The organism is Mycobacterium sp. RTGN6, assembly GCF_033804605.1.
In the GTDB taxonomy this organism is placed as follows: Bacteria; Actinomycetota; Actinomycetes; order Mycobacteriales; family Mycobacteriaceae; genus Mycobacterium.
Window position 1 is genome coordinate 1 of the sequence record NZ_JAPZKZ010000008.1, and the last position, 56,982, is coordinate 56,982.

Annotated in this window: 55 protein-coding genes, 2 pseudogenes and 2 riboswitches (1 of these 59 only partly in view); of the genes and pseudogenes, 31 read left to right on the forward strand and 26 right to left on the reverse strand. The window is 66.9% G+C overall.

Going from position 1 to position 56,982, the window contains the following annotated elements:
- The coding region (locus SLQ33_RS33605; RefSeq protein WP_319458277.1) for a hypothetical protein at positions 1–63 on the reverse strand (63 nt) is incomplete at its 3' end.
- A pseudogene (locus SLQ33_RS33610) lies at positions 64–120 on the reverse strand (hypothetical protein); the annotation flags it as partial. It lies immediately after the preceding gene.
- Positions 121–181: 61 nt separating this feature from the next.
- Between SLQ33_RS33610 and SLQ33_RS19765 the strand changes: the two are divergent.
- Positions 182–664: a hypothetical protein gene (locus SLQ33_RS19765; protein WP_319455929.1), complete on the forward strand. Its 483-nt coding sequence runs from the start codon at positions 182–184 to the stop codon at positions 662–664.
- A 240-nt stretch (positions 665–904) separates the two neighbouring features.
- On the opposite strand, the gene SLQ33_RS19770 is transcribed toward SLQ33_RS19765, so the two are convergent.
- From SLQ33_RS19770 to SLQ33_RS19780, 3 genes are all read right to left on the reverse strand, one after another.
- Positions 905–1,189 carry a hypothetical protein gene (locus SLQ33_RS19770; RefSeq protein WP_319455573.1) on the reverse strand — a complete coding sequence of 95 codons (285 nt, stop codon included), beginning with the start codon at positions 1,187–1,189 and terminating at the stop codon, positions 905–907.
- Between the two features lie 47 nt (positions 1,190–1,236).
- On the reverse strand, positions 1,237–3,996 hold the full coding sequence (locus SLQ33_RS19775; RefSeq protein WP_319455574.1) for a helix-turn-helix transcriptional regulator: 2,760 nt from the start codon (positions 3,994–3,996) through the stop codon (positions 1,237–1,239).
- A gap of 125 nt (positions 3,997–4,121) precedes the next feature.
- Positions 4,122–5,885 (reverse strand): MFS transporter, encoded by a 1,764-nt coding sequence (locus SLQ33_RS19780; RefSeq protein ID WP_319455575.1) that lies wholly within the window; start codon positions 5,883–5,885, stop codon positions 4,122–4,124.
- Between the two features lie 144 nt (positions 5,886–6,029).
- Positions 6,030–6,140, forward strand: a riboswitch (TPP riboswitch).
- Between SLQ33_RS19780 and thiC the strand changes: the two genes are divergently transcribed.
- The 6 genes from thiC (at position 6,130) to SLQ33_RS19810 (ending at position 11,659) form a co-directional block, all read left to right on the forward strand.
- Positions 6,130–7,704: a phosphomethylpyrimidine synthase ThiC gene (gene thiC / locus SLQ33_RS19785; RefSeq protein WP_319455576.1), complete on the forward strand. Its 1,575-nt coding sequence runs from the start codon at positions 6,130–6,132 to the stop codon at positions 7,702–7,704. (Overlaps the previous riboswitch by 11 nt.)
- Positions 7,701–8,540, forward strand: a complete 840-nt coding sequence (gene thiD, locus SLQ33_RS19790) for a bifunctional hydroxymethylpyrimidine kinase/phosphomethylpyrimidine kinase (protein ID WP_319455577.1) — start codon at positions 7,701–7,703, stop codon at positions 8,538–8,540. Before thiC ends, thiD begins: the two co-directional genes overlap by 4 nt.
- Positions 8,530–9,144 (forward strand): alpha/beta family hydrolase, encoded by a 615-nt coding sequence (locus SLQ33_RS19795; protein WP_319455578.1) that lies wholly within the window; start codon positions 8,530–8,532, stop codon positions 9,142–9,144. The genes thiD and SLQ33_RS19795 overlap by 11 nt, the downstream gene beginning before the upstream one ends.
- 40 nt (positions 9,145–9,184) lie before the next feature.
- Complete coding sequence (locus SLQ33_RS19800) at positions 9,185–9,838, forward strand: septum formation family protein (protein WP_319455579.1); 654 nt, start codon at positions 9,185–9,187, stop codon at positions 9,836–9,838.
- A 40-nt stretch (positions 9,839–9,878) separates the two neighbouring features.
- Positions 9,879–11,363, forward strand: a complete 1,485-nt coding sequence (locus SLQ33_RS19805; RefSeq protein ID WP_319455580.1) for an NAD(P)/FAD-dependent oxidoreductase — start codon at positions 9,879–9,881, stop codon at positions 11,361–11,363.
- A gap of 17 nt (positions 11,364–11,380) precedes the next feature.
- A complete protein-coding gene (locus SLQ33_RS19810) occupies positions 11,381–11,659 on the forward strand; it encodes a hypothetical protein (RefSeq protein ID WP_319455581.1) in 279 nt (92 codons plus the stop codon).
- Here SLQ33_RS19810 and SLQ33_RS19815 read toward each other — a convergent pair.
- Positions 11,626–12,825 (reverse strand): TetR/AcrR family transcriptional regulator, encoded by a 1,200-nt coding sequence (locus SLQ33_RS19815; RefSeq protein WP_319455582.1) that lies wholly within the window; start codon positions 12,823–12,825, stop codon positions 11,626–11,628. The two genes, SLQ33_RS19810 and SLQ33_RS19815, sit on opposite strands and share 34 nt — an antisense overlap.
- Positions 12,826–12,994: 169 nt before the next feature.
- Between SLQ33_RS19815 and SLQ33_RS19820 the strand changes: the two genes are divergently transcribed.
- The 5 genes from SLQ33_RS19820 (at position 12,995) to SLQ33_RS19840 (ending at position 17,177) form a co-directional block, all read left to right on the forward strand.
- A complete protein-coding gene (locus tag SLQ33_RS19820) occupies positions 12,995–13,327 on the forward strand; it encodes a hypothetical protein (RefSeq protein ID WP_319455583.1) in 333 nt (110 codons plus the stop codon).
- Between the two features lie 100 nt (positions 13,328–13,427).
- Positions 13,428–14,309: a polysaccharide deacetylase family protein gene (locus SLQ33_RS19825; RefSeq protein WP_319455584.1), complete on the forward strand. Its 882-nt coding sequence runs from the start codon at positions 13,428–13,430 to the stop codon at positions 14,307–14,309.
- Between the two features lie 25 nt (positions 14,310–14,334).
- Entirely contained in the window at positions 14,335–15,591 is a 1,257-nt protein-coding gene (locus SLQ33_RS19830; protein WP_319455585.1) for an APC family permease, read from the forward strand.
- Positions 15,592–15,600: 9 nt separating this feature from the next.
- Positions 15,601–16,878, forward strand: a complete 1,278-nt coding sequence (locus SLQ33_RS19835) for a uracil-xanthine permease family protein (protein WP_319455586.1) — start codon at positions 15,601–15,603, stop codon at positions 16,876–16,878.
- 38 nt (positions 16,879–16,916) lie between these two features.
- Positions 16,917–17,177 (forward strand): hypothetical protein, encoded by a 261-nt coding sequence (locus tag SLQ33_RS19840; protein WP_319455587.1) that lies wholly within the window; start codon positions 16,917–16,919, stop codon positions 17,175–17,177.
- On the opposite strand, the gene SLQ33_RS19845 is transcribed toward SLQ33_RS19840, so the two are convergent.
- Positions 17,174–18,349, reverse strand: a complete 1,176-nt coding sequence (locus SLQ33_RS19845; RefSeq protein ID WP_319455588.1) for an acyl-CoA dehydrogenase family protein — start codon at positions 18,347–18,349, stop codon at positions 17,174–17,176. The genes SLQ33_RS19840 and SLQ33_RS19845 overlap by 4 nt on opposite strands.
- 52 nt (positions 18,350–18,401) lie before the next feature.
- Between SLQ33_RS19845 and SLQ33_RS19850 the strand changes: the two genes are divergently transcribed.
- Positions 18,402–19,604: an FAD-dependent oxidoreductase gene (locus SLQ33_RS19850; RefSeq protein ID WP_319455589.1), complete on the forward strand. Its 1,203-nt coding sequence runs from the start codon at positions 18,402–18,404 to the stop codon at positions 19,602–19,604.
- On the forward strand, positions 19,601–19,936 hold the full coding sequence (locus tag SLQ33_RS19855) for a cupin domain-containing protein (RefSeq protein ID WP_319455590.1): 336 nt from the start codon (positions 19,601–19,603) through the stop codon (positions 19,934–19,936). The genes SLQ33_RS19850 and SLQ33_RS19855 overlap by 4 nt, the downstream gene beginning before the upstream one ends.
- Here SLQ33_RS19855 and SLQ33_RS19860 read toward each other — a convergent pair.
- Together SLQ33_RS19860 and SLQ33_RS19865 are read right to left on the reverse strand one after the other, a co-directional pair.
- Positions 19,921–21,975 (reverse strand): acetate--CoA ligase family protein, encoded by a 2,055-nt coding sequence (locus SLQ33_RS19860; RefSeq protein ID WP_319455591.1) that lies wholly within the window; start codon positions 21,973–21,975, stop codon positions 19,921–19,923. The two genes, SLQ33_RS19855 and SLQ33_RS19860, sit on opposite strands and share 16 nt — an antisense overlap.
- Complete coding sequence (locus tag SLQ33_RS19865; RefSeq protein ID WP_319455592.1) at positions 21,972–23,594, reverse strand: NAD(P)/FAD-dependent oxidoreductase; 1,623 nt, start codon at positions 23,592–23,594, stop codon at positions 21,972–21,974. Before SLQ33_RS19865 ends, SLQ33_RS19860 begins: the two co-directional genes overlap by 4 nt.
- Before the next feature lie 102 nt (positions 23,595–23,696).
- On the opposite strand from SLQ33_RS19865, the gene SLQ33_RS19870 reads away from it, so the two are divergent.
- A complete protein-coding gene (locus tag SLQ33_RS19870; protein WP_319455593.1) occupies positions 23,697–24,359 on the forward strand; it encodes a TetR/AcrR family transcriptional regulator in 663 nt (220 codons plus the stop codon).
- On the opposite strand, the gene SLQ33_RS19875 is transcribed toward SLQ33_RS19870, so the two are convergent.
- Together SLQ33_RS19875 and SLQ33_RS19880 are read right to left on the reverse strand one after the other, a co-directional pair.
- Positions 24,346–25,500 (reverse strand): ABC transporter ATP-binding protein, encoded by a 1,155-nt coding sequence (locus SLQ33_RS19875; RefSeq protein ID WP_319455594.1) that lies wholly within the window; start codon positions 25,498–25,500, stop codon positions 24,346–24,348. The genes SLQ33_RS19870 and SLQ33_RS19875 overlap by 14 nt on opposite strands.
- Before the next feature lie 7 nt (positions 25,501–25,507).
- Entirely contained in the window at positions 25,508–26,884 is a 1,377-nt protein-coding gene (locus SLQ33_RS19880; protein ID WP_319455595.1) for an aspartate aminotransferase family protein, read from the reverse strand.
- 96 nt (positions 26,885–26,980) lie between these two features.
- Here SLQ33_RS19880 and SLQ33_RS19885 point away from each other — a divergent pair, with 96 nt between their 5' ends.
- From SLQ33_RS19885 to SLQ33_RS19905, 5 genes are all read left to right on the forward strand, one after another.
- Positions 26,981–28,231 carry a spermidine/putrescine ABC transporter substrate-binding protein gene (locus tag SLQ33_RS19885; RefSeq protein WP_319455596.1) on the forward strand — a complete coding sequence of 417 codons (1,251 nt, stop codon included), beginning with the start codon at positions 26,981–26,983 and terminating at the stop codon, positions 28,229–28,231.
- A gap of 5 nt (positions 28,232–28,236) precedes the next feature.
- The gene (locus SLQ33_RS19890; protein WP_319455597.1) at positions 28,237–29,166 is read left to right on the forward strand and encodes an ABC transporter permease; all 930 of its coding nucleotides are present in this window, start codon (positions 28,237–28,239) and stop codon (positions 29,164–29,166) included.
- The gene (locus tag SLQ33_RS19895) at positions 29,163–30,056 is read left to right on the forward strand and encodes an ABC transporter permease (RefSeq protein ID WP_319455598.1); all 894 of its coding nucleotides are present in this window, start codon (positions 29,163–29,165) and stop codon (positions 30,054–30,056) included. The genes SLQ33_RS19890 and SLQ33_RS19895 overlap by 4 nt, the downstream gene beginning before the upstream one ends.
- 59 nt (positions 30,057–30,115) lie before the next feature.
- Positions 30,116–31,300, forward strand: coding sequence for an aromatic ring-hydroxylating dioxygenase subunit alpha (locus tag SLQ33_RS19900; RefSeq protein ID WP_319455599.1), 1,185 nt, complete (start codon positions 30,116–30,118; stop codon positions 31,298–31,300).
- 68 nt (positions 31,301–31,368) lie between these two features.
- The gene (locus SLQ33_RS19905; protein WP_319455600.1) at positions 31,369–31,644 is read left to right on the forward strand and encodes a hypothetical protein; all 276 of its coding nucleotides are present in this window, start codon (positions 31,369–31,371) and stop codon (positions 31,642–31,644) included.
- A gap of 292 nt (positions 31,645–31,936) precedes the next feature.
- Here SLQ33_RS19905 and SLQ33_RS19910 read toward each other — a convergent pair whose 3' ends face one another.
- A complete protein-coding gene (locus SLQ33_RS19910) occupies positions 31,937–32,857 on the reverse strand; it encodes a hypothetical protein (RefSeq protein ID WP_319455601.1) in 921 nt (306 codons plus the stop codon).
- 60 nt (positions 32,858–32,917) lie between these two features.
- On the opposite strand from SLQ33_RS19910, the gene SLQ33_RS19915 reads away from it, so the two are divergent.
- The 4 genes from SLQ33_RS19915 (at position 32,918) to SLQ33_RS19930 (ending at position 35,800) form a co-directional block, all read left to right on the forward strand.
- Entirely contained in the window at positions 32,918–33,169 is a 252-nt protein-coding gene (locus SLQ33_RS19915; RefSeq protein ID WP_319455602.1) for a hypothetical protein, read from the forward strand.
- A gap of 442 nt (positions 33,170–33,611) precedes the next feature.
- Positions 33,612–34,019, forward strand: a complete 408-nt coding sequence (locus tag SLQ33_RS19920; RefSeq protein ID WP_319455603.1) for a protein NO VEIN domain-containing protein — start codon at positions 33,612–33,614, stop codon at positions 34,017–34,019.
- Positions 34,020–34,244: 225 nt separating this feature from the next.
- The gene (locus SLQ33_RS19925; RefSeq protein ID WP_319455604.1) at positions 34,245–34,790 is read left to right on the forward strand and encodes an ImmA/IrrE family metallo-endopeptidase; all 546 of its coding nucleotides are present in this window, start codon (positions 34,245–34,247) and stop codon (positions 34,788–34,790) included.
- On the forward strand, positions 34,790–35,800 hold the full coding sequence (locus SLQ33_RS19930; RefSeq protein WP_319455605.1) for a hypothetical protein: 1,011 nt from the start codon (positions 34,790–34,792) through the stop codon (positions 35,798–35,800). The genes SLQ33_RS19925 and SLQ33_RS19930 overlap by 1 nt, the downstream gene beginning before the upstream one ends.
- Positions 35,801–35,944: 144 nt before the next feature.
- Here SLQ33_RS19930 and SLQ33_RS33615 read toward each other — a convergent pair.
- The 9 genes and pseudogenes from SLQ33_RS33615 to thiO form a co-directional block, all read right to left on the reverse strand.
- Positions 35,945–36,046, reverse strand: a pseudogene (locus SLQ33_RS33615) (cell filamentation protein Fic); the annotation flags it as partial.
- Between the two features lie 201 nt (positions 36,047–36,247).
- Entirely contained in the window at positions 36,248–37,687 is a 1,440-nt protein-coding gene (locus tag SLQ33_RS19935) for a M28 family peptidase (RefSeq protein ID WP_319455606.1), read from the reverse strand.
- Positions 37,684–39,189: a M28 family metallopeptidase gene (locus tag SLQ33_RS19940; RefSeq protein ID WP_319455607.1), complete on the reverse strand. Its 1,506-nt coding sequence runs from the start codon at positions 39,187–39,189 to the stop codon at positions 37,684–37,686. Before SLQ33_RS19940 ends, SLQ33_RS19935 begins: the two co-directional genes overlap by 4 nt.
- Positions 39,190–39,203: 14 nt before the next feature.
- Positions 39,204–39,962, reverse strand: a complete 759-nt coding sequence (locus tag SLQ33_RS19945) for an ABC transporter permease (RefSeq protein WP_319455608.1) — start codon at positions 39,960–39,962, stop codon at positions 39,204–39,206.
- Positions 39,959–40,885 (reverse strand): ABC transporter ATP-binding protein, encoded by a 927-nt coding sequence (locus SLQ33_RS19950; RefSeq protein ID WP_319455609.1) that lies wholly within the window; start codon positions 40,883–40,885, stop codon positions 39,959–39,961. The genes SLQ33_RS19945 and SLQ33_RS19950 overlap by 4 nt, the downstream gene beginning before the upstream one ends.
- A complete protein-coding gene (locus SLQ33_RS19955) occupies positions 40,882–41,613 on the reverse strand; it encodes an SGNH/GDSL hydrolase family protein (RefSeq protein WP_319455909.1) in 732 nt (243 codons plus the stop codon). The genes SLQ33_RS19950 and SLQ33_RS19955 overlap by 4 nt, the downstream gene beginning before the upstream one ends.
- 29 nt (positions 41,614–41,642) lie before the next feature.
- Positions 41,643–42,404 carry a thiazole synthase gene (locus SLQ33_RS19960; protein ID WP_319455610.1) on the reverse strand — a complete coding sequence of 254 codons (762 nt, stop codon included), beginning with the start codon at positions 42,402–42,404 and terminating at the stop codon, positions 41,643–41,645.
- Entirely contained in the window at positions 42,397–42,594 is a 198-nt protein-coding gene (gene thiS, locus SLQ33_RS19965) for a sulfur carrier protein ThiS (protein ID WP_319455611.1), read from the reverse strand. Before thiS ends, SLQ33_RS19960 begins: the two co-directional genes overlap by 8 nt.
- Positions 42,591–43,598: a glycine oxidase ThiO gene (gene thiO, locus SLQ33_RS19970; RefSeq protein WP_413467677.1), complete on the reverse strand. Its 1,008-nt coding sequence runs from the start codon at positions 43,596–43,598 to the stop codon at positions 42,591–42,593. Before thiO ends, thiS begins: the two co-directional genes overlap by 4 nt.
- Positions 43,588–43,698, reverse strand: a riboswitch (TPP riboswitch). It overlaps the preceding gene by 11 nt.
- Positions 43,699–43,775: 77 nt before the next feature.
- Between thiO and thiE the strand changes: the two genes are divergently transcribed.
- A complete protein-coding gene (gene thiE / locus SLQ33_RS19975) occupies positions 43,776–44,468 on the forward strand; it encodes a thiamine phosphate synthase (protein WP_413467682.1) in 693 nt (230 codons plus the stop codon).
- Here the strand turns inward: thiE and SLQ33_RS19980 are convergent.
- Positions 44,428–44,925 carry an NUDIX hydrolase gene (locus SLQ33_RS19980; protein ID WP_319455614.1) on the reverse strand — a complete coding sequence of 166 codons (498 nt, stop codon included), beginning with the start codon at positions 44,923–44,925 and terminating at the stop codon, positions 44,428–44,430. The genes thiE and SLQ33_RS19980 overlap by 41 nt on opposite strands.
- A gap of 162 nt (positions 44,926–45,087) precedes the next feature.
- On the opposite strand from SLQ33_RS19980, the gene glnX reads away from it, so the two are divergent.
- The 4 genes from glnX to SLQ33_RS20000 all read left to right on the forward strand — a co-directional run bounded on the left by glnX (position 45,088) and on the right by SLQ33_RS20000 (position 49,966).
- Positions 45,088–46,407: a protein kinase G-activating protein GlnX gene (glnX, locus tag SLQ33_RS19985; RefSeq protein WP_319455615.1), complete on the forward strand. Its 1,320-nt coding sequence runs from the start codon at positions 45,088–45,090 to the stop codon at positions 46,405–46,407.
- Entirely contained in the window at positions 46,404–47,366 is a 963-nt protein-coding gene (locus SLQ33_RS19990) for a glutamate ABC transporter substrate-binding protein (RefSeq protein ID WP_413467681.1), read from the forward strand. Before glnX ends, SLQ33_RS19990 begins: the two co-directional genes overlap by 4 nt.
- Positions 47,366–49,630, forward strand: a complete 2,265-nt coding sequence (locus SLQ33_RS19995) for a serine/threonine-protein kinase PknG (protein WP_319455910.1) — start codon at positions 47,366–47,368, stop codon at positions 49,628–49,630. The genes SLQ33_RS19990 and SLQ33_RS19995 overlap by 1 nt, the downstream gene beginning before the upstream one ends.
- 150 nt (positions 49,631–49,780) lie before the next feature.
- Entirely contained in the window at positions 49,781–49,966 is a 186-nt protein-coding gene (locus tag SLQ33_RS20000) for a long chain fatty acid-CoA synthetase Faa4p (protein WP_319455617.1), read from the forward strand.
- Here SLQ33_RS20000 and SLQ33_RS20005 read toward each other — a convergent pair.
- Together SLQ33_RS20005 and SLQ33_RS20010 are read right to left on the reverse strand one after the other, a co-directional pair.
- Positions 49,963–50,961: an acryloyl-CoA reductase gene (locus SLQ33_RS20005; protein WP_319455911.1), complete on the reverse strand. Its 999-nt coding sequence runs from the start codon at positions 50,959–50,961 to the stop codon at positions 49,963–49,965. The two genes, SLQ33_RS20000 and SLQ33_RS20005, sit on opposite strands and share 4 nt — an antisense overlap.
- A gap of 96 nt (positions 50,962–51,057) precedes the next feature.
- Entirely contained in the window at positions 51,058–52,362 is a 1,305-nt protein-coding gene (locus tag SLQ33_RS20010) for a cytochrome P450 (protein WP_319455618.1), read from the reverse strand.
- A 465-nt stretch (positions 52,363–52,827) separates the two neighbouring features.
- Here SLQ33_RS20010 and SLQ33_RS20015 point away from each other — a divergent pair, with 465 nt between their 5' ends.
- Positions 52,828–53,505: a TetR/AcrR family transcriptional regulator gene (locus tag SLQ33_RS20015; RefSeq protein ID WP_319455912.1), complete on the forward strand. Its 678-nt coding sequence runs from the start codon at positions 52,828–52,830 to the stop codon at positions 53,503–53,505.
- Here the strand turns inward: SLQ33_RS20015 and SLQ33_RS20020 are convergent.
- Together SLQ33_RS20020 and SLQ33_RS20025 are read right to left on the reverse strand one after the other, a co-directional pair.
- Complete coding sequence (locus tag SLQ33_RS20020; protein ID WP_319455619.1) at positions 53,500–55,197, reverse strand: class I adenylate-forming enzyme family protein; 1,698 nt, start codon at positions 55,195–55,197, stop codon at positions 53,500–53,502. The genes SLQ33_RS20015 and SLQ33_RS20020 overlap by 6 nt on opposite strands.
- A 12-nt stretch (positions 55,198–55,209) precedes the next feature.
- Positions 55,210–56,343, reverse strand: coding sequence for a MaoC family dehydratase N-terminal domain-containing protein (locus SLQ33_RS20025; RefSeq protein ID WP_319455620.1), 1,134 nt, complete (start codon positions 56,341–56,343; stop codon positions 55,210–55,212).
- A gap of 367 nt (positions 56,344–56,710) precedes the next feature.
- On the opposite strand from SLQ33_RS20025, the gene SLQ33_RS20030 reads away from it, so the two are divergent.
- Positions 56,711–56,982: the beginning of an acyl-CoA dehydrogenase gene (locus SLQ33_RS20030; protein ID WP_319455913.1), read on the forward strand. The gene runs 727 nt beyond the window's last position; only the first 272 of its 999 coding nucleotides appear in the window; the start codon lies at positions 56,711–56,713; the stop codon falls past the right edge of the window.

Genomic DNA, 56,982 nt, shown 5'->3' on the forward strand with positions numbered 1-56,982 from the left:
GGGATCGGTCCCGTTGAACACCTCTTCGCCATCGGAGACGCCGTCACCGTCACTGTCGGCCACATTCGGATCGGTTCCGTAGTAGTCGGTCTCGTCGTCGTCGTACAACCCATCGCCATCGGTATCCGGCCGCGGATCACCGGAAGTCGTGCCGCTGGACTGACCGCTACTGCCCGACGTCGTGCCGCTCGAACCCGTTGACGACTCGCCACTCGAACCCGACGACGCGCCGGACGAACCCGTTGACGACTCGCCACTCGAACCCGACGACGCGCCGGACGAACCACCACTCGACGACGTGCCGCTCGACCCAGTCGACGACTCGCCACTCGAACCCGACGACGCGCCGGACGAACCACCACTCGACGACGTGCCGCTCGACCCAGTCGACGACTCGCCACTCGAACCCGACGACGCGCCAGACGAACCACCACTCGACGACGTGCCGCTCGACCCACTCGACGACTCGCCACTCGAACCCGACGACGCGCCAGACGAACCACCACTCGACGACGTGCCGCTCGACCCACTCGACGACTCGCCACTGGAACCACCGCTGGCGCCACTCGAACTCGACGAGCTATCGCCGTCGGCACCGCCGGAACTGCTGTCGCCGGTGGTGGCGTTGGTCAGGAACATCGGTACGTCCGGCTCGGCCGGCTGATAGAGCGCCAGCGCGCAGATGGTCAGGCCGCCCGCGAACAACACGGCGCCACCCCTGGCCCGGGTGAGCTCCCAGAGCGAGCGTTGCGCCGCCCCTCGGTCCACGTTGGGTTCGAGGTCACCGGGCTTCTGGTCGCTGGGCACGTGGAAATCCCCCCTGCGGATTTGCTGTTCGAATGCTGCAGATTTGACGCTAGTGCTGGCAACTCCCCAGGGAATCGGGTGTTTCCCTATGACCCCCCTACAAGAACCGGGCATTCACCACCGGGGTCAGGCGTTGCGGGGGGATGCCGGCTTGCCCGCACACCTCCGCAACCGCTCCAGCGGAGTGCGCGTCGAAGACCCCGAACGCGACTTCGTCGCCCGGCACCGCGAGAGTGACCAGCAAATGCACAGGCGCGCCGCCAGCGGAAGCTGAGGCGGCGCACTCGGCGAGCCGATTAACCTTTTCGTCGAATCCGCCGCTCGCCGCGTCCGGCCGATACCACTCGACCAGAAAGTGCGACTTGTTCCGCGCCCGAGTCATCGCGCCACCCTAGATGGGGAGGTGCCGCGTGTGAATCGGGTGTTTCCCTAGTCCTTCAATCCACCCATGAGTCGGCCGAGCTCCGCACGGGAATGGATGTTGAGCTTGCGGTAAACGCGAGTGAGGTTGGCTTCCACGGTTTTTGGGCTGATGAACAGAGCCGCCGCCATGTCGCGATTGGTTGCTCCCGACGCGGCCAATTCCGCGATTCGTTGTTCGGCGTCCGTCAGCCCGACGGCCCGACGGACGCCGGAATCCACTCGCGCAAGCTCGGTGACGGCCCGCGCTGCCCACAACGGAGTGCCCATGTCCTCGAAGGCCCGCTGGACGGCGCGCAGGGTCGCCGCGGAGGCATCTCGGCGTCGGTTCCGGCGTTCGAGCTGACCCAGTAGCAACTCCGTACGGGCCCGTTCAAACGGCATGTCGAGTTGCCGGTGATACTCCATCGCCCGCGCGATGGCGTCGTCAGCGGCCGCGAGCTCGCCACGGGCGGCCAGCACCATCGCGCGGCCGCGCGCACCGACCGCCGACATCCAGGCCCGGTTCAGCCGGCGCCCGTTGTCCTCGAGGATGCCGACCAACCCCTCGGCGTCGGGGAGGCGCCCGACCGCGACCATGGCCTCGACGGCGTCCGGAACGAAGGACGCCGACATGAGCTCCGTCATCTTGGGCGTGGCCGCAAGTAGTGCCAACATCGGCTCGAGCGTTATCAGCGCCTGCTCGTAGTGCCCCAGCGAAGCTTCCAGAAAGCCGAGGCTGGTGACCGCCCACTCGGCCAGCCGCTGCGAACTGCAGCGCTCGGCGGCGGCGAGCGCACCGGCGGTGTCTCGGCGGACCTCGTCGACCCGACCGGCGTAAGCGCCGTTCATCGCCCGGATCGTCAACGCGACGAACATCGGCAGGTCACCACCCAACTGCAGCGCCCGCTCCATCAGGTCGTCGGCGACCTGTTCGGCGTCGCCGAACTTGCCCTGCCAGACGTGTACCAGCGCGGTGTGAAAGCCCAGGAAGATCAGATCGTTGTCCTCGCCGCGCTCCGCGCAGCGCTTCTGGATGGCACTGAGTTCGGCGGCCCCCTCGGCGTAGTGGCCAGACCACGCGCGCAGCAGCGCGTGCTGCAGCCGGGGCCGCAGGGGGACGGGAACACCCTCGGACTGATCGTCCAACTCGCGGACGCGGGCCAAACTCGCTTCGTCGATGCCGTCGCCGACCAGGAAGCGAAACGTCGTGCGCATGCCCAGCGCCTGGCTGAGCAGAGCTGATTGCTCCAACCGGGTGGCGCTCGCCGCGGCGTCCTCGGTATGGGCCAACGCCAACTCGGTACTACCAGTGTTGAAGAGCGCATAGGAGAGCATCACCAGCATCTGCACCCGCGAGGCCGGGTCGCCGCACTCCTCGATCGCGCGCTCGAGGAGCCCGGCGGCTTCGACGAAGCTGTCGTCGCTGATCCGGACGAAGCCAAGCAGCTTCATCGCTTCCGCACGCATCGCGCTCGGCCCCAGCCGGTCGATGACGTGCTGCAGGTGCCTGCGGGCCTCGACCAAGTCACCCGCATCGAAATGATTTGCTGCGGTGAGGATTCGGCGCTCCGAGGTATCACCATCGAGGCTGATGGCCAGCTCGAGCAGTTCGGCGGCCGCTGCGGGTGCGCCCCGCACGCGCGCCATGTGTGCAGCCGTATCCAACGACTGCAACGTCTCCTCATCCCCGCCCGTAGACGCCAGGGCGAGGTGTCGAGCGCGAAGCTCGGGTTCGTCGAGGAGCTCCGCGATGCGCCGGTGCATTCGGCGGCGAGCGGCGGGACCGTTCTCGCTGTACACGCCACGGGCCAGCAGCGGGTGGGTGAAACGCAGCCGGTGCCCGTCGATTCCGATGATGCCGTTGGCCTCGGCCGCCTCCAGCGCCCCGACGACGGCTTCCGGGGTCGTGTCGGTGGCACGCGCGACCAGCTCGACCGTCGGGTCCGCCAGACTCGCGGTGGCGAGCAGCGCACCCCGCGCGCCGGGGGTCAGCTTCCCGATCCGGATCTTGACCAGCTCGGCCAGACTGCCCGGCAGCGACGCGCCGGCGTCCCACGTCCCGTCGTCGGCGGCCCTTGCCAATTCCACTGCGTAAAAGGGGTTTCCGCCCGAGACGTGATGGATCTGAAGCATCTTGGGTCGCGAGAACGACCGCCCGACCCGGTCGGCCACCACCGCGTGCAACGCTCCGACGCTCAACGGCCGCAACGACATCCATTGCATGCGGTCCGGCCGTGGTAGTTCGAGCCACGACCCCAGGTTCGCGCTGTCCGGGCCGGTGCGCACCGCGGCCAGGACTCCGATCGGCCCGCGCAGACGCCGTGCCACCGATGAGACGATCTGCATGCTGGGCGGGTCGAGCCATTGCACGTCGTCGATCGCCACCAGCACCGGGGACGTCTCTGCGAGCTTCGCGAGCACGGAGAACATGCCGGCCGCAACGGCGCGCTGATCGGTCATGGGGCCATCGGCGCCGACTCTCAGCAGAACTCGGTCCATGGCGAGCCGCTGCGGCGTCGGCAGCGCGGCGAAGGCGCGCGGTTCGACCGTGTCGAGAAGTCCGGCCAGCCCCGCATAGGCGAGCACGGACTCGGCCGCCGAAACCCTGGATGAGAGCACCCGGAAGCCAGCACCGCGGGCCCGCTCGAGCCCATCCATCCAGACGGTGGTCTTGCCGATGCCGGCGTCGCCGGCGAGTACCAACGCGGCCGGTTCAACGGCGCTCAGCTTCAGAAATTCGGCAACCGCACGCTGTTCGGTGGGACGGCTGACAATCCCCGGGGCCATGTCAGCATGTTCCCAGTTGATATTGATCTGGTCCACCCGAACCAGCAAAATCACAGGAACGACATAAACCTACGGTAAGCACTAACTTTCGTCGGATAGATGCCCTGCACGCAATCGCGATGAGGTCAGGCGTCGTTGTCGGCGCCCGGCGCGGTGGCGTACTTGCCGGGGTTGAACAGCGACGCCACCGCTCCGATCAACATCATGACCGCGGCGGCGATGAACACCACGCTCAGTCCGGAGTGGAACGGTTCGGTGATGAGTTGCGGGAAGAACGTCTTGCCGGTCAGCACGTCGGAGTTGACGCCGGGAGCGTCGAGTGCGCCCGAGGGGCCGAGCAGCTCGGCGATCGGGTTGTAGCCGAGGAATGCCGCGAAGAGGCTTCCGACCGGAGGCAGGTTCGCGACGTCGTGCGCCACCGATTCCGAGACCCCTTGCGCCTGAAGGCCGCTGCTCATCGCCGAGGGCAGCGTGTTGGCCAGCCCGATGATCATCAGCGAGAAGAAGATGCCGATCGACAGCGACGAGCCCGCGTTGAAGAACGTCGCGCGCACACCGGAGGCCGCGCCGCGCTGGGCCGCGGGCACGCTCGACATGATCGCCGCCGTGTTTGGCGCGGTGAAGATGCCGCCGCCCAGCCCGTTCAGGAACACCAGGATGGCGAACACCCAGTAATCGAAGTTCACCGGAATCATAAGCAGCGCAACGAAGGACGCCGCCATCAGCAACATGCCGCCGACCGTCAACGGTCGCGCACCGAAGCGGTCGGAGAGCGTGCCCGCGATGGGGGCGGCCACCAGGAAGCCGAACGTGACCGGAAGCAGGTAGATGCCGGCCCACAAGGGCGTGGACTCGAAGCTGTAGCCGTGCAAGGGAAGCCAGATGCCCTGCAGCCAGATGATGAGCATGAACTGCAGGCCGCCGCGCCCTACCGAGGACATGAGTCCGGCGAGGTTGCCCATGCCGAAGGACGCGGACCGGAACAGCCGGATGTCGACCATCGGCGACTCGATGTGGAGTTCGATGTAGCAGAACGCCACCAGCAGCAGCAATCCGACGGCGATCGAGCCAAGCACCCAGGGGCTGGTCCATCCGGTGGTGGAGTCGCCGTAGGGCTGGATGCCATAGGTGATGCCGACGAGCAGCACCGTCAGGCCGAGTCCGAAGGACAGCGTGCCCGCCCAGTCCAGACGCCCGGCCGCGCGGACGCCGAGTTCCTTCAGCGACCGGTAGCTCCAGATGGTGCCCATGATGCCGATCGGCACGCCGACCCAGAAGACGGCCTTCCAGTGCCACTCCGACAGGAAGCCACCGATCAGCAGCCCGAGGAACGAGCCGGCCACGGCGGCCACCATGTTGACCCCGAGCGCCATCCCCCGCTGATTGGCGGGGAAGGCATCGGTGAGGATCGCCGACGACGAGGCCATCAGCATGGCGCCGCCGATGCCCTGGATGACGCGCCACCCGATCAGCCACAGCGCGCCGCCGTCGAGGTTGAACGGGTCGAACGACAGCGCGACGGCGGCAAGGGTGAACACGACGAACCCGAGGTTGTAGATGCGGACCCGACCGAACATGTCGCCGAGCCGGCCGAACGGCACGACGAGCACGGCCGTCACCACGAGGTAGCCCATCAGCATCCACAGCAGGTAGCTGACGTTGCCGGGGGCCAGCGGGTTGAGCCCGATACCGCGGAAGATCGCGGGTAGCGAGATGAGCACGATCGAGGCGTTGATCGAGGCCAGCAGGATGCCCAACGTGGTGTTGGACAGCACCACCCACTTGTACCGGGGGTGGTCGTGGTCCATTCGGCTGCGCCGACGGGCGGTCTCGGCCAACGCCTCGTCGGCCGGTGCAATGTTGTTGGTCGGGTCGAGCTCAGTCGTCATCGATGATCAATTCGCTTTTCGTATCGCTTGCATGTCTCAAAGAAGGGCCGCGCACGGCCCAAGGCGTCCAAAACACATATGTTAGCTATATAAAACATCTTGGGGCAATTCCTATTCCGTCACACCGGCTGCGGTACGTTGAACCAGTCCACACACGGGAGCGCACACCTAGTGCGCTGAGAGGACAGCTAGGGCTGTCGACCGTATGAACCTGACCGGGTAATGCCGGCGTAGGGAGCTGAAAATGAGTGATGTTGTTGTCGATCCTTCAGTGACCACCGGCCCGATCACGGGCAGCACGAAGGTCTACCGCGAACTCGCCGGGGGCGCCCGCGTGCCGTTCCGCCGGGTGAACCTGTCCGATGGCGATCACCTCGACCTGTACGACACCTCCGGGCCGTACACCGACGCCGCGGCGGTGATCGACCTCGCTGCCGGGCTACCCCATCGCCCCCGCGTGGTGCGCGACCGTGGGACCCAGCTCCAGCGGGCCCGCAACGGTGAGGTCACCGCCGAGATGGCGTTCATCGCCGAGCGCGAGGGCGTGCCCGAGGAACTGGTGCGCGACGAGGTGGCGCGCGGCCGCGCCGTCATCCCGGCCAACCACAACCATCCCGAGAGCGAGCCGATGATCATCGGCAAGGCGTTCGGGGTCAAGGTCAACGCCAACATCGGCAACTCGGCGGTGTCGTCGTCGATCGGCGAAGAGGTCGACAAGATGGTGTGGGCCACCCGTTGGGGCGCGGACACCATCATGGATCTGTCCACCGGCAAGGACATTCACCTCACCCGGGAGTGGATCCTGCGTAACTCTCCGGTACCGGTCGGCACGGTGCCGATGTATCAGGCGCTGGAGAAGGTGGGCGGCGATCCGACGCAGTTGACCTGGGAGCTCTACCGCGACACCGTGATCGAGCAGTGCGAGCAGGGCGTCGACTACATGACCGTCCATGCCGGGGTGCTGCTGCGCTACATCCCGCTGACGGCCAACCGAGTCACCGGCATCGTCAGCCGCGGCGGCTCGATCATGGCGGCGTGGTGCCTGGCGCACCACACCGAGTCGTTCCTCTACACCCACTTCGCGGAGCTGTGCAAGCTCCTCGCGCGCTACGACGTGACGTTCTCGCTCGGCGACGGGCTGCGGCCCGGGTCGATCGCCGACGCCAACGACGAGGCTCAGTTCTCCGAGCTTCGCACGCTGGGCGAGCTCACCAAGATCGCGAAAGCCCATGGCGTGCAAGTGATGATCGAGGGACCGGGCCACGTGCCCATGCACAAGATCGTCGAGAACGTCCGGCTCGAGGAAGAGCTGTGTGAGGAGGCACCGTTCTACACGCTCGGCCCGCTGACCACCGACATCGCTCCGGCGTACGACCACATCACGTCGGCCATCGGCGCGGCCATGATCGCGCAGGCCGGGACCGCGATGCTGTGCTATGTCACGCCCAAGGAACATCTCGGCCTGCCCAACCGCGACGATGTCAAGGTCGGGGTGATCGCCTACAAGATCGCCGCGCATGCAGGCGATCTGGCCAAGGGTCACCCGCTTGCGCAACTCCGTGACGATGCACTGTCCAAGGCGCGCTTCGAGTTCCGCTGGCACGACCAGTTCGCGCTGTCGCTGGACCCCGACACCGCGCGCGAGTACCACGACGAGACGCTGCCCGCCGAACCCGCCAAGACGGCGCACTTCTGCTCGATGTGCGGCCCGAAGTTCTGCTCGATGCGCATCACGCAGGACATTCGGGACGCCATGAAGAACAAATCCGAGGAGTTCGCCCAACACGGCAACCGTGTCTATCTACCGTTGACGTCGTGAACTTCCTACCGCTGACCCCGCCGGGCGAGACTCCGCTACGGGTCATGACGATCGCCGGCTCAGATTCCGGTGGCGGCGCAGGCATCCAGGCCGACCTGCGCACGTTCGCGCTGCTCGGCGTGCACGGATGCGTGACCGTCGCAGCAGTGACCGTGCAGAACTCGGTGGGGGTCAAGGGTTTTCACGAGATCCCGCTCGACGTCATCACAGGGCAGCTCGAAGCCGTCGTCGAGGACATCGGCATCCAGGCCGCCAAGACCGGAATGCTTGCATCGTCGGAGATCATCACCGCCGTCGCAGAGACGTGGCGCGCGCTCGACATCGAGGCCCCGCTCGTGGTCGATCCGGTGTGCGCCTCGATGCACGGCGATCCACTGTTGCATCCGTCCGCGCTCAATGCCCTTCGCGCCGAACTGTTTCCGCTCGCCACCCTCGTCACACCGAACCTGGACGAGGTGCGGTTGATCACGGGAATCGACGTCGTCGACGCAGCTTCGCAACGCGACGCCGCGAAGGCACTGCACGCACTGGGGCCAAAGTGGACGCTGGTCAAGGGCGGTCACCTGCGCTCGTCGCCACACAGCCCCGACGTGTTGTTCGACGGTGACGAGTTCCACGAGTTCGACGCCGAGCGCATCGACACCGGCCACGATCACGGCGCGGGTGACACACTGGCAGCCGCCACGGCATGCGCGTTGGCCCACGGCTTCTCGGTGCCCGACGCGGTGGCGTTCGCCAAGCAGTGGGTCACCGAATGTCTGCGCGCCGCATACCCGTTGGGCCACGGGCATGGCCCGGTGTCGGCGTTGTTCAGGTTGAGCGCTCGTGAATCTTGACGCCATCGCGGGCGTCGCGCACGAACCCGACGGCACGCCAAAGGGCGCTGTCGTGCTCACCCATGGCGCGGGCGGCAACCGGAACTCCCCGATGCTCATCAAGCTGTGCGACGAATGGGCCCGCCGCGGCTGGCTCGCGGTGCGCTACGACCTGCCGTACCGGCGCCGCCGCCCGAAGGGTCCACCGTCGGGCTCGGCCAAGACCGACCAGGCAGGCATCGTCGAAGCCGTTGAGCTGGCGCGCGGCCTCGGTGTCGGACCGGTCGTCGCGGGCGGCCATTCCTACGGCGGCCGCATGACGTCGATGGCCGTGGCCGAGGGGCTGGCAGTCGACGCGCTGACGCTGTTCTCCTATCCCCTGCATCCGCCGGGCAAGCCCGAACGCGCCCGCACCGAACACCTCCCGGCCATCACCGTGCCGACGGTCTTCACCCACGGCACGTCCGATCCGTTCGGCACCCCCGACGAACTGCGCGCGGCCATCGCGCTCGTCGGCGCGCCCGCCGAATTCGTGGAGATCACCGGGGCCCGCCACGACCTCGGATCGAAGACATTCGACGTGCCCGCCCTTGCGGTCGACGCGGCGCTGCGATTGCTCGCCTGAGCGCCCCGCCCGAACACCCCGAATCCTGTATCTTCCGGGGGTGACCTGGCCTTCCGGAGGAGACCCGAACCAGCCCTACGGCGGGCCGCCCCAGCAGCCGTATCAGCCTCAGCCGCCGAATCAATACCCGCCGCCGCCGGCCTATCAGCAGCCCTACCCGCAGCCGGGGCCGCCACCTCCGCCGCCCATGCCGTACGACCCCGGCCCATACGGCCAGGCCCCGCCGCCGCCGTACGTGGCGCCCAAGAAGTCGAAGAAGGGCTTGTTCATCGCGTTGGCCGTGATCGGCGTGCTCGTCATCGCCGCCGTCGTCGGGGTGGGCTTCCTCGTCGTATCCAAGTTGGACGACACCACCATCGCCACCGAGATGAAGCTCGGGGACTGCATCACCGAGATCCCCACCGACTCGCGGGTGTTGACGCTGCCCACGATCGACTGCGCCCAGCCCCACGGCGGCGAGGTGTACGCAGTGATCACCATGCCCGACGGCGACTACCCGGGACAGGCGAAGATCGACCAGTACCAGAACCAGTGCCCCGACAAGCTCGCCTCGTTCTCTCCGGACGCGATGACGGACGACTCCGTCGGCATCTACGTGCTCTATCCGACGCCGGAGACCTGGGAGCGCGACGACCGTACGGTCACGTGCATCGCGACGCTTGACCCCAAGCGCGCGGGCTCGCTGAAGGGATAGGGGTGCCCTACCTATCCGGTACCTGAGGTACCGTCTACCTATGACTTCGGAGCTAACCGACGCCATCATCGTGGGGGCGGGGTTCGCCGGAATCGGCGCCGCCATCCAGTTGAAACGGCTGGGCTACGACGACTTCGTGATCCTGGAACGCGAGGACGACCTCGGCGGCACGTGGTACGTCAACCACTACCCCGGGCTCGCCGTCGACGTCCCCACCACCACCTACTCGTACTTCTTCGAGCCGAACCCCAACTGGTCGCGGCTGTTCACTCCTGGGCCGGAGATCAAGCAGTACGCCGACGACGTCGCCGACAAGTACGACGTCCGGCGCCACATCAGGTTCAACACCAGTGTCGAGGGTGCCCGTTGGGACGAGGAGGCCAGCGTCTGGCGGGTTGCCATTGCCGGCGGCGAGACGCTGAGCGCGCGGTACCTGCTGACCGCGACCGGCTTCCTGTCGCAGCCGAAGGTGCCCGAGATCCCGGGCATCACCAGCTTCGAGGGCAAGGTCATCCACACCACCGAGTGGGAGGACGACTTCGACGCAGCCGGCCATCGCATCGCCGTCATCGGCACCGGTGCCACGGCCGTGCAGCTCATCCCCCAACTGGCGAAGAGGGCCGCGGACCTCACCGTGTACCAGCGCACGCCGATCTGGGTGGTGCCCAAGATCGACCTGCGGTTCGGGGAGCGGGCCAAGCGACTGTTCGCCCGAGTTCCGTTGACGCAGAGGGCTATTCGCTGGCTGACCGACTCGATCTACGAAGTGATGATCAACACCGCGGTGCTGCAGCACCGCAAGTTCCACCGGCTCAACATCGCGGCGGCCGACTTGTCCAAGGTCCACCGGTTCGCCTCGATCCGCGACAAGGAGCTGCGGCGTCGGCTGACTCCTGACTACGACTTCGGTTGCAAGCGGCCGACGTTCAGCAACGGCTACTACCGCGCCTTCACCAAGCCGAACGTGCACCTGCAGGACGTCGGCATCGATCACGTCGAGGCCGATGGCATCGTCGGCAAGGACGGCACCAAGAACGCCATCGACACGCTGGTGCTGGCGACTGGGTTCGATCTGTGGGAAGCCAACTTCCCCGCCATCGAGGTCATCGGCCGGGACGGGCGCGATCTCGGAAAGTGGTGGCGCGACACCAGATTCCAGGCGTATCAGGGCGTGTCGATGCCGTACTTCCCGAACTACCTGAGCCTGGCCAGCCCGTACGCGTTCCTCGGGCTGAACTTCTTCAACACCATGGAGTACCAGATGCGGCTCATGGACCGGCTATTCACGGAGGTGAAGCGCCGGGGCGCGACGACGTTCGAGGTCACCGAAGAGGCCAACACCGCGTTCCTGGACCGGATGACCGAACTGCTCGGCGACTCGCTGTTCATCATCGGCAACTGCGCCAGCGCGCGGTCGTATTACTTCAACCCCTCGGGTGAACCGACACTGTTGCGGCCATCGTCCACGGAGACGGCCATCCGGGAAGCGTCGGAGTTTCCCCTGAGCGACTATCAGATCGCCTGATCGGAAGGGATTAATAGGTGTCACAAGAAGGCGGAAAGAAGAATTCGCGGTTTCCCCTGCTCGCAGGGTTGTCGATCGCCGGCGCCGGGGTGGCGCACTTCGTCGCCCCGCAGCTGTTCGAGGGCATCACGAAGTCCGCCTTCCCGCAGGACACCGACCGGCACATCAAGACCAACGGCGGCATCGAGACCGCGATCGGCGTGGGTCTGCTGGTTCCGAAGACGCGCAAGCTGGCCGTGCTCGGCTCCTTCGGCTACGTCGCCTACCTGGCCGGCAACGCCATTCGCAATCGATAGCGCCCCAATAGCGTCAGGTCCAGTAGGCCGCTGACCATCGCACGGGTCTGCGCCGTGTCGCGGTAGTCGGTCAGCCGACCGATGTCGATCACCAGCGCCATCGCCGCGTGCACGGCGAACCGCGCCTCGGCCGCGGTCCACTCAGGCCGCATGCCCGTCACCAGCTCGACCCACGCCTCGACGATCGACCGCTGTTGCCTGCGCAACACGTTGCGGTCGGCCACCGACATGTTCAGTCGTTCGGTGTAGTAGACGTAGGCCAACTCCGGGTGTTGGAACGACCGTTTCACGTAGGTGTCGATCACCGTCGTCAGGGCGTCCTCGGGATCGCGTGCCGTCGACGTGTCTGCCGCGACCTCCGCGGACAGCCAGTCGGTCGCCCGGCGAAACGGTGCCGCAAGCAGGTCGCTCTTGCGGGCGAAGTACCGGTAGACCCCCGATGCGGGCAGTCCCACCGTCGCCGCGATGTCCTCGACGCTGGTGTCGCGGTAGCCCTTCTCGTTGAACAGCCGCATCGCCGCGTCGAGCAACGCTTCGTACTTCGACTCCGGCGTCCGCCGCTTCGGCGGCACGCGCGGTGGCGCGTCGTCGGCGGGGACGACGAGGTCGGACGTCGCGATGACCATGCAGAGCTCGGCCAGCAGTGCCTTAATGCGTGCAGCGGGCAGTCGGGCGCGATGGTCGACGATGCTGCCGATCACGCTCAGCACGGCCGTCGAGCGGGTCCAGCGCTCCCGCGACGACAGCCCGGGGCGAAGCGCGGCGAGCGGACGCTGGACGCGGCGGTGCACGGCATGCAGCTGACGGTTCAGTTCGCGCGCATCGTCGTCGCTGAGGAAGCGGCCCTGCCATCGGTAGAGCCCACCCGATTCGCGGGTCGCCAGTGCGGTGTCGGCAAGCGCGGCGACCAGCAGACCCAAGTCGACGCGCGGGTCGTCGTCGGAGCCGGCCAGTTCGGTGGCGTCGACGAGTTGCTGCCCGAGGCTGAGCACGGCGCCGCGGAACAACTCGTACTTGCCCGAGTAGTGGCGGTAAAGGGCCGTCGCGGAAACCCCGACGCGTGACGCGATGTCCTCCATCGTGACGCCGTGATAGCCCAGCGCACTGAATGCTTCGGCCGACGCGCGCGCGATCTGCGCCTTGCGGTCTCTGGGGCGGGCGGCCATGGCGCTCACGCTAGGCGACCGCCAGACAACTTGATAGCCGACTTGGGTTGGAAATTATCACTGAAACCGTCAATCCAACGAGAATGGTCATTAACATATGGGCAGGGGTTCGGGATGGGTCGGGGGGTCGAGAAGCGACTCCTTCGTGTCATGAATAAGGAGTTCTGAGGTGAGTCGTCGCAGTTGGTATGCGGTCATCGGTGGCGCGGTCCTAGTGATCGTCGGATTGTTCGCGTTGCGGTTCCCCGTCTTCATCGACGACTTCGATCAGTGGGGGTGGCAGATCAAGTGCGGCACCGGGCTGGGTACCGACGTCTCCCAGGCCGCCGCGGCCACGAACGGCACGGGCTTCGTCGACCGCTGCGAGTCAGCCCTTTTGCTGCGCCGGTTGTGGACCGTCCCGATGGTGGTACTCGGGGCCGTCGCGTTCGTCGGAGTCCTGCTCGCGTCGGCCCTTGAGTCGTTGCGCGAGGAGTCGCCCGCCCACGCCGACGGCGCCTGATCCGGCAACGGGTTCGACACCCTCAGCCGACTGTCAGGCCAGCTTCCCCGGTTGAGACCGGTTTTCCAGCTACCCTTCACGCGTGCCGGATGTGACAAAAGTGACGCGTGTGACTATGGCGCGAACGCGGACCAGAACCGCGGCGCCCGCGTTGTCGCGCCGCAACGTACTGCTTGGGCTGGTCGCCACCGCGACAGCCGTTGCATTCGCCAAATGCGGCACCGAGGCCACCGGCCAGGCCGCGCAAGCGCCTGCGCCGCCACCTGGGCCGCTGCCCCCCGAATGGCCGCCACTGCGGCCGGCTCCGCCGCCGTCTGCGCGAGTGCCGTTGCCCGGCGGTGCGGCGCTGAGCGCGCTGCCCGGACCCGGCGACCTGATGGCGCTGACGCTCGACGACGGCGTCGACACCGCGGTGGTGCGGGCCTATGCGCAGCTCGCCCACGACACCGGAATTCGGCTCACCATGTTCGTCAACGGCGTGTACTCATCGTGGACCGACAACCGCGACCTGCTGCTCCCCCTTGTCGAGTCCGGACAACTACAACTGGGCAATCACACCTGGCGGCATCCCGACCTCACCAAGCTCGCCCCGCCCGACATCGCCGACGAACTGCGGCACAACGACCAGTTCCTCAAGGACACCTTCGGCGTCGATGCCACGCCGTACTTCCGTCCGCCGTACGGGGCCTTCAACGACCTCGTCACCAAGGTCGCCACTGACCTCGGCTACACCGTCACGACGCTCTGGAACGGCAACATCGGGGACGACGCGATCCTCACGCCGCGGGACATCGTCGCCAACGCAACGAAGTACTACACCGCAGGCAACATCGTCATCGGCCACCTCAACCACCCGCCGGTAACCACCGTGTACCACCAACTGATCGACGTCATCGCCGAGCGCAACCTGCGCACGGTGACCCTCGACGACGTGTTCACCAGACCCGAGGTCTCCCGACTGACGTCGCAATACCCCGCGTAAACCCGGCCTCGGTACCATCCGGCGCGTGACCACGCCGGAGCACGTTCCACTCAAGCGCACCCTCGGCACCGTCGACGCGGTCACGATCGGGCTGGGTTCGATGGTGGGCGCGGGCATCTTCGTCGCCCTGGCACCCGCTGCGGCAGCCGCAGGGTCTTGGCTGCTCGCCGGGCTCGCGGTCGCAGCCGTGGTGGCGTACTGCAATGCGACGTCATCGGCCCGGCTGGCCGCGCTCTACCCGCAGTCCGGCGGCACCTATGTGTATGGGCGCGAACGGCTTGGCGAGTTCTGGGGCCACACCGCGGGGTGGAGTTTCGTGGTCGGCAAGACGGCGTCGTGCGCGGCGATGGCGCTCACGGTCGGGTATTACGCGTGGCCCGATTACGCACGGGTGGTCGCGGTCGTCGTCGTGGTGGCCCTGACCGTGCTCAACGTCGTCGGCGTGCAGCGCTCGGCGCTGCTGACGCGGGTGATCGTCGCCGTCGTGCTGGCCGTGCTGGCCGTGGTCGTCGTGGCACTGGTGTCGTCGGAGGCACTCGACTCGTCGCGGTTGGCGTTCCACGACGCGGTCGGCGTCGGCGGCATCCTGCAAGCGGCCGGGCTGCTGTTCTTCGCGTTCGCGGGGTACGCCCGCATCGCCACGCTGGGCGAGGAGGTGCGCGACCCGGCCAGGACGATTCCACGCGCCATTATCCTCGCGCTCGGCATCGCGCTACTCGTGTACGCGGTCGTGGCGACCGCGGTGTTGGCCGTATTGGGCAGCGCCACACTGGCTTCCGCGACGGCGCCGCTGGCCGACGCCGTGGTCGCCGCCGGACATCCCGGCCTCGCTCCCGTCGTTCGGGTCGGAGCGGTAGTCGCCGCCGTTGGCTCGCTGCTTGCGCTCATCCTCGGCGTGTCCCGCACCACGCTCGCGATGGCGCGCGACCGCCACCTGCCCCACGGCCTCGCCGTCGTCCACGCACGGTTCGGCAGCCCACACCGCGCCGAACTGGTCGTCGGGTTCGTCGTGGCCGTCATCGCGGCGACGGTCGACCTGCGTGGCGCGATCGGTTTCTCGTCGTTCGCCGTGCTGGTGTACTACGCGATCGCCAACGCCGCCGCATTCACCTTGCGCGGCAAGGTGATCCCGACGTTGGGTTTGGTCGGATGCGTGGTGGTCGCGTGCGCGCTGCCGCTGGTGTCGGTGCTGAGCGGACTGGCGGTGGTCCTGGTGGGCGTCCTGGTGTACTGGACGCGCCGGCTCCGATTGCCGCGCGCGTCGACGCGAGATGGTGTGTAGTTCGACCTTGTGATCCCGCTTACCTGGAAGCCCGTCCCACCCGACGCGGAGGTCGTCGCCCCGGACGAACGGCTGAGCTGGCCCCGCACCATCGGACTCGGCGCCCAACACGTCGTCGCCATGTTCGGCGCGACCTTCCTGGTACCGGTGCTGACCGGCTTCCCGCCCACCACCACGCTGCTGTTCTCCGGCATCGGCACGATTCTGTTCCTGATCATCACCGGCAACCGGCTGCCGAGCTACCTCGGATCCAGCTTCTCGGTGATCGCTCCCGTGCTCGCGGCAGTGGGTACCAACGGGACCGGCAGCGCGCTCGGCGGGCTCGTCGCCGTCGGCCTGACGCTCATCGTGATCGGCACGGTGGTGCACTTCGTCGGGACCGATTGGCTGAACGCCACGCTGCCGCCCGTCGTGACGGGCGCCGTCGTCGCGCTCATCGGCTTCAACCTCGCCCCCGCGGCGAAGCAGAACTTCGAGAAGGGGCCCCTCGTCGGCCTCGTCACGCTGGTATTGCTGGTCGCGACGATCGCGTTCTTCCGCGGCATCGTCGGGCGGCTCGCGATCTTCCTCGCGGTCGTGTTGGGCTACCTGCTCGCGTGGGCGCTCGGCGACGTTGACACCTCGGCGATCGCCGCCGCGCCGTGGATCGGCCTGCCCGAGTTCCAGACTCCGTCCTTCACTCTGGCGGTGCTGCCGCTGTTCCTGCCGGCCGTCATCGCGCTGGTCGCCGAGAACATCGGGCACGTGAAGTCGGTCGGCCAGATGACGGGCAGGGACATGGACCCGCTGATGGGTCGCGCGCTGGCGGCCGACGGCGTCGCCACCACGCTGGCCGGGTTCGGCGGTGGTTCGGCCACCACCACCTATGCCGAGAACATCGGCGTCATGGCCGCCACGCGCATCTATTCGACTGCGGCGTACTGGATCGCCGCGGCGGTCGCGATCGTGTTGGCCATGTGCCCGAAGATCGGGGCCGTCATCTCCGCGATCCCGCCGGGGGTGCTTGGCGGCGCCACCATCGTCTTGTACGGGCTCGTCGGCGTGCTCGGCATCCGCATCTGGCTGACCAATCACGTGGACTTCAGCCTGCCGATCAACCAGATGACGGCGGCCATCCCGCTGATCCTCGGCATCGCCGACTTCACCTGGACGACCGGGAATCTGACGTTCACCGGCATCGCGCTTGGCTCGATCGCCGCCCTGGTGATCTACCACGGCATGAGGCTGCTTGGGTTCCGGCAGACGTCAATCCGGTCAAACCCCGAGCACAATGATCGACGCGCGTGATAATTACTGCAGGTCGGGCTATCAGAGGGATGAATGCGATGAAGAAGCTGGCAGCAGTGCTCTTTGCGGCGACCGCGATGGCAGCTATGCCGTTGGTGGTCGCACCGGCGGCGCAGGCCGACATCTGCGCGGGAGCCCGCGGACGCCACGTCGGTGTCGGCGGTTGCACCAACATCGCCGGTGACGTGGCAACGGGGGTGGCCATCGCGTCGGCCGCGACCCCGTACGTCTACGGCGAGATACCGTGCTACACGGTCGAAGGCGTGCCCTACTACACGCCTCCTGGCGACCCCTGCTAAGCGCCTTCGAGCACCGCCGCCGGGCCGCGGTTCAGCAGCTGACGACCGATGATCAGCCGCTGAATTTCGCTCGCGCCCTCCCAGATTCGCTCCACGCGTAGCTCGCGGTACATCCGTTCCGCGACGTTCTCCCGCATGTAGCCCCGGCCGCCGAAGATCTGCACGGCGCGGTCGGCGGCCCGGCCCGCCATCTCCGAGCAATACAGCTTGGCCATCGACGCCTGCGCGTGCAACGTCTTGCGATCGGCGCCCGCGTCGATCGACCGGGCCACCTCGTAGAGCATGGCGCGGGCGGCGAACAACTCCGTCGCACTGTCGGCGAGCATGCCCGCGACCAGCTGGTGCTCACCCAGCGGCTTGCCGTCGACCACCCGGTCCTTCGCAAACGCGGTCACGTCGTCGAGCAGCCGCTGCGCAGCGCCGACGCAACGGGCGGCCACCATCAGCCGCTCGAACCGGAACCAGTCCTGTGTGAAGGTCATCCCCTCGCCCTCCGCACCGACGAGGTTCGCCACCGGAACCCGGACCCCGTTGAACGCGACGATGGGGTGCTCATCGGGGATGTGATGCGAATAGTGTGGCGTGCGTACCACTTCCACGCCCGGCCACGGCAGATCGACCACCAGCAGCACGTGCTCGCCGTCGAAGTCCCCGCCCACCAGCCGCGCCTGGACGAACAGGTACTCGGCCAGGTTGTAGGACGTCACGTGCCACTTCACGCCGTCGACCACGTACTCGTCGCCCTCGCGGCGCGCCGTCGCCTGCAACGCGGACACGTCGGATCCGGCGAACTCCTCGGTGATGGCGTAGGCCTCATGCTTCTCCCCGCGCACGGCGGGTAGCAACCACCGCTCGCGCTGATAATCGCTGGCGACGTCGACCCACCACTGCGGCGGAGTGTGCATCACCCAACCCAGGCCATTCGTGGCCCGCCCGGTCTGTTCCTGGACCAGCACCTGCTGAAGTGCGGTGCATCCAGGGCCGCCGACGGAGGTCGGCATGTTGGTGGCGTACAGCCCCAATTCGATTGCCCGCGCTTGATGTTCGGCCGTCACCTCCTTGGGCAACATGCCACCCGCGAGCTCGGCCTCGACCTCGAGCGGGATCACCGAATCGACGAACGCGCGGGCCGCATTCTGGATCCGCCGATCCTGCTCTGACAGTCCGTACATCCGGGCTCCTCGCTCTTGACTGAGCGTTCAGTCTATGCCAGCGTTTGGTGCTATGACTAGTTCCGCTCATGCCGACGTGGTGGTGGTCGGCGGGGGGACGGTCGGTGCGTGGACCGCCGTCCTGCTCGCCGAATCCGGGGTGGGCCACGTGGTGCTACTGGAAGCCGCGACGCTCGGCGACGGGGCAAGCAGCCGCGCCGCGGGCATGGTCCGCGCGCAGGGCGGCACCGAGGCTCCGATCAAGCTCGGGCTGTTTAGCCAGGAGTTCTACGCGACCAGTGGTGATCGCTTCCCGCTCGATTGCGGCTTCGTCGCTCAGGGCTATCTCATGCCGTGCTTCACGGAATCCGAAGTGCAACAAGCCCACGACCGCATTGCGCTGCAACGCAGTCTCGGGCTCGACGTCGAGTGGCTGAGCAGCGCCGACCTCGACACCCGACACACGGGTCTGGCCGCAGGCGTCACGATGGGCGCCTCGTATGCCCCCGGCGACGGGTACATCGACGCGCCGCGCAACGTGCTGGCCTACACCGCTGCGTTGGTCGCCCATGGCGTGGACGTGCGCGAACGCTGCGCCTTCACCGGGCTCCGGACCAACGGCGGCCGCGTCGTCGGCGTGGACACGGCGAACGGTCCCATCGACACCGAACACGTCGTGCTCACCGGCGGACCGAAGCTCGCCGCCGTCGGCGCTACGGCGGGCGGGCGCGTATATGCCGGCGGCGCCCGCCACCAGGTCGTCGTCACCGCCGCACCGTCCGACCTCGACATCCACGAGGTACCGATGGTGTTCGACGTGACGTCCGGAATCTATTGGCGGCCAGGCGAAGCGGGTGGCGTGCTGTGGGGCATGAGCAATCCCGACGAACCGCCTGGCACGGCCGTCGACTTCGACACGCTGTACTACCGCAAGGCCCGCGACCGCATCGAGTACCTCTTTCCGGCGGTGCGGGGATTGGGGCTGCGGCGCTCGTGGGCGGCGACCATCGACTACACGCCCGACCACCTGCCGATCCTTGGCCCGCTGCTCACCGACGACGGACCCGTCGACGGCACGGTGGTGGCCAGCCCGGCCGGGCACGGAATGATGTGGGGCCCCGGCGTCGCCCAGGTGGCCGCCGACCTGACCACCACCGGCGAATGCACGTGGCTCGACCTCACCGATCTCGGACTCGACCGCTTCGACGCGGACGGCAACAGTCGCGTTGCCCCCGAACCCATTTCACTACCATTCCCAGAGAAGGCTACCCAGTGAACACCAGCATCCTTGCCCAAGCGACTGACGCCGAGCTCGAGGACTGGGGGCCGCTGCCCGAGGCCACCGGCCCCGAGATGGCCACCCACGGCGTCGAACTGTGGGTCGACGGTGATACGTCGGCCGGCGTGTGGCAGTGCGCGCCTGGGCCGTCGAGATGGACGCTTGAAACCAACGAGGTCATCTACCTCGTTGCGGGCCGGATGACGGTGACACGCGATGGCGGCGCGCCCGAGGAGATCGGCGTCGGCGACATGGCGGTGTTCCCGAAGGGCTGGACGGGCACCTGGGACCTGCACGACACCGTGCGAAAGGTCTACTCGATCTTCTGATTTCGCGGGTACAGCAGCGCGTCGACGGCGACCGCCCCGCGGTGCGACGCGATCACCGGGTTGGCCTCCACCGCGTCCAGCGCGTCGCCGAGTTCTCCTGCCAACGCCGAGAACGCGACGATCACGCCGACCAGAGCGCCGACGTCGGCCGCTGCCGCCCCTCGCCAGCCGTCCAGCAGCGGCCGAATCCGCAAGGCGTTCACCAGACCCCGCGCCCCATCCCACGAGACGGGCGGCACGGCGACGACGCGGTCGGCGATCAACTCGACCAGCGTGCCGCCCGCGGCCACGACCAGCAGCAGTCCGAACGCCGCGTCGCGCACCAGGCCGATCGACACCTCGACACCGTTACCCGCCATTGCCTGCACGGTGACCGCAGGACCGAGCCGCTCCGCCAGCTCGTCGTACGCCCGATACAGGTCGCCGTCGGCGCCGATGCCGAGCACCACCCCGTCGACGTCGCTCTTGTGTTCGGCCGCACGGGTCTTGAGCGCCACCGGATAGCCGACCACTGCCGCGGCCGCGAGCACGTCGGCGGACGTCGCCGCCACCCTCGACTCGACGACGCCAACGCCGTAGTCGGCCAACAGCTCGAACGCCCACGCCGGATCCCAGCGGCCCAACCGCTCCAGCCACCGCTGCCTGCGGGCCTCGTCTACGGCCACGGCGGCCGGCTCGACGAACAGCGGCCAGCGGGCCAGATGCCCCAGGGCGGCCAACCCGCTGCGGAGGCCCTCCAGCACGGGTATGCCGTTGGTGCGCAACGCCGTCGCGGTCTCCCGGTCGACGGCCGAGGGCACCGACGCGAGCACGGCCAGTGGTCGATCCGTGTCCGCCGCGACGTCGAGGATCGCGTCGGCGTACGACGTGTCGTCGTCGTATTCGGTGACTAGGTCGACCGCGAGCGCGGTGACGGCCACCGTGGGATCGTCGCTCAGGACCCGCAGGCAGGCCCGGAACAGGGCCCGGGTGTCCGCGCCGGTGCCCCACACGTCCAGCGGGTTGGTGGCGGCCAGCCCGTCGTCGAGAAGTTCGGTGAGTGCGGACTTCGTCTCCGTCGCCAGCGGGGCGAAGGCCACGCCGAGTTCGTCCGCGAGGTCGGCTGTCAACGCGCGCTCGGCGCCCGAGTCGTGCACGGTCGCGATGCCGGGCCCGCGTCCGGCTGCCCTTCGCCCGGAAGCGAATAGCTCGATGGTGTCGGTGAGTTCGGTGAGCTCCCGCACGCGCATCGCCCCGACGGAGTCACAGAACGCCTGCCAGGCCAGGTCGCTCGCCGCCAGCGCTCCGGAGTGCGCGGCGACCATTGCAGCACCCGTTTCAGACCAGCCGACTGGCAGCAGGACGACGGGCACTCCCTGCCGTGCGGCCCGTAGCAGTTCATGCCGCAGCCTCGGCAGCGCACGCGGGGTCTCCATCAACAGCGCGATCAGGTTCGTCTGCGGGTCGTCGAGCGCATACGCGACGTAATCGGCCGTGTCGGTGACGAGCTCCTGACCCGACGACACGGCCAGCCGGTACCCGAACCCTCGCTGCGCGCGCAGGAGCGTCGAGAACGCCGAACCGGAGTGGCTGACGAGGGCGACTCCGCCCGCGGGCAGCGGATCGGGTTCCAGGTAGCCGAGCGCGCGCACGCCGAGCGCGTTGTTGACGAACCCCATGCAGCCTGCCCCACACAGCGCCATATCCGCGGCGGTCGCGATGGCGGCCACCTTGTCTCGCAATCCGTTGGCCGCCCCGAACAGCACGGCCGACCGCGCGCCCGCCTCGGCGGCGGCCTCCAACTGGTCGAGCAACGCGGCGTCGGGCACGCCGAGCAGCACCAGGTCGACCGCCTCGTCCAGGTCGGCGAGCGACCGCGCACATGCCACGTCGCCGATGCGGTCGTAGCGCGGGTTCACCAGGTGCATCCGGGCCGAACTGCGTTGCGCCTCAATGATCATGCGCTCGCCGAAACTGTCCGGTTTGGGGCTGGCCCCCACCACGGCCACCGAGCGTGCGCCGAGCATCGCGGCGACTGCGGCCCGACGTGCGTCTTTCATCGCTTGCGCCAGCGACGCTTCTTGTCCGAGAGCGCCGCCCTGGCCGCCTGCCAGCCGGGGATGCCACACACGCCGCCACCCGCGTGGGTCGCCGAACTGCCGTTGTACAGGCCGGCGATCGGCGTGCGGTAGTCCGCGAAGCCGGGGGCGGGCCGCATGTGGAACAGCTGCTCCAGCGACAGCTCGCCGTGGAAGATGTTGCCGCCGATCAGGCCGTACTCCACTTCCATCTCGTTGGGTCCGACGACGTCGCGGTGCGTGATCGACGCCTTGAAGCCGGGCGCCACCTGGTCGTAGGTATCGATCACCCGGTCGGCGTAGGCGTCGAGCTCCTCGGTGTGCGGCGCGTTGGCCCACTCCGCGGGGCACCACTGGGTGAACAGCGACATGATGTGCGTGCCATCGGGATTGAGCGTCTTGTCCAACGTCGTCGGGATGACGCCGTCGCTGAACGGCAGCGTAGCGGGCTTGCCGACTCGGGCCTCCTGGAAGGCGGCCTCGAGGTATTCCATCGACGGTGCCATCTCGATCGAGCCGGTGAGGTGCTCGGCCATTCCGGAACTCGGGTTGGCGGTGAAGCTGGGCAGCTCGGATAGTGCGACGTTGATCTTCACCACGCCGCTGCGCGTCTTCCAGTGTTGAATGTCGCCAACGAAATCCTCTGGGAGTTCATTTTGCGAAAGGTGGTCGAGGAAGGCGATCTTCGGATGCAGCGTGGTGACCACCAACGGGGCAGTCACCTCTTCGCCGTTCTCGAGCACGACCCCGCGGACCTGCCCGCCGCGCGTCAGCACGCGGGAAACCCTTGCGTTGGTGCGGATCTCGGCGCCGAAGCTGCGCGCGGACTTCGCAATGGCCTCCGACACGCCACCCATGCCGCCCTCGGGATACCCCCAGCTGCCGAGTTGGCCGTCGCCCACGTCGCCGATCGAGTGGTGGGCCATCACGTAGGCGGTGCCCGGTTCGCACGGTCCGGCCCACGTTCCGATGATGCCGTTGACGGCCATCAGTCCTTTGACTTGCGGTGATTCGAACCAGTCGTCGAGCAGGTCGGCGATGCTCATGGTCAGTAGTCGGGTGATGTCCGCGGTGAGGCGTGGAGTGATTTTGCCACGCAGCGGCCATGCCAGCTTGGCCAGGTCGAGCAGATCCGACGGCCGCTTGGAGCCGATGTTCGGCGGCACCTGTGTCAGCAGCGGGCCCATCACCTCGGCGATGCCCTCGATCCAGGCGTAGTACTCGGGCAGCGCGTCCGCGTCCTTCTTGGAGAACTTGGCCAGCTGTTCGTGGGTGCGCTTGGGGTCGTCCTCGTAGATGATCAGCGAGCCGCCCTCGGGGAACGCCTGGTAGGACGGGCCCATCGGATGCACCTTGTACCCGTGGCGCTCCAGGTTGAGCTCGCGGACGATCGTCGGCGGCATCAGGCTCATCACGTAGGACAACCGGGTGACGCGCAGATGTGGGGCGTCCTCCCACGGGGCCTCGGTGGTGGCCGCGCCGCCAAGGCTGCCACGCGACTCGAGCACCAGGGTGCGGGCTCCGGAGCGGGCGAGGTAGGCCGCCGAGACCAGCCCGTTGTGGCCGCCCCCGATCACGATCGCGTCGTAGGAATTCGACATCGGAACCTCTTCCCGTGTGGACTGACTGACTGTTCAATCTAAGCGAGTGTTAGGCTGCAGACAAGTAGCAGCGTCGCTTCACGAGGGGAGAGTCTTCACGTCATGGCCGAGCCCGCACCCGCGACCGAGAACAACGAGGCCCGCCGCGTCGAAATGCTGCACGCGGCCGCAGAGCTGATCTGCGAGCGCGGTTTTGGCGATACTCGCATCGCCGACGTGGCCAAGCGGGCAGGCGTGAGCTCGGCGCTGGTGATCTACTACTTCGGCACAAGGGACCGGCTGCTCGTCGACGCGTTGCGCCACTCGGAGGAGTCGTTCTACGAGGCGGCGGAGCAGATGCTGGCCGAGGTCACGTCACTGCGCGAGCGGCTCTCGCTGCTGATCAAGTGGACGTGCGTGCCGTCGGCGGTCAACGAGATCCCCGGCGCCTGGGGGCTGTGGTTCGACCTGTGGGCTCAGGCCTTTCGGCACGACGAGGTCAAGGCGGGTCGCGTCGAGTTGGATGCGCGGTGGCGTCGGATGATCGTCGATGCGATCCGCTCGGCTGAGGCGTCGTCCGAACTCGAGATCGAGGTCGACGCGCGGATGTTCGCGCTCGAGTTCGGTGCACTTCTGGATGGGCTGTCGATCCAGGTCGCGCTCGAGGACCCCGAGGTCGACTCGAGCGTCGCCTATGACATCGCGATGCGCTTCGCCGAGCGCGAGCTCAACCTGCCTCCGGAGAAGCCCGCCGCGAAGAAGCGCGGCAAGGTCAAGGCGCGCTGAGCGCTTCGGCCTCCGCTTCGATCACCGGATCGGTGATCGGCGACGCCGAACTGCGGTGCAGCACTCGCACCGCGTCGTGCGTGCACACGCAATTCACCGAGGCCCCCGGGCCGAAGGACACGGAACCGGGCCCTGATGCGTTGGGGACCTCGACGACCAGCGGTGCCGGGGCTCCGACGTCGACGTGCACCTGGGTACAGGCACCCAGGTAGACCACCTGCGCGACGGTGCCTCGAATGGCGTTGTGCCCCTGCTCCACTGGTGTGCCTGCAGCTTGCAACGAGATGCGTTCCGGGCGGATGACGATGGCCGCCGGTCCGGGCCGCACCGACTCGTCGACCGCGGCCCCGAGCCTGGTATCCAGCGACGAGCAGACCGCCGACGAGGCCGACACGTCGAGCACGTCGGCGTCGAAGATGTTGGCGGAACCCAGGAAACCGGCCACGAACGTCGTCGCCGGCGCCGAATAGATCTCCTGCGGCGGCCCGACCTGTTCGACTTTGCCCTCGGCCAGCACCGCGATCTGGTCGCTCATGGTGAGCGCCTCTTCCTGGTCGTGCGTCACGTAGACGAACGTGATGCCGACCTCGCGTTGAACAGCGCGCAACTCCAGCTGTAACCGCTTGCGCAGCTTGGCATCCAGGGCGCCTAGCGGCTCGTCGAGCAACAGCACCCGTGGCCGCAGCACCAGCGCACGGGCCAGCGCGACGCGCTGTTGCTGACCACCCGAGAGCTGACCGGGCTTGCGCTTGGCGAAGCCGCCCATCTGGACCAGGTCGAGCGCCTCGCCGACTCGCTGTTTGGTCTCCTCCTTGGACGCCTTGGCGTATTTGAGGCCGAACGCGACGTTGTCGGACACCGACATGAACGGAAACAGCGCGTAGTTCTGGAACACCGTGTTCACGGGCCGTCGGTGCGGCGGGTCCTGCACCATGTCGCGGCCGTCGAGCTCGATGCGACCGGAGTCGGGCTTCTCGAACCCCGCGATCATGCGCAGCGTGGTGGTCTTGCCGCACCCGGACGCACCGAGCAGCGAGTAGAACTGGCCGGCGGGGATGTCGAGGTTGATGCCCGAGACGGCGGGCAGCCCCGCGAAGGCCTTCGCGAGCTCCACCAACCGGATTGCACCGCCGGACGTCACTGGGCGCTCAGTCCGCCACCGCGGCGGCCAGCCGGGCGAAGTTCGACGCGAACCGGTCGACGTCGTCGACATCGTGCTGGACGGACAGAAGCCATTGCTCAACCTTCCCCCAGGGCGGGAGGAACACACCGCCATTGTGCTGCATCAGCCAGTGCAGTTGGCCGTATCTGGCGTCGATCTGCAAGAAGTCGCGGAACTCGCGCACCGGATCGCGCCGGAACGTCACGCAGCCCTTGGCCCCGATCGTCACGACGTGCCAGTCGTAGCCATGCGTCGCGATCACGTCGTCGAGGGCGATCCGCAGCCGCGCGCCGAGCGCGTCGAGGTGCCGGTACCCGTCATCGGTGAGCACCTCGGACAGCGTCGCCCTTGCGGCCGCCATCGCCAGCGGGTTGCCGTTGAAGGTGCCGACCTGTTCGTAGCGCCCATCGGAGATGGCCGACATCACCTCGGTCGTGCCGCCTATCGCGGCGACCGCGATTCCACCTCCCAAAGCCTTTGCCAGACAGATCATGTCGGGGACGACACCCGTCAGCGCGGTGACGCCACCCGGACCCGTGGTGAAGCCCGTCTTCACCTCGTCGAAGATCAGGTACGCCCCGGCCTGGTGGACGAGCTCGCGGATGGCGGCGAGATAGCCGTCGTCGGGCTTGATGATGCCCGCGTTCATCATCACGGGCTCCAGGATCATCGCGGCCACCTGATCGCGATGCTCGGCGAGCGCGCGGGCGACGGCCTCGGGATCGTTGAACGGCACCACGACGACGAGGTCGCGGATCGCGGCGGGGATGCCCGTGTTGCCCGGTACGCCGGTGGGGTGGTCGCGCGGGCCGACCTCGTCGGCCTCCGGAAGCACCGAGACCTGCACCGAATCGTGGTGGCCGTGATAGCAGCCCTCGACCTTGATGATGAGGTCGCGCCCCGTCAGCGCGCGTGCCAGGTGCACGGCGTCCATGGTGGCCTCGGTACCGGAGTTCGCGAACCGCCACAGCGGCAGGCCGAAGCGACGGGCGAGTTCGCCCGCGTTCCAGATGGCGTCCTCGGTTGGCTGAGCGAAGTGCGTGCCCCGCCTCACCCTGGCGCTGACCGCGGCGATGATGGCCGGATGCGCGTGTCCCGCAATGGAAGCGCCGTAGCCACCGTGCATGTCGACGTACTCGGTGCCGTCGACGTCGTACACCTTGGAGCCTGCCCCGTGGCTCAACCACACCGCTTGAGGGTCGGCGATCTGCCAGTTGGAGGTGGCCCCACCGGCGAGGTGTTCGCGGGCCTGCGCGATGAGTTCCGTGCTGCGCGGCTGGCGCTTCAGAAACGCCTGCTGTTCAGCGGCGATCAATTGGTCTACTTCGTCGGACACCGGACTCTCGAGTACCGAGGATGACACGGTGAAACCTCCACTCAACAGCGGTTGACTGAGCATTCAGTCTATGTGAGAGTACTCACGAGCGACAAGATGAGACGACCTTTCGGGGAGGCCGACATGCCAGGACCCAACGGATTCGATCGAGGCCTGCCGAGCCGTCGACAGTTCTTGCAACGCGCGGCAATCCTGGCCGCGGGCGCACCCGCGTTGGGTGCGTTCCTCGCCGCGTGTTCGAAGTCCGGCCCCGCGTCGTCGGGACCGAGCCTGACGATCGCGAAACCGGACAGCCCCGTCAAGTGGCCGATCGCCGACGACAACAAGGCGATCGCCGACGGACTCGCCCCTGAGAAGGGCGCGACGCTCAAGATCTACAACTACGCCGACTACCTCAGCCCGCAAGCCATCAAGCAATTCGAGGACAAGTACGGCATCAAGATCGAGGTGTCGACGTTCAACGACGGCGACGAGGCGATCACCAAGCTGCGCAGTGGAGTCGACTTCGACATCTACAACGCCAACTACACCGAGATCAGCCGGTTGGTGACCGGCGGCCTGGTGCGCCCGCTCAACCACAGCTACCTCCCGAACATCTCCAACGTGTGGCCGAGCTTCACCGACCCCTGGTACGACCAGGGCTGGCAGTACACCGTGCCGTACACCATCTACACCACCGGAATCGGTTGGCGCACTGACCAAGTGCCCGCCGACATCGGGAAACTCAGTAACCCGTACGCATCGCTGTGGGATCCCGCGTACAAGGACAAAACCGCGATCATCGACGACTTCCACACCGCGATGGCGATGGTGTTGCTCAAGCAGGGCATCACCGACGTCAACACGTCCTCGGCCGACGACCTGAAGATGGTGGGCGAGCAGCTCACCGCACTGGTGAAGGCGACGTCGCCCAAGGTGACCATCACCATGTACAGCGACTTGCCGGCCGGGCAGTTCGCGCTGTCCCAGATGTGGTCGGGCGACATCATCAACGCGCAGTCCTACCTCCCAGAGGGCGTCGGGACCGAGATCCTGCAGTACTGGTTCCCGCAGGACGGCAAGGGCCTGGTGGATAACGACATGTTGGTGACGCTCAAGGGCGGAAAGAACCCCGTGCTCGCCCACCTGTTCCTCAACCACATGCTCGACCCCGACGTCGCCAAAGAGAACTTCTCGGCGATCGGGTATCAGCCGCCGCAGAACACCATCACCGCGGATTCACTGGTGGCAGAGGAGTTCATCCCCGAGAACCTGCGGTCCGCGATCGTCAAGCCGGAGTACTTCGACGCCGGCTACCGGCTGCTGGAGCTCGATACCACCAACGAAGATGCGTGGCGCAACGTCTGGAACGCGTTCAACTCCGGAGGGTCCTGACTTAGGTGGCGCTGCGGACGCGAGCAGCAGAACGGGCCCGCCCGCGCGAACCCGGCAACCGATTGTGGACCGTACTTGCCGCACCGGGGATCGGCTGGCTGCTGCTCTTCTTCCTCGCGCCGCTCTACGTGGTACTGGCCATCGTGTTCGGGCAACGCGACCCGATCTTCCGTACCGCGGTCCCCGTCTGGAATCCGTTGCAGTGGGACCCCACTCAGTTCAGCTATGTGCTGACCCGCATCGGCCCCGGCGGCATCTACTTTCCCGCCCTGGTACGCACCGTGGTCTACGTCGGGGCGGCGAGCATCCTGTGCCTGTGCATCGCGTTCCCGGTGGCGTACTACGTCTCCCGACTGGCCGGTAGGTGGCAGGGTCTGCTCATCGCGCTGCTGATCGCGCCGTTCTGGATCAGCTACATGATGCGAATGCTGGCCTGGGTCAACCTCTTACAGAACGACGGCCTGGTCAACAGGATCCTGAGTTTCGGCGGCCTGTTCGACGTGAGCGTGGACTGGCTAACCGGGCAGCCGATCGTCGTGGTGCTCGGGCTGGCGTACGGCTACGTGCCGTACATGATCCTGCCGCTGTACGCGGGGCTGGATCGGCTTTCCCAGTCGATGCTCGAGGCGTCGCGAGACCTTGGTGCCAGCCGTGTTTCGTCGTTCGTCCGGGTGACGCTGCCGATGTGCCGGCCGACGATGCTGGCGGCGGTCCTGCTCACCTGCCTGCCCATGCTCGGTGACTACTTCACCAACGATCTGCTGTCCGCGTCGCCCAAGACGGCGATGGCCGGAAACCTGATCAACGACAGCGTCCAGGCCCCTGGCCAGACGGGTCAGGCGGGCGCGTTCGTCATGCTCGTTCTGATCGCCACAGTGCTGCCGATGATCTACTACGTCCGAGTGACGTTGCGGGGCGACGAGGTACGCACGTGACCGCCCTGAGCATGCGTGGACCGATCGGCTGGTACCGCGATCCGTGGCGGCGCCCCCGCGTGCTGGCCGGGATCACCATCGCGTACCTGGTGTGGTCACTGCTGCCGGTGCTCATCGCAGTGATGTTCTCGTTCAACGACGGTCGGTCCCGAACCAACTGGCAAGGCTTCTCGTTCCGGTGGTACTGGGGCGACCAGACCCGGTCGGTCTGGCACGACGCGTCGCTGCACACGGCGCTGCTCCAGACACTCAAACTCGGACTGATCGCCACGCTAATCACCGTCCCGCTCGGGGTGATGTTCGCGATCGGCATCGACCGCTGGCGTGGCAGGCTCCCGTCGGGCGCCAATGTGCTCATGCTGATCTCGTTCGTCATCCCCGAGGTGCTGCTCGCCGTCGCACTGCTGTTCGTGGTGACGTCGCTGGCGCTGCCCTTCGGACTGGGTACCTCGGCTCAGGTGGTCGGGTTGGTCACCTACCAGATCGCCTATCCCGCTGTGCTGGTGCGAGCCAGGCTCGCCACCATCGGTCGACAATACGAAGAGGCCGCGATGGATCTCGGCGCTTCGCAACTCGAGTCGTTGCGCAGGGTCACGCTCCCCATGCTGATGCCGGCGATCTTCGCCAGCACGGTGCTGGTCTTCGCGGACGTCATCGACGACTTCGTACTGGTGCGGTATCTGTCCAACGGCTCTGCGACCGAACCGGTGTCGGTGAAGATCTACAACACCGCGCGAGCCGCGCCCACCCCCGCGCTCAACGCACTGGCCACGCTATTGCTGCTGGCCGCGTTCATCGCGGTGGTGTTCGGCTATCTCGTCTTCCGCCGGATGACTCGCAACGACACGACCACCGATCGCGGTATCGGCGCCTTCGCCGGCGAGACGTAGCGCGCCTTTTCTCACGGACATCTGTAGACCGCAACCGTCCTACGGATTAGGCTGACTGTATGTTCAAACAGCATGGTCCGGCTCCGGTCCCCGTTGACGACCTGGCCGCGGCACTGCGGCCGTTCGGCAGCTCGCGCATGCTGCCGCGGGAGGCGTACGTCGACCCCGCGGTGTTCGAGTGGGAGCAGGCCAACATCTTCTCCGGCTGGATCTGCGTGGGCCACGCAAGCGACCTCGTCGGGGTCGGTGCGCAGCGGGCGGTCGGGTCGGGCGCCAACTCGGTACTGCTGGTGCGCGGCGACGACGACGAGGTGCGCGCCTTCGCCAACACCTGTCGACACCGCGGCCACGAGCTGCTGGCGTGCGGCGCAACCACGAAGCGCCGCAACGTCGTCTGCCCCTACCACTCATGGTCGTACCGCCTCGACGGACAGGTGCGTCACGCTCCCGGCTTCTCGGACGTCGACGGCTTCGACGCCACTGAGTTCGGGCTAGCGGCGCTGCGGTTGACGAACTGGCACGGCTGGCTGTTCGTCGACCCCAGCGGTACCGACGGCGACTTCAGCCACCACGTCGCGGGTCTGGAAGACGTCATCGGCCCCTACCACCCCGAGGATCTCACCGTCGTCGCGCGGCACTCCTACGAGCTCGCGACCAACTGGAAGGTCATCGCCGAGAACTACCAGGAGTGCTACCACTGCTCGACGATCCACCCCGAACTGTCCCGCATCAGCCCGCCCACCAGTGGCGAGAACCTCGACCTCCAGGGGTCGTGGATGGGCGGCTGGATGTCGATGATCGACGAGGCCGAGACCATGTCGTTGTCCGGAAAGAGCGGCGGGGTGGCGATCAAGGGGCTGTCCGAACACGAACTGCGCACCGTCATGTACTTGGTCGGCTACCCCAACCTGCTCGTCAGCCTGCACCCCGACTACGTCATGACCCACCTGATGACCCCGCTCGCGGCCGACCGGACGCATGTGGAGTGCGCCTGGGCCTTCCCGAAAGACGTTGCGGCCCAGGGCGACTTCGACCCCTCCTACGCCGTGGACTTCTGGGATCTGACCAATCGCCAGGACTGGGCGGCCTGCGAGTCGGTGCAACGCGGGCTGAGCTCACCCCATGCGCGACCGGGCCCGTTGGCGCCCGACGAGGACGGGGTCTACCAGTTCGTCACCCGTGTTGGTCGGGCCTACCTTGGTCGTGCTGCGGAGGTTGCTGGTACTGCTGATGGGTCGGCGTAACCGTCACGGTCGCAGTGTCGGTCTCCACACTCGTCGCGATTGACGTCTGCGTCTGGGTTTGAGTTTCGGTGTTGGTTACGGTGCCCGGCGCCACCGTCTCAGTCTCGGTGACCTGCGGGCCGCCACCGGGGCCGTGGCCACCGTGCTGGTGTTCGGTGGTCGACGGCGTGGTGGTGGTCGTCGTGGTCGTTGGCGTGGTCGACGTCGTGGTGGTCGGCGCCGGAGCGGTGGTACTGCACGCCATCGACAACGACCCCATCGCCACGGCGGTGGCCAGCCCCAACAATGCCGAGTACCGGCGAGAACTCTGCTTCACGAACGTCATTCATACGCATGCCCGCTGAGAAATCCGCTACCCACGGGGTGCCGGAATGCGTACGGCTTGCTGTCAACTCCGCGTCGTACCCCGTTGACGCCCCCGGTGAACGCCGAGTACGTGCAGACATCGAACTGAGCCAAGACGGTACAACGTGATCGTGGCGGAGCACCAAACGGGCCTAGGAGATCGTCAATGTTGTGTACTAGCTGCACTTGTCGGTTTGCATAGTCGAGTGCTTGTCTTCACGCAACACCGCCGGGCATGCACGGAACCGTGGAGTGGGTGTCTTGGGGAGTAGGGAGCGGGCTGCGAACTTGCTACTGCCGGTAAGGGCCGTAGGTGCTCCAGCCGTTCATATGGGGCGCCAGGTCGTTGTGACTGGCGGATGTGACGCGCAGGAGGTGCAGCGGCCCGTTGATGGGGTCGGTGCGATCGGCGTGCTGTCGAACCCAAGTAGCCCACTCTCTAGCCTCTTCTTTGTCCGGATCGTCGAATTGTTCGGCGCGGGATTCGATTTCGTTGGCGTATGTTCGCATGGTTGCGGCGGCCTGCCGACGCTCCAGTTGGTCACGGAGCATCTCGGCATTGCGTACGTACGAAAGCTTCGTGAACGCTTCCTGCTTTACCTCTTCCCAGCGGGTCTCGCGGATCTTCGAGCGTCGCGACTCCTCCTGGCGAGACCAGTCCGCTTCAGCTTCGGCGATCTCCAATTCTCGGATCAGCGTTGGCAACTGCTCTTCGAGCGAGGCACCGACGGTATCTCTCAGGGACAGAACCGTTTGGTCCTCCCAGGGTTTCTTGATCGCGACTTCCAGATTCCCCGATGCTCGGAAGTGCTTGTTCGCGGTCGTTCGCTCGGTGCGCGTGTAGTAGTCCCTCTCGGTTGTGTACGCCTGCACACGGCGACCGCTTTGGTCGAGTTCGCGGATCGTGACGACAAGCTCCCGCGATGGAAGCCGGAGGGAGAGGTCGGGGCCGAATTCGCCGCGCCTCGGCGACATGTCGCGCATCTTCGATGGGGTCTTCCAACCAACTTCGGCTGTTGCCGAAATCAGAGCTTGCAGGAATCGCGCGGCACGACCGACTTGAGCCTTCGATACCAACGACTTCTTGTTCTGAAACTCCATAACAGCGGGATGCGGGTCCCGGAGTTGGCGAGGAACGCTGAACGGGCGCAGTGCGGTCAAGGCCTCGAAATCTGGCTCCAAGTAGACCGTCAGTCCCAGGACGGGATCCATGCGCGTGGGCTCCTGGGCCAAGCGTTGCCGCTCAGGCAGACGACCCGACTGGGCGAGGGCGTGCTGCATCCGCCGGATCTCCTCAGGGTCAGCGCTAGGCCCCAGGTCAAGACGCCCGCCCGCTGCGACGACGTCGTGCAGCAACTCCGCCGCTCGGTCGCGGAGTTGCTGTTTCACGCGTTCGCGCTCGGCCCTGGCCTGTTCTTCGCGTCGGGCACGTTCTCGTTCTGCCTCGACGCGCACAGCCTCTTCTTGCAGGTGTCGGGTACCGTTCGGCGTGATCTGGACGGCCCACGTCGTGCCGCTGCCTGAGACACGAAGGAAGCCCCGGTTGTGGAGCGCACGCGCAGAGACGCGATGCGAGCTGCCCTCGTACACACCGTCTTTGCACCCGCCAGCGACCCACCGCAGCAGATCGAATTGGGAGACGGTCAAGTGATTCGTACTTCGTCCCACTGCAACTCCCCCCGGCGTAGAGCTTTACGCGTCTTCATCACCGCTCGGGAGGTGGCACACCCGGAGCAGTAGGCGATCCAAATTCTCCACGCGATCGACGCCGGAACGGTGGAATTGACCGCGCATGACGGGTCGGTCGCTCCGCCATGCCCTGCAGCAGTCGAGGTGAAGCCTGCGGCCGTCTCGCTAATCCCGAGGGAGTCGCTAAGCCGACGGAAGGTGTCGTTAACGGCGGCGCCACGTTAGACAAGCAGTTCGGACGGCCCTGCTCGTGCGCGGGTTTTGGCATGATCGGCGTATGACTCCGCTTGTCGGCAATAAGGCGATCGAGGGTGCTGCGATCGCATGGGTAATGGAGCTCGAACGTGCGGCGGGGCGCGACCCGCGAGACACCCGCCACAAAGGTGCTCCTGCCGACATCGAATCGCCGCCTCGCGTGATCGAGGTCAAGGCTTTCGGTACTACTACGCGCGGCTATGACCTTCCGCTAGAGGTGCGACAAATGGACGAGGCAAAGCGAAATCCGAACTTCTATTTGTACGTGGTCGAGCACGTCAAACAAGGTGACCCCGACGAGTTCACGCTTCGAGTTCTTGGCGGAGAGCGCCTTCAACGCTTGTTGGAGCGGGCCAAGGAATACAGAGGCTATTACGTCCCGTGGCCAGTCGCTGACTATGACGCTGGCGCGCTCGGCCTAGATCAGTAGCGCCCGCCGCCGCGGCTGCGCGGGCGTCTGAGTGGAGAGGCTGAGCCCGATGCCTGCATCGATGACCGTGATACGCCGTTGCGTTAATCGGGTGTTATCGGCTGATGATGACGTGACGTGGGCGAACTGAGCGGCACAGCATCGCCGTACGCGTTTCCTGTCGGATAGCTGAAATAGGCTACAAGGCATGCGACGGGTTGGTGCACAGCTATCCAGTCGTAATGGATGATGGACGTGGAGGTGGACACAGTGACTCGGAGCGCGGTACAGGCGCCGCGGTCGACGCTGTCTTACTCGGCCATAGCGACGTATGCCGAACAGATCGCACGACAGCACGGCGTTATTGACGATGGCGGCAACGTCAACGTGTATGAGCTGCTCAATCGACTCGGCGGTGAGATTGAAGTCGAGAATCGTGCCGAGTCACTTCACGTCCGCGATGCGGGCGATTTTACCGTGTTCGTTCCCACGCATACCTCGGTGCTGCGTGACCGGTTCACGATCGCGCATGAGCTTGGGCACTACTTCCTGCATTGGCGAGCACCGGATCGCCACCTCGTAGGCGAACGCACATCGACGTTCACCCGGCTGGGTCGTAACGTCCCAGAGACGCAGGCCAACGTCTTCGCGTCGAACCTCCTCATGCCGGAGGCGTACTTCAGGAAAGTGTTCGACCCGGCGGTCGGTGACATGGTGCAGGTCGCCGAGCACTTCGGCGTGTCCGTTCCAGCAGCGAAGGTCCGCGCCGAGTACCTCGGCCTCCTCGCCTGATGGCGGCGGGCCTCAACCAGGACGGCTCAATACTGTTCCTCTCCTGCGACCTGCAAAATTCGACGCAGTTCAAGCAGAGCCACACTGACGGCTGGATCGCGACGTTCCTCGCCTTCTATACCGAGTTCCCGTCGCTGTTGGCGACAGAGATCGCGGACTCGTGCCCGGGTCTGCGCGACCGGCTGTCGCTGTGGAAGGCGGTCGGCGATGAGGTGATCTTCTCCGTTCGGATCCAGTCTGAGCAGGAGTGCAGCGACGCCGTCGACGCATGGCTGTTGACGATGCTCGCTTTCGAGAGCCAGCATCTCCTCCGCAAGACACCGATGACGTTGAAAGGCGGAGCGTTCCTTGCAACTGTCCCGTCGCCGGACCGTCGTGTCGCAATTCCCCGCACAGTCCAGATCCTGGACGGCAGATCGCAGCTGGACGCGGAAGCGATGAATGAAGCAACGCTGAATCGTTCCGACGAGAGCGGCGACTTCGCGATCGATTTCGTCGGCCCCAGCATCGATACAGGTTTTCGTGTCCTTAAGTTCGCATCGCGTCGATACTTCGTCCTCACCGTCGAAGTTGCCCACCTGCTGTTCAAGCACTACAGCGACAAAGTTATGGACGATCGGATCGCGTACCTGCTTGGAACGCATTCCCTGAAGGGCGTGTGGGGCGGCCAGTCGTATCCAGTCTTTGCGCTCGCCCGGGCCCTGGAGGGAGACCCGCCGGCCAGACTGCTCGCTGAGGCATTCGGGAGCAGCGGCTTGATCACGGACGAGTATCCGCGATGCAAGCCGTACGACGCCCTCAAAGCGATCGCGGCTTATCGCGCCGCCGACAGCTGGCAGGGTGCGATCCACGTGCCGGACGCACACGAAAAGGGTTTCCAGAAGCATCCGACGGGTGCAGAAGTGCGGGCCTACCTCGACAACCTCGTCGACACGTCCGAAGATCGTCTCGACAATGAGCAGGATCAGGGCGAGGAGAACTCGGTCGCCGAAGACCTTCCTACGAACTAGAAGGCCCTGCAACGCATCCAGCCACTAGGCGCTGATCGCCCTCTCGGGACTTACAAGGTTGGGTCGGAGCTGAGGCCAACTCGTCAGTTAATTCGCGTGCGGCGGACCGCCACCCGTCAGGCCGAGGATGTCGCAGCTGAATGCCGTCGCACAGCCCGCGCGCGTGTAGGTCGCTGACCTCGTGCCGGGGATGAAATATCCCTGCCAGTTCCGTTCGAGATCGCCGGTGTCCCAGGGATGCCGCACTCCTGACCCGGTTACGGGTTTTTGTACCGGCGGCGGACGCGTTCTCCCATCTCGGCGCTGGGTCTTCTGCACCTCGGTCACCTGTACACCACCTTCAATCGAGTCCCTCCAGAATAGTCGACGCAACGACATCGGATGGAAGCGTGGCTGCGTCGGCGATGCAGTGCGCGCGTGCACTCGACTAGGCAGTACGCCTTGCCGTCAACCCCGCGCCGGCACCCCGTTGACGCCCTCGGTGGACGCCGAGTAGGTGCCGACGGCGAACGCCACCGCCGGGCCCATGATCGACACCGCGCGGCGATCGACGTTGGCGATCGTGTCGCGCGCCGAGTGGTAGTTCGGGTCGAACTGCTGCCCGGCCCTTCCGCCCCAAAGCCGCTCCTGCACTTCAGTTTTGCGTTGGTTCGACCCCGTGGTCAGCCCCCCGATGGGGATCCCCGCGGCGAGGAACGCGCTGTAGTCGGCGGCCCGGCCGAGCGGCACGTCGGCGGGCCGGATTCCAGCCAGGTTCAGATAGCCGGCCAGCGTGCGTTCGACACCCGCCGAGCCCGCGGGCACGCTGGCCAACGGGACGTCGGGGTTGGGCTGACCCGATTGGTCGCCGTCATAGGTGAAGTAGCCCGCGTTGGGCGAGCCGAGCATGTCGAAGTTCAAGTAGAGCGCGATGTCGGCGATGGCCGTCCGGTCCAGTCCCCGAACGTATTTCGTCGAACCCTCCAGCCCGGTCTCCTCCGCGCCCCAGAAGGCGAACCGGATGGCGTTGGTCACCGGCGGCGAGCCGCCGAGCTGCACCGCAGTCTCCAGCACCGCGGCCACCCCCGTGCCGTTGTCGTTGATTCCCGGGCTGCCGGGCACCGCATCCAGGTGAGCACCCGCGACCACGACGTTGTGGGGATCGCCGGTCTTGGTCTGCGCCAACACGTTTCGGAACTTCACCAAGACGGACTTGACGTCCAGCACCAGGCGCACCGGGTTCGTGGTCCGGCGCAGCTGCGCGTCGACGTCCTTGCCGATCACCGCGACTGGACTCTTCAGCGCTTGGTAGTACCCGGGCGTGAACAGCCCCGCCGGCGCGCCCGCGGTGCCTGGGTCGCTGACCACGAGCAGCCCGACGGCACCCAGGCCAACGGCGACGTTCTGCTTGTCGACCACCGAACACGTGGTGTCGTCGACGACCGCGAACGCGCCGCGTACGTTGACGTCGCCATAGTCGGCGGCCGCGCACCCGGCCGGCTTGCGTGGCCGAAGGGTGGCTGCGGAGAGCCCGCCCGCCTGGGTGTTGACTAGCAGCGAGGCCTGGTCGACGGAGAAGTCGCGGCCGCCGACCGTCAGCGTCGGGTTACCCGGATGGGCCAGGGCGAGCCGTTCAACCTCAGGCGTCTGAACATCGAATCCCTTGTCGCGCAACGTCCCCGCCACGTAGTCGACTGCGGCGTCGTATCCGGGCGTGCCATCGACCCGGCCACCCTTGCCGGTCGTGGCCATGTCGGCGAACTTCTCCAGGCGAGCGTAGATGCCGTCGACGGTCACCTTGGCGGCCAGCTCGCGCGCCGGATCGGCGGCGGGGCCTGGCGACGGTGGAGCCGACGAGCACGCGGCGAGCGACAGGACGACACCGAAGAGCAGTGCCGTCGCCCTCACGGCTGCGACGCCGTGTGGCGGGTGCGGTCGTCTCGCACGGGAACGCCGTTGCGCCCGCTCTCGTCCTGCGCGTAGAGCCCCATGGCGTACGCGACGCCGCGACCCTGGATCTCGAGCGCCGTGCGGTCCAGGTGTTCGTACGTGTCGCCGGCCTTGTGGTAATTCGGGTCGAACGGCGCGTCGGCGTCACCGCCCCACAGGTCGGCCTGCTCCTTGGTCTTCTTGTCCTCGGCGCCTGCGAACAACCCGCCCGAGGGGATGCCCGCCTGGGTGAAGGCGTCGTAGTCCGACCGTCCGTCGAAGTTGGTGTCCTGCGGCGTCTTTCCCGCCCCCTCGAGGTAGGCCGCCAGCATCCGTTCGATCCCCGCGGAACCCTCCGGCACGCGCGGCACGCTGTCGGTGGGCGGCGCGGACTGGTTGCCGTCGTAGGTGAAGTAACCCGGGTTCGGCGAGGCGAGCATGTCGAAGTTGAGGTACAGCGCGATGTCCTTGAGCGCCTCGAGGTCGAGCGTCTCGATGTAGTGCGTCGAGCCCACCAGCCCTTCCTCCTCGGCGCCCCAGAAGGCGAAGCGCACCGCGTTCTTTACGTTCGGCGAACTACCAAGCTGCACAGCGGTTTCCAGCACGGCGGCCGCGCCGGAGCCGTTGTCGTTGATGCCCGGCCCCTCGGGCACGCTGTCGAGATGCGCCCCTGCCATCACGACGTTCTGCGTCGAGCCGGTCTTGGTCTGGGCGACGACGTTTCTGGTGCGTTCCTTGCGTACCCCGGCGTTCAGCTTGATCGTGGCGTTGGCCGGGTTGGCGCGCAGGCGAGCGCCGTCGGCCTTGCTGATTCCGACGACGGGGATCTTCACGTCGGTTTCCTCGCCCAACGTTCCGCCGGCCGTGTCGCCGTCGTTGTTGTTGGCGACGATCATCGCCACGGCGCCGCGTGCGGCGGCCGCGGCCTGCTTCTCGGAGAACGGGCAAGCGCCCCGGTCGACGAGCACGATCGCGCCGGTCAGCGTGAGGCCGTCGTAATCGCTTGCGGTGCAGCCGGGGGTGTCCTCCTCGCGCGCCGAAACGAGCTGCCCGCTGACCCCTTCGGCGGGAGTACCGATCGTGTACATCAACGGTCCGGCCTTGACGTTCTGACCGCCGACCGTGACCGTCGGATCCTCGGCGAACGGCAGCCGCACGTCGAACTCGTCGGTCTTCACGTCGAAGCCCTTGTCCTTCAGGATGCCGGCGATGTAGTCCACGCTGGCGGCGTACCCCGGCGTCCCCAGTGCGCGGTTGCCGCCGTTGGCGTCGGCGATCTCCTGAAGCTTCTTCAGGTGGGCCATCATGGCGTCGGCCGAGACCTTCTTCTGCAGCGCGCCCGCGAACTCCGTTGCCGCCGTCGACGGCGCGGCCGGTTGGGCCGAGGGTCCGGGCTGCGCCGCGTCCGAACCTCCGCAGCCCGCCGCCACCAGGGTGATCATCGTGAGGACAGCCATCGCCGCCGAGGAGCTTCGCCGCATTGACCCCAGGTTAGTCACGCATCGCGCCGGTTCACCACGACGGTGGCCCCGACGAACAGGGCACCGACCACGGCGACGAAGTACAGAAGCGACCCGAGCGGGCCCCACGGCATCGCGTACGCGGGGAAGAGCCACGGCACGTCGATGAAGACGAACGCGTTCACGAACGGCAGGTACGGGCCCACCGCAGCGCCGGTGTCGGGCAGGTTGGCGAGCACCGGCTCGATCACCAACGGCCACAGCAGCAGCACCGCGACGGCCCCCGCGGTGTAGCGCAACAACGCGCCGACGGCGACGCCGAGCACCGCGGCAAGCATCGCGTACAGCGCGACGGCCCCCACGACGCGCCACACGCCCGGCGCGGTCAGCGACAGCCGCGTCGACAGCAGCGGGTCGGCCGTCAGCCGGGCCGTCATGACGGCACCGAGTACCAACACGCCGGCGTACAGCCCGGAGCACAGCGCCGCGACGACGGCCTTGGCCACCAGCACCAGCGTCCGATTCGGGGTGGCGGCGAACGTCGATCGGATCATGCCGGTGCGGTACTCGGTCGTCACCACCATGGTCGACAGGATCATCAGCACCGGGATCCCGAACACCGTCACGCCGGTGACCGCCGACTCCGGAGCCAGCCCCGCCGCCCCGTACGCGCTGGCGCCCTGTATCGCGGCAACACCGAGGCTCAGCACCGCGGCAAGCACCGCCGACCACAGTGGCGAACGGATCGTCGACAGCTTGATCCGCTCGGCGTCGAGCACGGCGAGCGCGCTCACTGGGCTGCCCGGTACTCGACGTCGGCGTCGGTGATCCGCAGGTAGGCGTCCTCGAGCGACGCCTGCCGCACGCTGAGCTCGTGCAGCACGATCCCGTTGCGTGCGGCGAGCTCCCCCACCACTTCGATGGCCGCGCCGCGCACCGCCAACGCCGAGCCGTCCGGCTCGGCCGTCACGTCGATGCCCGCGTCGGACAACAGTTCGGTGAGCGCGTCCAGCTGGGGGCTGCGCACCCGGACGGCGTCGGCGCCGGAGCGGCTGACGAATTCGGCGACGGTCGTGGAGGCGATGAGCTTGCCGCGGCCGATGACGACGAGCCGGTCGGCGGTGTTGGCCATCTCGGCGAGCAGATGGCTCGACACGAACACCGTGCGTCCCTCCGCGGCCAGCGTGCGCATCAACGTGCGCACCCAGCGGATGCCCTCGGGGTCGAGTCCGTTGACCGGCTCGTCGAACAGCAGCACCGGCGGATCGCCGAGCAACGCCGCCGCGATGCCGAGCCGCTGGCTCATGCCGAGCGACAACGTCCCCGCGTTCTTGTCCGCGACCGACGCGAGGCCCACCACGTCGAGCACCTCGTCGACGCGGGTGACGGGTATCCGGTTGCTCGCGGCGAGCCAGCGCAGGTGGTTCCGCGCCGAGCGGTTGGGGTGCAGCTGCTTGGCGTCGAGCAGCGCGCCGACGGTACGCAACGGGTCGCTCAGCTCGCGGTAGGCCCGCCCATCGATGGTCGCTGTTCCGGCGGTCGGCCGGTCGAGCCCGAGCACCATCCGCATCGTGGTGGTCTTGCCCGCGCCGTTGGGGCCGAGGAACCCGGTGACGACGCCCGGCTCGATCGAGCACGTGAGCCCGTCGACGGCGCGGGTCCGTCCGAACACCTTCGTCAGGTCGGTCAACTCGATGACCTGTCCCTCGGCGCTCACCCCAGTGCCTCGACGACGAGGTCGGCCATGGCGCGCATCCCCGCGGCGTTCGGGTGAAGGGGGGCGACCCGGCCGGGCCACGGCAGGCCGAAGCGGGTTGCCCACGGGTCGTCCGACCACGGATGGTGGTCGCGGCTGGCCTCACCGGCGCGCACCAGTTCGCACCCGGTTTCCGCGGCGGCCTCCGCGGTGAGTCGCTCCAGGGTGGCTCCGATGTGTCTGCCGACGTCCGCGTCGACGTCGGATAGCGGCGCCGCGGCGGCACCCTTCGGCGGCAACAGCGTCAGGTAGTCGACGAACGCCACCCTGGCCTGCGGCGCGCGCGCCCGGACCTCGTACCCGACGGCCTTCAGCGACTCGCCCACCTGGCTCAGCGCCTGGGCTCTGGCGTCGGCGTCGAGTTGTCCGCGGAGCACTGGGCCCAGCAGCGGCAACGATCTGGTGAACCGGGGCAGCCCGGCCGCAAACAGCAGTGGCACGTAGCCCGCGTCGTTGCCCGCGATGGTCACGGTGACGAGTTCCTCGGACCCGTCGAGCGCGTCGACCTGTGGAGGTGCACCGTTCTGGCGGTCGGTGAGCACGTGTGCGGTGGTGGCGCCCGAGTACGTCACGTCGACGAGGTCGAGGTTCAGCCGCTGCGCGACGAGGTGCGGGTAGTTCAGCGTCGACCGGCCAGCGCGGGTCGGGCTGCCGGGCACGCGGGGCTTGATGCCGGGTCCTGCGGCCATCGAGGAGCCCAAGGCGACGTAGCGACGAGTCACTCGGCCGCCGGACTCGAGGCCTGCGCCCAGAACCGCTTCGGGATTCGACCGGCTTGGCGCGCCAAGTGGCCTGCCGTGACGGCGGCGGCCATCGCCGCGGCCATCATTGGTGGGTCGGCGGCCCTGGTCACCGCGGTGGCCAGCAGCACGGCATCGCACCCCAACTCCATGGCGAGTGCGGCGTCGCTGGCGGTCCCGATGCCCGCGTCGAGCACGACGGGCACCCCGGCCGCTTCGACGATCAGCTCGATGTTGTGCGGGTTGGCGATACCCAGCCCGGTGCCGATCGGAGAGCCGAGCGGCATCACCGCGGCGCAGCCGATGTCCTCGAGCCGGCGCGCCAGCACCGGATCGTCGTTGGTGTAGGGCAGCACGACGAAGCCGTCGTCCACCAATTGCTCTGCGGCCTTGACCAATTCGATGGCGTCGGGCAACAGGGTCCGTTCGTCGGCGATGACCTCGAGCTTGACCCACTCGGTGCCAAGCGCCTCGCGCCCCAGCCGCGCGGTCAGCACCGCCTCCGCAGCGCCGCGGCAGCCGGCGGTGTTGGGCAGCGGCGTGATGCCGAGCCGGTTCAGTAGGTCGAGCACGCCGGTGCCGCCGGTTGCGTCGACCCGGCGCATCGCCACGGTGGTCAGCTCGGTACCGGATGCGACGAGCGCCTCCTCGAGCACGGCCAGATTGGCCGCGCCGCCGGTCCCCATGATCAGCCGCGAGCCGAAGCTGCGCCCGGCGATGACGAGTTTGGAATCAGCCACCCTGCACCGCCGTCACGACCTCCACCTTGGCCCCATCGCGCAGCGGGTGCGCCCACTCCGAACGCGGAATCACCGCCCAGTCCACCGCCACCGCGATGCCCTTCTCGGGAAACCCGCGAGTCTCCAGAAGCCTTGCCACCGTCATGTGTTCGTCGATCTCCACGGCCTCGCCGTTCACCGTCACGTTCACGCGAGCACTCCAACCTTCAGTTCAGCCGCGATGGCGTCGGCAGTCCACGGCGCCAGCAGGAAGCCGGACCGACCGTGGCCCGCGGCCACCAGCGTGCGCTCGTCGAGCCTACCGACGATGGGCAGGTTGTCCGGTGTCATCGGACGCAAACCCGCGGAGCATTCCGCGAATTCGTACTCGCCAAGGGCAGGGACCACCGCGCAGGCGTCGTCCAGCAGATCGCGCACGCCCGAAACGGCGGGGGCGGTGTCGCGGCCGTGTTCGTACTGCGTCGCACCCACCACCACCCCGTCGGCGCGCGGCACCAGGTACACCTGCCTGCCGTGCACCCTTGCGCGAATCACTCGTTGCGGCACGGGCATACATCCGGGTCTCCAACGCAGGCGCAGCACCTCGCCCTTGACGGGACGGATGGGCAGGTCCGGCCACAGCGCAGGCGCGTCGATGCCGTTGGCGATCACCGTGACGTCGGCATCGCGGGTGTCGTCCAGCGAGGGCACCGGGGCCGCCCACGTGATGCCGAGCCGTTCGCATTGTTGCGCCAGTGCCGCGACGAGCGCTCGATTGTCAACGGCCAGTTCGGTTTCGGCGCGAAATCCGTGCCTGATGCCCTGGGCGAGCAGCGGCTCGACGTCTCTTGCCGCCGTCGTCGGCGTGACCGGCTGACCCTGGGCGGCCAGCCAATCCGCCACCGTCCGGAGGTCTTCGGCGTCGGCCCTGTCGACGGCCACGACGAGTGACTCCCTTGCGGTCACCACGTCGGGCGGCAGCCCGTCGAGGAACCCCTCGTGCCACATGCGCAGCGACGCGAGTCCGAGCTGCAGCAGGCGTTCCTCGCCCGGCCACCCCTCGCTGTGCGGGGCCAGCATGCCGCCGGCCACCCAGGAGGCGCCGCGGTCCTCGGTGCGGTGCACGCGCACGGACCAACCGTCGAGCGCGGCCCGGCGCGCCACCGACAGTCCGATGACGCCGCCGCCGACGACGGCCACTGTTCCCGGAGACATTTCTGCTCCCTTCGCCGGCATGACCCGGATCAGGTGTGACGGTAAGGGGCGTGCGGCCCCACTCTCAGTCCCCGGTCCCGGGACTCCCGTGTTCAGCCGTCCACGTTACTCGCGGCAAGCGAGATCTTCCCCGTCGCTTCGCTCGCCCCAGGACCAGTCGCTAACGTCGCGGATGTGCTGGATCCCTCAGAACGCCTGGCCCAGGCCCGCCTCTACTTGTGTACCGACGCCCGCCGCGAGCGAGGTGACCTGGCCGAGTTCGTCGACGCCGCGCTTGCCGGCGGGGTCGACATCGTCCAGCTGCGCGACAAGGGCTCCGTCGGCGAGCAGCGCTTCGGGCCGTTGGAGGCCCGCGGAGAGCTCGCCGCGCTGGAGGTGCTTGCCGACGCGGCCCGCCGCTACGGTGCCCTGTTGGCCGTGAACGACCGGGCCGACATCGCGCGTGCGGCAGGCGCGGACGTGCTGCACCTCGGGCAGGACGATCTACCGCTCGACGTGGCCCGTGACGTCATCGGCCCTGGCCGACTGATCGGCCGCTCGACGCACGACCGCGCGCAGGTGGCCACCGCCGTCGACGAAGCGGTCGACTACTTCTGCGTCGGCCCGTGCTGGCCGACGCCGACGAAGCCGGGCCGGTCCGCGCCGGGGCTCGACCTCGTCCGGGCGGCCGCCGAAACGTCGACTGCCAAGCCGTGGTTCGCGATCGGGGGCATCGACGCCGAGCGGCTACCCGAGGTGCTCGAGGCGGGGGCCCGACGCGTCGTCGTGGTGCGTGCCATCACCGCGGCCGACGATCCCGCCGCCGCCGCCGGCGCGCTCAAGGCGGCGCTCAACGCTGCGGATCGACCAACAGGGGAATCGACGCGGTGACGGTGCGCAGCTGCTCCCAGCTGGCGGCGAACCCGGGGTGCAGCGGAAGCTCGGCCACCTCGTCCTCCCCGACCCAGCGCAGTTCGGAGCTTTCGCGGTTGGGCACCGTGTCGAGCAGTGCGGCCGCGTCGGCGATCACCGTCGTATAGGTCCACTGGCCGCCAGATGCGGTGGCCGTCACCACCGTGGTCCGCACGGTGACCTGATGGGCGGACAGGCCGGCCTCCTCGTGCGCCTCGCGCACGGCGGCTTCCTCGACGGTCTCGTGGCTGTCGCGGGCGCCGCCAGGCAGCCCCCACGTCCCGCCCTGATGGCTCCACGGCGCGCGGTGTTGAAGCAGCACCGCCGCGGTGCCGTCCCCGAGCGGAGCACGCAGCAGAAGTCCGGCGGCGCCATGTACACCCCAGAAATGGGCGCCGTCGTCGGACAACACCCAGCCGTCACCGTCGCCACGCACGCGTTCAGGATAGGAACCTCCGCCGTGATCCGCCGACTGTGGGCTCGATCCACGGCGAACCGCCGCCTCGAATCCCCTCGCTTCCCGCCAAATGCTCTTAGAATTTCTTCATAGAAGTCGGGACAGTCGAGTACCAGCCGGGAAGTTGAGGTCCGCGCACAGGTGACTGTGGAGTTGGCGCACCCTTCGACCGAGCCCTTGGCGTCACGGTCGCCGACCTCCCCCGCCCACCCACGGTGGTGGTTCCTGTGGACGACGCCGGGCCGCATCCTCACGATCGGGCTGGTGCTGTCGGCCCTCGTGGTCGCATGCGCGTTGGCGACGTCGACCACCATCGACGATCGTCAGCAGGCATTGACGACCGTGCTCGACCACACCGAGCCGCTGGCGTTCGCCGCGGGCCAGCTGTACACGACGCTGTCGGTGGCCGACGCCGCGGCGGCGACGGCGTTCATCGCTGGCGCCGAACCCCGCCCGGTCCGGCAGCGGTACGAGCAGGCCATCACCGACGCGGCGGTCGCCGTCACGTACGCCTCCAGCGGGCTCACCGACGGCGAGATGATCCGGCTGCTTGGCGACATCAACGCCCAGCTCGCCGTCTACACGGGCCTGGTGGAGACGGCCCGCACCAACAACCGCTTGGGGAACCCCGTCGGTTCGTCGTACCTGTCGGAGGCCTCAGCGCTGATGCAGACGCAGATCCTGCCCGACGCGCAGCGGCTGTACGAGGAGACGTCGCGTCAGGTCGACGCCGAAACCACCGCGTCGACGCGAATACCCGCGCCGGTCATCCTCGTGGTGTTGGCGACGCTGCTCTTCGGTGCGTTCGCGAACCGGTGGCTGGCGCGCCGCACTCGACGCCGGGTGAACATCGGATTCGTCGCGGGCGGGCTCGCGGTGATGATCATCATCATGTGGGTCGGCACTGCCCTGGTCATCTCGACGGCCGCCAGCCGCAGTGCCAAGAGCACGGCCGCCGAATCGCTGAAGACCGTGACCACCATGGCCATCACCGCCCAGCAGGCCCGCGCCGACGAGACGTTGTCGCTGGTCCGCCGTGGCGACGAGGACGCCCGCAAGCAGTCCTACTACCAGCGCATCGACACGATGCAGCGGCAGCTGTCCGACTACCTCGCCCGCGAGGACGCGATCGACAAGGCCGACCTGGCCGACGCCGAACAACTACTGCGGCGGTGGCGGGCCTCCGATGACCGCATCAATGCCTACATCGCCGTTGGCGACTACCAGAAGGCGACGCAGGTCGCGCTCGGCACGGGCGAGGACGACTCCTCTCCTGCGTTCGAGAAGCTCGACGCCGCGCTCTCCAAGGGCATCGAGGAGAGCAGGCAGCAGCTGCGCAACGACATCGTCAGCGCACGCCGGGTGCTCTCCGGAGCCACCGTCGGAGCGGCCGCACTCAGCGTGATCGCGGCGCTCGCGGTGACGTTGGGGCTGTGGCCCCGGTTGAGCGAGTACAGATGATGGTGATGCGCAAACTAATCGCCGGACTCGCCGCCATGGCGGTGCTGACGGCGTGCGAGCAGATCGCGCCGGCCATCCCCGACCCCAGCGTGACCGTTGCACCCCCGACGCCCGCGGGTATGGAGCAGTTGGGCCCGGAGCCCGTCGAGCCGCCGGCGCCGCCGGAGCGCAACTGCACCGAGAGCCTGCGGCCGTTCTCGTCGAAGAGCGAGGCCGATGCGGTGGTGGCCAACATCCGCAACCGCGGCAGGCTCATCGTCGGGCTGGACATCGGCAGCAACCTGTTCAGCTTTCGCGATCCGATCACGGGCGAGATCACCGGATTCGACGTCGACGTGGCCGGCGAGGTGGCGCGCGACATCTTCGGCACCCCTTCACAGGTCGAGTACCGCATCCTGTCGTCGGCCGACCGCGTCGCGGCACTGCAGAACAATCAGGTCGACATCGTCGTCAAGACCATGAGCATCACCTGCGAGCGCAGGAAACTGGTGAACTTCTCCACCGAGTACCTGTCGGCCAACCAGCGGATCCTGGCGCCGCGTGACTCGGCGATCAGCCAGGCCTCCGACCTGTCCAACAAGCGGGTCTGCGCCGCGAAGGGCACGACGTCGCTGCGAAACATCAAGCAGATCACCCCGCCGCCGATCGTCGTCGAGGTCGTCACGTGGGCCGACTGTCTGGTGGCGATGCAACAACGCCAGGTCGACGCCGTCAGCACCGACGACACCATCCTCGCCGGCCTCGTCGCCCAGGATCCGTACCTCCACATCACCGGGCCAAGCATGAACGAGGAGCCCTACGGCGTCGGAATCAACTTGCAGAACACCGGTTTGGTGCGCTTCGTCAACGGGACGCTCGAGCGCATCCGCCGAGACGGCACGTGGAACACGTTGTGGCGCAAGTGGTTGACGGTGCTCGGCCCGGCGCCCGCACCTCCCGTCCCGAGGTATTCGGACTGATGGCGATCAGCGACGAGAAGCCGGACCTCAGCGGCGACGACAACATCCAGGGCACACAGCCCGCGGAGGCAATGACGTACGACTCGCTGGCCACCATGCGGCCGATGGCCACCCAAGCCGTGTTCCGCCCGGTCTTCGACGACTCCGAGGGCATGTCGGTCGGCACGGCGGAGACCGAGCCGACCGATCACCCCACCCCGGTCACACGGACGTTCTCCCCCATCCGGCGGCTCGGCGGCGGGCTGGTCGAGGTGCCGCGGGTGCCGGCCCGCGACCCGCTCGACGCGTTGATGACCAATCCGGTGGTCGCCGAGGCCAAGCGGTTCTGCTGGAACTGCGGCAAGCCGGTGGGTCGGTCGTCGGCCGACGGCAGTGCCCTGTCCGAGGGCTGGTGCCCATTCTGCGGCAGCGCGTATTCCTTTCTGCCGCAACTCTCTCCGGGCGACATGGTCGTCGACCAGTACGAGATCAAGGGCTGCATCGCGCATGGCGGACTCGGCTGGATCTACCTGGCGTTCGACAAGAACGTCAACGATCGCCCCGTCGTGCTCAAGGGTTTGGTGCATTCCGGCGACGCCGAGGCGCAGGCGATCGCCATGGCCGAGCGGCAGTTCCTCGCCGAGGTCACGCACCCGGCGATCGTGAAGATCTTCAACTTCGTCGAGCACGACGACAAGCACGGCGACCCGGTCGGCTACATCGTCATGGAGTACGTCGGCGGGACGTCGCTCAAGCAGCCCAGGGGCGTCAAACTTCCCGTGGCACAAGCGATCGCGTACATGCTGGAGATCCTGCCTGCGCTCGGGTACCTGCATTCGGTCGGGCTGGTGTACAACGACCTCAAGCCCGAGAACATCATGCTGACCGAGGAACAGCTCAAGCTGATCGACCTCGGCGCGGTGTCACGAATCAACTCCTTCGGATTCCTCTACGGCACACCGGGTTACCAGGCTCCGGAGATCGTCAAGACCGGCCCGACGGTGGCCACCGACATCTACACCGTCGGCCGCACGTTGGCCGCCCTCACGCTGGACCTGAGGACCCGCAACGGCCGCTACGCCGACGGGCTTCCCGACGACGATCCCCTACTCGTGCAATATGATTCGTTCGGCAGGCTGCTGCGCAGGGCCATCGATCCCGATCCGCGCCGCCGCTTCGGCTCCGCCGACGAGATGGCCGGGCAGCTGCTCGGCGTGCTCCGTGAGGTGGTCGCGAAGGACAGCGGCCTCCCGCGGCCCGGCCTGTCGGCGGTGTTCAGCCCGTCCCGCTCGACGTTCGGGGTCGACCTGCTGGTGGCGCACACCGACGTGTATCTCGATGGGCAGGTGCACTCGGAGAAGTTGACCGCCCAGGAGATCGTCAGGGCCCTGCAAGTGCCGCTCGTCGACCCCGGCGACGTCGGTGCGGCGGTGCTGTCGGCCAGTTTGATGAGTCAGCCCGTGCAGACGCTGGACTCGCTGCGCGCGGCCCGGCACGGCACGCTCGACTCAGAGGGCGTCGACCTGTCGAACTCCGTCGAGCTGCCGCTCATGGAGGTCCGGGCGCTGCTGGACCTCGGCGACGTCGCCAAGGCCAACCGCAAGCTCGACGACCTGGCCGACCGGGTCGGCTGGCGGTGGCGGCTGGTGTGGTTCCGGGCCGTCGCCGACCTACTGTCCGCCGACTACGAGACAGCCACCAAGCACTTCACCGAGGTGCTCGACACCCTGCCTGGCGAACTCGCCCCGAAGTTGGCGCTCGCGGCCACGGCGGAGTTGAGCGGCACCGCGGACGAGGGCACCTTCTACAAGACCGTGTGGAACACCGACAACGGCATCATCTCGGCCGGGTTCGGGCTGGCCCGCGCGCAGTCCGCGGACGGTCAGCGCGATTTCGCCGTCAAGACACTCGACCAGGTACCGCCCACTTCGAGGCACTTCACGACGGCGCGGCTCACCAGCGCCGTCACCCTGTTGTCGGGCCGGTCCGGCAGCGAAGTGACCGAACGGCAGATCCGCGACGCCGCGCACCGCGTGGAGGCGCTGCCGGAGACCGAGCCGCGGGTGCTGCAGATCAGGGCGCTGGTGATGGGCACCGCGATGGACTGGCTGGCCGACAACTCCGCAAGCACCAACCACATCCTTGGCTTCCCGTTCACCGAGCATGGGTTGCGGCTCGGCGTCGAGGCGTCCCTGCGGGGGCTGGCCCGCGTCGCGCCGACGCAGGCGCACCGGTACGCGTTGGTCGACCTGGCCAACAGCGTTCGCCCGATGAGCACGTTCTAGCCGCAGCACGGCTGTCAACCGAATTTGTCATAACCCCGCTCGCGGCAGTACTTTGGCCGACGGCCCAAGTTCTCTCGACCGTGAAAGCTGCCCATGCGCGCCAGCGTCGTTACCCGCACCCGTTCCGTCCGCAACCGAACCCTTCGCCCGATGGCGGGCCAGCTGTTCGAAGCGACCATCTCCCGCGACGTGGCCGGCTGGACGGTCACCGTTCCCGAGCTCGACGCGGAGGTCCACGTCGCTCGGCGCGTCGAGGCCGAGAGCGCCGCACGCGAGCTCATCGCCGTGCGCACGGGCATTCCGATCGGCTTCGTCGCCGTGTGGGTCCGCGACTAGAAGCCGCCCGCGACTCGCACCACCGCGCGGCCGGAGTACTTGCCTGCGCGGACCTCGTCAAGCACGCCGACCACGTCCTTGACGTCGACGTCGTGCGAAACATCCGAAAGGTGCTGCGGCTTCAGTGAACTGCCCAGCAGCTCCCACAACGCGCGCCGCGGTCCGATCGGCATCAGTACCGAGTCGATGCCCAGTAGCGCCACACCGCGCAAGATGAACGGCATCACGGTGGTCTGCAGGCCGGCGCCACCGGTCAGCCCGCTGGCCGCCACCGCGCCGCCGTAACGCACGGTGCTGAGCACATCGGCCAGGGTGGCCCCACCGACACAGTCGACTGCCCCGGCCCACCGGGTCTTGCCCAGCGGCCGCGGCTTGGCCTCGGGGTCTTCGGGTAGCCGGCCGATGACGTCGTCGGCGCCCAGCGCCCTCAACCGATCCGCGGCGTCGGGCTTGCCTGTCGACGCCACCACCTGATAGCCCGCGGCGGCCAGCAGATCGATGCTCACCGATCCGACGCCACCGGTCGCGCCGGTCACCAGGATCGGCCCGTCTTCGGGTGTTATGCCTCGCTGTTGCAGCGCCTGCACGCTCATCGCCGCTGTGAACCCCGCCGTACCGATGGCGGCTCCGTCGCGCGGACTCAACGAGCCGAGCTTGACGACCCAGTCCGCGGGCACCCGCGCGAACTCGGCATAGCCTCCGTGCCTGCCGGTGCCGATCTCGTACCCGTGGGCCAGTACTGGGTCGCCGACGGCGAATTCTTCGGAATCCGATGACACCACCTCGCCAGTGAGGTCGATGCCGGGCACGATCGGATAATCGCGCACCACACCGCTTTTCGGCGTCAGCACCAGCGCGTCTTTGTAGTTGACGCTGGAATAGTGCACCCGGATAGTCACCTCGCCCGGCGGAAGCTCCGAGTACTCCAGGGTCTCGATCGCCGCGTGAATTCCGTCGTCGCCCTGCCGCGCGACCAGTGCCCGAAACTTGTCCATGGCGGTGGTGATGAGCTGACCCTCTGGCACTGAATCTCCCTGACTAGGCGCGAATTTCGACGATGGCTTGTTCTGGACAGTTTGCGACGGTGACCTTCACGACTTGCCTTCGACGAGGCCGAACTCGAGGTGCAACTCGGTCAGCCCACGAAGGATGTAGGTCGGAAGATATTGGTACCGACGATCGCCGGCCGGGCCGTGGTGCGACTCGCTGATCCGGATGTCAGTGGTGCGGTCGAGCAGCCGCTCGAGCCCGACCCGAGTTTCCGCACGAGCCAGCGGAGCGCCGGGGCAACTGTGTATTCCACGCCCGAACGCCAGATGCTGGCGGGCATTCTTGCGCTCCACGTCGAACGTGTCCGGATTCTCGAAACGGCGCGGGTCGCGGTTGGCGGCGCCGTTGATCACCATGACTGTGCACCCGGCGGCGAGCGTCTGCTCGCCAACGGTGACCGGCACCCGCGACAGCCGGAAGTCTCCCTTCACCGGGCTCTCGATGCGCAGGCACTCCTCGATGAAGTTCGCAAGAAGGCTGCGGTCCTCGCGAAGCCTGCGCTGGATGTCGGGTTGGTCCCCCATCACCTTCAGCGCGGTACTGAGCAGCCGCACGGTCGTTTCCTGCCCGGCCGAGAAGACATTGGTGGCCACCCGCACGACGTCTGCGACCTCGGGCATGGTGCCGTCCGGGAAGGTCGCGGTCGCCAACCCCGTCAACACGTCGTCGTGCGGCTCCGCCCGGCGCTCTTCGACGTACGTCGCGAAGACTTCGTAGAGGTACTCCAGTGGGGTCTTGTTCATCGTCTTCTCGGCGTTGCCCAACCCCCCGCCGTGGGTCCCGCGTGCGAGTCGCTCTAGGAGCTCAGGACGATCATCTTCGGGTACACCCAGCAGGTCGGCGATCACGCGCAGCGTGAACGGGCCGGCGAAGCCCTTGATGAATTCGCCCTCGCCGGGAGCGAGGAAGTCGTCGAGGATCTCGTCGGCGAGCGCCCACATGGCGTCCTCGTTCTCCCTGAGGCGCTTTGGCGTGATCAACCGCATCAGCAGGCCGCGGTGATTGGTGTGTGTAGGCGGATCGAGAGTCGGCAGCTGGTCGCTGAACGGCAGCTCGTCGCGATGCTTCACGATCAGGTCGGTGACGTCATTACCTTCGAGCGGGACGGGAAACCCCGGGAACGGCCCGCTCACCGAGATGCAGGAAGAGAACGTCTCCGCATCGTTGTAGACGTCGACGGCCTCCTGCCAGCCGGTCACCATCGTCACGCCGTAGTGGTCCTCGCGACTAACCGGACACTTGTTGCGAAGCGCCTCGTAGAACCGGTATGGGTCGTCCGTCAGACGACTGTCCCGGAAAAAGTCGACCGAGGTCAGGTCCCCCGCACGCGGTATGAAGTCGGTCATCGGCCCTCCCCGAAGTGGCGTTTCCCCATACAGCCGGCGCACTTGAGCATGTCGTCACGTCTCCTTAGATGACCGGGATGCGCCGTGTGACCTTTCCGCGGCGCCGACGTATTCCGCGGGCCCTGTCGCACATCAACCGTAGCAGTTATTGATAACATACATACCCATTTGATAGTCACGTACATTGTCACTGTGCAAGAACGTGATCATCGTCCTAGGAGAGCATGATTCTCATGTGCGAGGCCCGTCTGAGGTGATGCCGAACATGCATGCAACGTGGACGAGGATCGGCACCTCGAGTCGGTGGAGGCGATGCCGATACTGTGGGCGTATGCCATTTCGTCGCGCACACGATCCTGTGGACGGGACCGCATACGTTTACCGGCCTCAGCGGTGCACCAGGAAACAACGCGCGGATGGTCGGCAATGAAGGAAACCCATGGCAAGGCTCCCGGCGACGCGCCCATGGGGGCGCCGAATCAAGGCAATGGAGTCGGTAGCACTTGGCAGGAACGGGCCATCGAGCGCCGCCTCGGCGACGCGCGGGCCCGCGCGGTCGCTCGCAGCACACACTTCATGACGACAGCCCTTGAGCTCGTCCAAGAGTCCGGGCACGCCAATTTCACTCTCCAGACGCTGGCCGATCGGGCGAACCTCAGCCTGCGGACTTTCTATCAGCACTTCGCAGGCAAGGACGAGCTTCTGTTGGCTCTCTATGAAGACGTCACTGCGCAATTCACTGAAGCGATACGGGAGAAGGTCGAAGCGGCTGAGGGCCCGATGGCGCAGCTGGAGGCATGGTGCAAAGGAGTGCTGTCGCGGCCCGGTTCATCGCAGGAAGTAGGCGGTCGGCTTGTCCTGATCTTTAACTTGAGCCTCGAGATGGATCATCCGGAGGCGTTCGCCAAGGTATGGGAACCGCACCGCAAGCTGTTGACGGAGATTCTGACCGCGTGTTCGCAAGCGGGCCAAATTCGAAACGATCTCACCCTGCAGCAATTGACATCACTGTTGGGCTACACACTGACGTCTCTTGGCCAGTTCAACGCGTTGCACGAGGGGATGGACGGGACGAGCCTGACCGAAGAGGTCGTGTGGTCCTGGTGTCGCCAAGCGATCCTCCCCGTCAGTGACAGCCTATGAGTACGGTTCCGAGAGTCGCTGAGCGGCCAATTCTCGAAGCTCTCCAGACTTGATTTTGTCGCTGCCCGTAAGCGCGATGTCGCCCTCGCGGAGGAAAAGAACGTGGCGCGGCACCTTATAGCTCGCCAGTCGTTCTCGCAGATATCCGCGAATCTCGTCCGCTTCAAGGCTCACGCCGTCGTGCGGTACGACACAGGCGACGACGACCTCCCCGAGCGTCTTATGTGGCAGACCGACTGTCTTGGTTACCTTTACACCGGAATGCTTCGCCAGGACTTCGTCGACTTCGAGCGGTGAGACATTCGCACCGCCCGTCTTGATGATATCGGTGAGCCTGCCCTCCCAGAAGAGTCGGCCGGCCTCGTCGAGGTACCCACCGTCGCCGGTGCGGAAGAACCCTTCTGCGTCGAGCGTCTCATCCAATGGTGTGCCGATGTAACCCAGCATGAGTGTGGGGCCCTTGACGCAGATCTCCCCACTCTCGCCTCGCGGAATCACCACTCCGCTACGTGGATCCACGATTTTGAGTGTCATGCCCGGCAGCGGTACTCCCCAGCTATCAGCGTGCACCTCGTACGGCGTGTTGAGTTCGAAAATCGTTGATATTGTGAACGTTTCGGTGTTGCCATAGGCGTGATCGGGCAAGTGCCATTCGCCGGAGACCGTAGGGTGATGGGCGATCGGCGTCTTGACGTCGGCGAATCGCATGCTGCTGAGGTCGACAGAAAGCCAATTGGGTGCGGCTTCGACTTGCGCCCACTGGTGCGGCCAGGCGAACGGATAGTTGACTCGCTCGGCAGCCATCAGTGAGAGCGCTTCAGTCGCAACGAATGTCGGTTGCAGGACGAGGCAACCGCCAGCGGCGAGCGTAGCCCCCAGCGACATTACGAAATTGCCGGACCAGAAGAAGCCGTTCGCCGACCAGCAACGGATGTTGTCGTCCGGCCCGAAACCGCACACTCTGCGGAATCGCCACATTTGGATGGCGACCCCACGATGTGCGCTGAGTATCCCCTTTGGTTTACTCGTCGAACCCGACGAGAAGAACAGCACTCCCGTATCGCTCGGACATATCGCTTCAGCTGTCGCGTATATCAATTCACGGGGCACGTCGTGACCACGGGCAAGAAACGCCTCCCACGCGTCGATGCCGGCAGACGCATCGCCGACCGTTGCGAGATAACGGAGGTACGGGAATCTAGCGGATTGCAGAGGGCCACGGGCGGACCTGCCGATCGCGGGCGCCAGCTCAGATAGGACGGCGCCGAAGTCCGTCTTCAGCACCTTTCGCTCGAACAACAACACGGCAACGCTTGAGGTGTAGAGCAGGTACTCGAGCTCCGCGGGGGTCGAGAATGTGCTGAGCGTGACGGCCACGCCTCCGGCGAGCGAGATGCCGAAGAACGCCGAGATCCACTCCGGACGGTTCGTCATCAGAACGCCGACCCGGGTGCCCTTGCCGACTCCGCTCGCGCGCAACGCACACGCCACCTCGATTGCGCGTTCCCACAGGTCGGCGTACGTCCAGCGGGTATCGCCGTCGGCCGAACGGAAAACGAGAGCTTCACGGTCGCCGTACATTGACGTCACATCGCGCAGAAAGCCGGGCAGCGTGAGCGTCCCGAGTCCCGTCTCGTCGCGCAACGACGGGCCAGACACGATCGAAAGTGACGGCGCCGGCTCAGAATTCATGTGCTGGTCTCGTCACGCCGGTAGCTCGACCTCGGCGATGCAGCTCACGAGCTCCTCACCGTTCTGGTTGGTCAGCCGCAGCTTCACCTGGACGAGCGGTATACCCCACGTCGACTCGGCCTCCTTGCCGATGATTTCGGCGTTGAAGTACGTCACGTCGCCCTCGAAAGCCGGACCGCGGAAGTTGGCCTTACTGTGGCGGACCATCCCGTCATGGCCAGCCCAGTAGGCGAGATGATCGGTGCACCAGGCGCCCATCGTCGCGCCGTAGCCATACGCGCGCGCCATGCCGACTTCGCTGGCCCTGTCGGCGTCGATGTGACCCCGCGACGGCCCAAGATAGAGTCCGTCACGCTTGCGGGGGTCGATGAACGCGTCTTCCTCGTCGAACGCGAAATCCTTGCCGAAGCCCGGGTCCTGATAAACCCACGGATCCTCGACACCGAGCGGCGTCACCCATTCGAATGCGCCCCAGCTGTTGAAGACGAACGCGCGGTACTCAGTGGTGAACGTAGCGATGCTGTGAGGACCGATGACACGGCGCGGCAGCGTGTCGCCGACCTTTACTTCGTCGAAATGCGGTGAGACACCTAGCCGGTTCGATTCTAGCCAATCGCGGCGAAGCCTCTCGACTTCTTCCAGCTCAAGCTGTGTCCAACGCTTGATTTCGCCGAGCTGGCTCTCGAACATGCCGCGCTTCGTCGCTTCTTCGTAGAGATAACGGATCGCGGTTGACCGTTCGCGGGCCACTAGGACGCCGTTCTGATTGGTGTGGGTGGTGTCGCCGCGCGAAAACATGGTGGGCCCAGCGAATTTGGTCTCTACCACCTTGTAGTCGTGGAACTGTCGTTTCTGAAACAGCTTGTCTCCCGGGCGCACTGGGCAGCCATAGAACCACCACTCCTCCCCGCCGAAAATGAGGTGGCTGTTCGGAATGTGCCCGACACAGGCTGGTCCTGCGCCGTGCCCGTAATCGAGGGCGACCGCGATGGACTGGGGTGCGATCAGCCCGCCGAATTTGGAGTCGCGGGCGAACCGCTCATCCCAGTGGAGGGGATTGGGGTAGTCCATCGCCATCACCCAACGGCGGATGTCAGAGGAACTGCACGGATCCCACAGTTGCCCGCCGCCGACGGGCTTTCCCACGCGGTGGTCGACGTCGGATAGGTCTAGCTTGACTTGCGACGAAGTGGCACCTGATTCGGTCGACTTCCTGACCACGGTGTGCTCCTGTTCAGCGATTGACGTTGATACTGACGATGCGGCCCTGCTGAGGGCGCGGGGTGGACGTCCGAGCCGGCGCAGCGCACCGCGATGCATCCGGTGGCCGACCCCTACTCCTGGCGACCCTTCTTTGCCATTGTCATTTTCCAAGCATCACCATCGGCAATAGTTCGGTACTCAGTGATGCTGCTACTCGCCCATGATGATTGTCAAGAAACTGCGCACGTTGACTTTCGTAATAGGAGAACGTTATTCTCGCCTGACACCTTCGACGGAGATGGGGCCGGAGTTGCTCTTAGAACTCGACGATGACCAGCGCTTTTGGCGCGAAACGGTCCAGGAGGCAGTGTCTAAACAGTGTCCGTCGTCCCTCGTTCGGCAGATCGCTGAAGGTGGCGCCGACGCTGGCCAGCTGTGGAAGTGGTACATCGATCAGGGTTGGACGGACCTCGTCAGCACGGAGAATTTCATCGAGCTTGCCCTCGTGCTCGAGGAACTCGGGCGCGCGAGCGATCCGACGCCTTACTTGGCGTCAATGACTCAGTTCGCACCTTTGGTCGG

What these genes read in the sequence shown, in the direction of transcription:
- SLQ33_RS20015 (WP_319455912.1), top strand. Translation starts at nt 52,828, where the DNA reads ATGGGGGCGCCGAATCAAGGCAATGGAGTCGGTAGCACTTGGCAGGAA.
- SLQ33_RS19955 (WP_319455909.1), bottom strand. Translation starts at nt 41,613, where the DNA reads ATGGCCGCAGGACCCGGCATCAAGCCCCGCGTGCCCGGCAGCCCGACC.
- SLQ33_RS19930 (WP_319455605.1), top strand. Translation starts at nt 34,790, where the DNA reads ATGGCGGCGGGCCTCAACCAGGACGGCTCAATACTGTTCCTCTCCTGC.
- SLQ33_RS19780 (WP_319455575.1), bottom strand. Translation starts at nt 5,885, where the DNA reads ATGACGACTGAGCTCGACCCGACCAACAACATTGCACCGGCCGACGAG.
- SLQ33_RS19870 (WP_319455593.1), top strand. Translation starts at nt 23,697, where the DNA reads ATGGCCGAGCCCGCACCCGCGACCGAGAACAACGAGGCCCGCCGCGTC.
- SLQ33_RS20010 (WP_319455618.1), bottom strand. Translation starts at nt 52,362, where the DNA reads ATGACCGACTTCATACCGCGTGCGGGGGACCTGACCTCGGTCGACTTT.
- SLQ33_RS19940 (WP_319455607.1), bottom strand. Translation starts at nt 39,189, where the DNA reads ATGCGGCGAAGCTCCTCGGCGGCGATGGCTGTCCTCACGATGATCACC.
- SLQ33_RS19995 (WP_319455910.1), top strand. Translation starts at nt 47,366, where the DNA reads ATGGCGATCAGCGACGAGAAGCCGGACCTCAGCGGCGACGACAACATC.
- SLQ33_RS19840 (WP_319455587.1), top strand. Translation starts at nt 16,917, where the DNA reads ATGAAGAAGCTGGCAGCAGTGCTCTTTGCGGCGACCGCGATGGCAGCT.
- SLQ33_RS19900 (WP_319455599.1), top strand. Translation starts at nt 30,116, where the DNA reads ATGTTCAAACAGCATGGTCCGGCTCCGGTCCCCGTTGACGACCTGGCC.
- SLQ33_RS19885 (WP_319455596.1), top strand. Translation starts at nt 26,981, where the DNA reads ATGCCAGGACCCAACGGATTCGATCGAGGCCTGCCGAGCCGTCGACAG.
- SLQ33_RS19865 (WP_319455592.1), bottom strand. Translation starts at nt 23,594, where the DNA reads ATGTCGAATTCCTACGACGCGATCGTGATCGGGGGCGGCCACAACGGG.
- SLQ33_RS19815 (WP_319455582.1), bottom strand. Translation starts at nt 12,825, where the DNA reads ATGGCCGCCCGCCCCAGAGACCGCAAGGCGCAGATCGCGCGCGCGTCG.
- SLQ33_RS19845 (WP_319455588.1), bottom strand. Translation starts at nt 18,349, where the DNA reads ATGTACGGACTGTCAGAGCAGGATCGGCGGATCCAGAATGCGGCCCGC.
- SLQ33_RS19775 (WP_319455574.1), bottom strand. Translation starts at nt 3,996, where the DNA reads ATGGCCCCGGGGATTGTCAGCCGTCCCACCGAACAGCGTGCGGTTGCC.
- SLQ33_RS20000 (WP_319455617.1), top strand. Translation starts at nt 49,781, where the DNA reads ATGGCGGGCCAGCTGTTCGAAGCGACCATCTCCCGCGACGTGGCCGGC.
- SLQ33_RS19850 (WP_319455589.1), top strand. Translation starts at nt 18,402, where the DNA reads ATGACTAGTTCCGCTCATGCCGACGTGGTGGTGGTCGGCGGGGGGACG.
- SLQ33_RS19920 (WP_319455603.1), top strand. Translation starts at nt 33,612, where the DNA reads ATGACTCCGCTTGTCGGCAATAAGGCGATCGAGGGTGCTGCGATCGCA.
- SLQ33_RS20005 (WP_319455911.1), bottom strand. Translation starts at nt 50,961, where the DNA reads ATGGACAAGTTTCGGGCACTGGTCGCGCGGCAGGGCGACGACGGAATT.
- thiO (WP_413467677.1), bottom strand. Translation starts at nt 43,598, where the DNA reads ATGTCTCCGGGAACAGTGGCCGTCGTCGGCGGCGGCGTCATCGGACTG.
- SLQ33_RS19990 (WP_413467681.1), top strand. Translation starts at nt 46,404, where the DNA reads ATGATGGTGATGCGCAAACTAATCGCCGGACTCGCCGCCATGGCGGTG.
- SLQ33_RS19805 (WP_319455580.1), top strand. Translation starts at nt 9,879, where the DNA reads ATGACTTCGGAGCTAACCGACGCCATCATCGTGGGGGCGGGGTTCGCC.
- thiC (WP_319455576.1), top strand. Translation starts at nt 6,130, where the DNA reads ATGAGTGATGTTGTTGTCGATCCTTCAGTGACCACCGGCCCGATCACG.
- SLQ33_RS19910 (WP_319455601.1), bottom strand. Translation starts at nt 32,857, where the DNA reads ATGGATCCCGTCCTGGGACTGACGGTCTACTTGGAGCCAGATTTCGAG.
- SLQ33_RS19925 (WP_319455604.1), top strand. Translation starts at nt 34,245, where the DNA reads ATGATGGACGTGGAGGTGGACACAGTGACTCGGAGCGCGGTACAGGCG.
- SLQ33_RS19860 (WP_319455591.1), bottom strand. Translation starts at nt 21,975, where the DNA reads ATGAAAGACGCACGTCGGGCCGCAGTCGCCGCGATGCTCGGCGCACGC.
- SLQ33_RS19770 (WP_319455573.1), bottom strand. Translation starts at nt 1,189, where the DNA reads ATGACTCGGGCGCGGAACAAGTCGCACTTTCTGGTCGAGTGGTATCGG.
- SLQ33_RS20020 (WP_319455619.1), bottom strand. Translation starts at nt 55,197, where the DNA reads ATGAATTCTGAGCCGGCGCCGTCACTTTCGATCGTGTCTGGCCCGTCG.